Origin of the sequence: Providencia sp. (assembly GCF_003533305.1) — a bacterium.
In the GTDB taxonomy this organism is placed as follows: Bacteria; Pseudomonadota; Gammaproteobacteria; order Enterobacterales; family Enterobacteriaceae; genus Providencia.
Window position 1 is genome coordinate 1 of the sequence record NZ_DOEH01000021.1, and the last position, 57,671, is coordinate 57,671.

The window sequence follows — 57,671 nt, forward strand, 5'->3', positions numbered from 1 at the left end:
CGAGTCTACTCGGACGCACCATTCGTTTCTTCCCTTATAAATTACCCTTTTTATTTGCTTATATTTTTAGCCTGTTTTGTTGCGCAACAAATTTATTTCCGCAAAATCACACGGTTACTTGATCTGAAATAGATCTTTAATCAATTTCATAAAATTTGATTTGTATCACAGTTTTTTGTTGTCTATAATACTCATCGCTGCTGAATGGTTTCATCATTATTAAATCAGTATGTTAGCTTTGATAAAAATGTCTGCTACACTATAATTAGAATCTAAATGAGACATTTTTGAAATAAATATGCATTAAACACCAGACTGTCGCCTATCCTTATAAATGAGTTGCGCAACAAGTTCTATCTTGCGCTTTAAGTGTCGGCGGCAATACCGATTTCCTTTATAACCTTTAGATAGACTGCCATGAAAAAAACTAAAATTGTTTGTACCATCGGCCCAAAAACCGAATCAGAAGAAAAATTGACTCAACTTTTAGACGCAGGCATGAATGTTATGCGCCTAAATTTCTCCCACGGTGACTTTGAAGAACATGGTCAACGTATCAAAAATCTTCGCTCAGTCTGTGCAAAAACAGGTAAACAAGCGGCTATCTTACTCGATACTAAAGGCCCAGAAATCCGTACCATGAAATTGGAAGGCGGAAATGATGTTGCTCTTGTTGCCGGTCAAACTTTTGCTTTCACAACGGACACCTCTGTAATTGGTAATAAAGACAAAGTTGCAGTGACTTATGCAGGCTTAACCACTGACCTTAAAGTGGGTGATACTGTTTTAGTCGATGACGGCTTGATTGGTATGAAAGTTATCAAAGTCACCGCCACTGATGTCATTTGTGAAGTATTAAACAATGGTGATTTGGGTGAGAAAAAAGGTGTTAACTTACCGGGTGTCTCAATTGGTTTACCTGCACTTGCAGAAAAAGATAAAGAAGACTTAGTCTTTGGTTGTGAGCAAGGCGTTGATTTTGTAGCCGCTTCATTTATTCGTAAACGTTCTGATGTTGAAGAGATTCGCGCTCATCTTAAAAAACATGGTGGCGAAAATATTCAAATTATCTCTAAAATTGAGAACCAAGAAGGTTTAAACAATTTTGATGAAATCTTAGAAGCTTCAGATGGCATCATGGTTGCACGTGGTGATTTAGGTGTTGAAATTCCAGTAGAAGAAGTTATTTTCGCTCAAAAAATGATGATCGAAAAATGTGTTGCTGCACGTAAAGTAGTTATTACTGCGACACAAATGCTTGACTCTATGATCAAAAATCCACGCCCTACTCGTGCTGAAGCTGGTGACGTTGCTAATGCCATTTTAGATGGTACAGACGCAGTAATGCTTTCAGGTGAAAGTGCTAAAGGTAAATACCCAATTGAAGCTGTGACTATCATGGCAACAATCTGTGAACGTACTGACCGTGTAATGCCAACTCGCATTGATAGCCAAAAGCCAAGCCAACGCCTGCGTGTAACGGAAGCGGTTTGTCGTGGTGCTGTTGAAATCACTGAGAAATTAGATGCACCTCTGATTGTTGTTGCTACCTTTGGTGGTAAATCAGCGAAATCTATTCGTAAATATTTCCCAACTGCGCCTATTTTGGCTTTAACCACAAACGAAGAAACTGCACGCCAGTTATTATTAGTGAAAGGTGTTATCCCAATGATTGTTGGTGGTTTCACATCGACTGATGATTTCTATCGCGAAGGTAAACGTGCGGCACTTGAAAGTGGCCTTGCAGTTGCTGGTGATGCGGTAGTTATGGTTTCAGGTGCGTTAGTACAAAGTGGTACAACGAATACTTCATCTGTTCACGTTCTATAATTAACACAATAAAATAATCAAAGCCCCGTGATTAATAAAATAGTCACGGGGCTTCTTTATTTATAATTGACATTAAATGTTGCTTTAAACTAACTATCCACTTTCCAACAGAACAGATACAAATAGTGATAGATTATTTAAGTTTGATATCACAAAATGATTTCACCTTGGTTAAATAATAACCTTTCTTAATTTAATTTTAAGTTTTTCCTCTTTTTCCTACTGCTAAATATAAAGTATTTCTAGCAAATATTTAAATTACGTACTAGCATAAGACTAAGTGAGTGCCATACCCTAATTTTCATTAGGTTGTTTTAAAGGGATATTGATAGTTTTAAGATTTTTGCTTAGAATTATTAGTTGGTAGCTTACTTTTTATATTTTCAATATAAATCAATCTAGAGGGTAAAATAATGATTCGTACTAAAATTGTACTGGGCTCTATCGTATTAGCTTCAGCATTACTAGCGGGTTGTTCTAACAGCACTGACGTGCAAAAGCTCTCTTCAGACGTACAAACTCTGAATGGTAAAGTTGATCAACTAAGCAACGATGTTCAGTCACTACGTTCTGACGTTCAAACAGCTCAAGAAGAAGCAGCACGTGCAAACCAACGTCTAGACAACCAAGTCCGTACTTACAAAAAATAAGTCGAACTCGTTTTAGCTAGAAAGAAGCTTCTTCAAAGCTAATATTTATGAGGGCCTATATTAAATAGGCCCTTAATTTTTGTGCTAGTTAAGCTAACGATATAAAACTATTGATATGATTTATACTTTGAAGGTAATAGCGCGCCGATTTTTTCTTCATAAACAGGCTGTGGCTGTGAAATAGAAAATGGCTCGATCGGTGTTAAATCAGGATAGTTTTTAATCTCATCATTCGTAGGCTCAGTTGTACCTTGATCATTATTTACTCTCACAGGCATCCCAGAACGCCTTTTAAGCTCTTTTTCTACTAATCCCCTGTCAATACCTTCATTCTCTAAAAAACGCTGGAAATCAGCAGAGATCTTGATTGGCATCGTTTGTGGATCATCACTGTCTTTTCTCGAAAGTGGCTGATGTACCTCAATATAGAGACTTCCATCTGCTTCTTTAGAATATTTCACGGGCTGATCAATAACTTGGACTCGAGTTCCTTTTGGTACAGTCTTAAATAGTGCTTCAATATCATCTGGTCTTAAACGAATACAACCTGAACTTACGCGCATTCCAATACCAAAGTCAGCATTGGTTCCATGGATTAAATATTCACCACGACCATAAGAAAGACGTAATGCATAAAGCCCCATTGGGTTCTTAGGGCCAGCAGGAACAACCGCCGGTAATGTAATACCCTCTTTGGCATAATTTTTGCGGATATTAGCAGTCGGTGTCCATGTTGGGTCTTTAATTGATTGACTAACTGACGTAACCATTTCTGGTGTATCACGCCCTAATTGGCCGATCCCAATAGGATAAACAATGACTTCTTCGCTATTTTCCGGATAATAATATAATCTCAGCTCAGCTAAGTTAATCACGATACCTGTTCTCGGCGTCGATGGTAATAACATCTGTGCAGGAATAATCAGCTCTTTACCTGCTTCAGGTAAATAAGGATCAGTTCCTGGGTTGGCTTCTAACATACCCAGCAGACCAATCTCATACTCAGTCGCTATTGCTTCTAAAGAACGCCCATCGTTTGGTACAACATAAGATAAGTTTTCCCCGATTAGGCGCGTATTGCTATCTGGTAATGGATATTCTTTTGCATGTGCCGGAGCCATTAATGCACTCATGACAAGCAAACTTGCCACCGTCAAAGCTGTCTTCATACCTACCTACTCCAAAGAAAATAGTGTTGTTACATTAATTTAGTAACCATTGAACTCAAAGATAGTTGAACATAATAGCAACTATTTTTCCTATCTTTAATACTTAATAAATATTTTAGTTAGCTAATAATATTCAACCTAGTATTTTTACGCAATAAAATGATAATTCTTAGTAACAAAGACAATGAACTAAAGGTAGGTAAGATAGACATTAAGATTGAGAGGGAATTGAAAATAAAATCAAAGAGGGAAACAAAAGTTGTTTCCCAACAATATATTATACGAGTTCGTTAGCGCGAGCCAAAATAGTGCGGATCATGGCATTTAGCCCCTGAGTACGTGATGGTGTTAAGTGTTGCTCAAGTGCTAATTGATGAAAAAATGATTTCACATCAACGTCTAGAATTTGTTGTGCCGTTTTATTTTGAAAAAGAATAATCACTATCGCGACTAACCCTTTAACAATACTTGCATCGCTATCACCTGCAAATAAAATCGTCTCATCGGACTGCTTTTGCATATCAATCCACACCTGGCTTTGGCAACCAGCAATAAGATTACTATCGCTTCTTTGTGTTATCGTTAACTCAGGCAAAGACCCGCCCAGCTCAATCATATACAGATAGCGCTCTTCCCAATTGTGGCAGCGTGCAAAATTACGTAACAGTTTTTGTTCATCGGGTAACGCAGGCATACTTCTTTCCTTCACTAAAATCTAAACATTCATAATGTCTAGCCTAACAATTTTTTTACGCGTTGTAATGCATTGAATAAAGAATCTATTTCTTCTTTAGTGGTATAAATTCCCACCGAAGCACGACACATCGCCGGAACATTATAGCGCTCCATGAGGGGCAAAGCGCAATGATGACCAGTACGAATAGCAATACCGTATTGATCTAAAAAGGAACCAACATCATAAGCATGGTGCTGACCTAAATTGAAGGCAAGAACACCTTCACGCTGATCATTACCATATAATATTATTGATGGTACATCTTTAAGTTTTTCAGAAGCATAAGCCATGACATTAGCTTCATGAGCAAACGCATCTTCCACTCCCAAAGCAGTTAAGTAATCAAATGCAGCACCTAACCCAATAATTGCACTAACATTGGGTGTCCCTGCTTCAAAACGCCACGGGGCATCTGCAAAAGTAATACCTTTGGTCAAACTGACTTGTCGGATCATCGCACCGCCGCCTTCCCAAGGTGGCATGGCATCTAGTAGTGCTTTTTTACCATATAAAATACCGATTCCTGTGGGACCATAAAGCTTGTGACCAGAAAAAGCATAAAAATCACAATCTAGCGTTTGCACATTTACCTGTTGATGCATTGCACCCTGCGCACCATCAATTAACACCTTTAATTGTGTATTTTTTTTAGATAATGCAATTGCACGTGCATGCTTGATAATATCTTGTACAGGATTAACGGTACCTAATACATTAGAAATATGAGTGAAACTCAATAAACGGGTACGCTCATCAATTAAATCATTGAGTTTCCCCGTTTCAAGTTTGCCACAATCAGAAACGGGTAAAACACGAATTTCAAAACCAATAGATTCAGATAACATAAACCAAGGAACAATATTCGCATGATGCTCCATTTGGGTGATAATAATATTATCCCCCTCATGTAAATACTGACGTCCAAAGCTATTAGCAACTAAATTGATCGCTTCAGTCGTTCCTTTAACAAAAACAATTTCTTCACTCGAAGCAGCATGAATGAAATTCGCCGCTTTCTGGCGAACTTCTTCCATCATTGTCGTTGCATTAGCACTTAACGTATGAATTCCACGGTGAACCGCCGCATATTGATGTAAAGTAAATTCACTTTCTCTTTCAACTACCTGCAATGGCTTTTGTGCACTAGCAGCACTGTCTAGATAGACTAGTGGGTGATTGTTCACAGATTGAGATAAAGCAGGAAAATCCTGCCTTACAGCGGTTACATTAAATGACATAGTGGTCTTAAACCTCCGCTAAGCGTTGGCGAATGTTCTTCATCACCGCTTGCTTTAATTCTTCAGATGCAATGGATTCTGTTAATTCTGCTGCAAATGCGATGATAATCATATGCTTAGCCGATTTCCCATCAATACCTCTTGAACGCAAATAAAACAACTGCTCATCATCAATACGCCCGACCGTTGCCCCATGCCCACATTTTACATCATCCGCATAGATTTCAAGTTGAGGTTTAGTATCGATCTCTGCTTTTTCGCCTAATAACAAAGTATTATTACTCATTTGACCATCTGTTTTAAGTGCAGCTGGTGCAACTTTAATCATGCCATTAAAGACTGCTTTACTGCTGTCCATCGCAATGACTTTATGAGATTGGCGGCTATTACAGTGATCTTTGTTATGTTCAAGATATGTACGTGTATCAGCTATCTCATTACCCTTTGGTAATAATAAGCTATTGAGTTCAAGTTCACTATTTTCACCATCAAGGCGAGCACTTGTATGACTACGAGAAAGCAGTGAGCCCAGTAAAAAGCTGGTGCTTTTTACCTGACAGTCACGACCCACAATAATATCATTATGCGCAAAATGCTGTGACTGGCCATTCTCTATATTGAGCTTATAGTGGTCAAATTGTGCATTATCACCCACTTCAACCGTAAGACGCCCACCTGTCATGTGAGTGTTTTCATTTAAGCTCACAAAGTGTTCAATGACCTGAGCTTTACTATTTGCACCTACCGTTATGTGATAACGGTATTGACTCGTATTCACGGCCTGTTCATCACTATTACCACTTGATATATTTAATAAATAAAGTGGTTTTTCAGCAATTTCATTTGCTGCAAGATGGATCACGAGTGGCTGTATTGCTAAGCTTTCAGTCAAATGCAAAAATATTTCGCTATTGATAGCATCCGGCAACAAGTCTTGATTATCCAATAAGGCAACTTGGAATGGACCGACATCAATTGAGCTAAGCGCCGAGCTATATCGACCATCAATTAATACAATACGATATGCATCAATCTGTAATGCAAGTGCTTCACACTCTTGCTCGATAAGACTCGCTTCACTAAAACAATATTCTGTTTTTAACAGCTTATCTAATGGCGTGTAGTGCCAATCTTCATGACGAAAAACAGGTAAACCTATTTTTTGCGCTATATCCCAATGGATTTTAGCATGTTGAGAATTTGCACCTAAGCGTTGTTCGAACAAAGCGGTAAAACGTGCCATTGCTTTCTCATTAAGAGCAACAACTTTAGCACGTTTTTCTGCTTTATCACTGTTGGTCAATAAGCCAGCCATAACCCTGCTCCTCCAGTTTTTTCGCTAAACTGAAATCACCTGACTTGATGATTTTTCCTTGATAAAGCACGTGAACAAAATCAGGTTTTACATAATCTAAAATACGCTGATAGTGAGTCACAATAATAAATGAACGTTCAGGCGTGCGCAGTGAATTGACACCATTAGCAACCACTTTTAATGCATCGATATCGAGACCTGAGTCAGTTTCATCTAATATGCATAATTGAGGCTCAAGTGCCGCCATTTGCAAAATATCATTACGTTTCTTTTCACCGCCAGAGAAGCCGACGTTGACTGAACGAGTCAGTAAATCTTGTGGCATATCAAGTAATTCAATTTTATCTTCAATAAAATCTTGAAAATCAAAACGATCTAATGCTTCTTGTTGACGATATTCTCTCACTGCATTGACCGCAGTTTGCAAAAAGAATTGATTACTAACACCTGGTATTTCTACTGGATATTGAAAAGCTAAAAAGATACCTTCACCTGCACGTTCTTCAGGATCTAATTCAAATAGGTTTTTACCTTTGAACGTCACTTCGCCGCTATCGATTTCATACTCTTCACGACCCGCAAGTGTTGCCGATAAAGTACTTTTACCTGAACCATTAGGTCCCATAATCGCATGAACTTCACCCGGCTTAACTTCTAGGGATAGTCCTTTTAATATTTCATTACCTTCTACACTAACGTGCAAATTTTTAACACTTAACATATCAACATGCCTTTAGCGCTTTAGCGCATATAAACTTGGTTTTGATCAACCCACACTATGTTCTAAACTGATAGCCAGTAATTTTTGTGCTTCGACCGCAAATTCTAATGGCAGTTCTGAGAACACATCTTTACAGAACCCATTAACAATCATAGAAATAGCATTATCTTCACTAATTCCACGCTGTAAGCAGTAAAATAACTGGTCTTCCCCTATACGTGAAGTCGTTGCTTCATGTTCGAGATGAGCAGTATTATTTTTCACTTCCACATAAGGAAATGTGTGAGCGCCGCATTGTGTACCAATCAACATCGAGTCACATTGCGTAAAATTACGAGCATTATGAGCACTAGGTAGTATTTTGACTAAACCACGATAAGTATTTTGGCTTTTACCGGCAGAAATCCCTTTAGAAATAATCGTTGAGCGGGTGTTTTTCCCGATGTGGATCATTTTTGTACCAGTATCTGCTTGTTGATTACCGTTAGTCAGTGCAACAGAGAAAAATTCACCTACAGAGTTATCACCTTTTAAGATAACACTTGGGTATTTCCATGTAATCGCAGAGCCTGTTTCAGACTGTGTCCACGACATTTTGGAGTTTTCACCTTCACAGAGTGCACGCTTGGTTACAAAATTGAGTATCCCCCCAGCTTCGCTATCACCACCAGAAAACCAATTTTGTACGGTTGAGTATTTGACTTCCGCATCTTTATGAATGATGACTTCAACTACCGCAGCATGAAGCTGATAACTATCACGAACCGGTGCTGAACACCCTTCGATATAACTGACATAACTACCTTCATCAGCGATAAGAATTGTGCGTTCGAATTGGCCAGTTTTGGCTGCATTAATTCGGAAATAAGTTGATAGCTCCATCGGACAATGCACACCTTTTGGGATATAAACAAAAGTGCCATCTGAAGCTACCGCTGCATTGAGTGCAGCAAAAAAATTGTCATAACTAGACACGACTGTACCAAGATACTTTTGCACCAGTTCTGGATACTCATGAATGGCTTCACCAAAAGAACAAAAAATAATGCCGTGTTTGGCGAGGTCTTCACGATAAGTCGTAGAAACCGATACTGAATCAAAAATAGCGTCTACCGCGACTGCTTTACCTTCACGTACAGGTACACCAAGTTGATTAAATGCTTCTTCAATTTCAGCAGTCAAATAGTTATTCGTTTCAGTTACACCCGTTGCTTGAGTTGCACCAGATTGTGAACCACAAGTATCATCGCAAGAACCACACGAAGGTGCAGAATAGTAACTGTAATCTTGATAATCTAAATTAGGATAATTGGCTTTTAACCAATGTGGCTCTTCCATTCCTTTCCAATGATTAAAAGCATCAAGGCGGAATTTTAGCATCCACTCGGGTTCGTTGCGTTTTGCTGAAATAGCACGGACCACATCTTCATTGAGTCCTTTTGCCATTTCATCTGTCGCGACTTGTGTAAAAAAGCCTTCTTTATAGCGCTGGTCATCAAGCCAACTTTGGACATCATCGCCAATTTCTACATTGCTCTGTGACATAATAGATTTCACATGTTAAACGCCGAAGCTTTCACCACACCCACAGGCATGTTGCGCTTTCGGGTTATTAAATTTGAAAATTTGATTTAGCCCTTCTTGGACATAATCAACGACTGTGCCATCAATAAATGGCATTGCTTCTTTTGGCACATAAAGATGCGCACCATCGAGTTCAAATAGTAGGTGTTTATCTGTTGGGTTTTCGATCATTTCAAATACATAACCAAAACCTGCACAGCCAGACTGTTTAACGCCGAGTGAAAGCCCTTTTGTATTTGGGTTTTTCACCATCAGTTTTTTAATTTGTTTTGCAGCGCTATCGGTCAGGTTAACACCCTGCCAATTGTTTTCATCAAATGAAAATGTCTCTACACCGTCAGTCATATTGACCCCACATTTATCATGGCTTTTCAGCCTGTTATCAAGAGATTAACTCTGTCTACCCTATGGTAATGATTACCGATAGTACTTCAACCATTTGTTTTAAGAGGTTATAGCTATCACGGTTCTTTTTTTATACATTATGAGCTCGTTTTTTGAACAAATACAGTTAAATAAAGTGGTAACCAATTAAAAATTAAAGGATAAATAAAGTTGACTTTTTATTTCGATTTTGTACTAAGAAATACACTTAAATGACACAAATTAATAAAGGTGCATTAATTATACAACTTAATTAACGCAATAAAAATTTAAAATGTGATTAACTTAGAATGAGACTTAGAATAAAACAAACAGAATACCCTCAAGCTATTTAAACTTGAGGGCGATATTATTACTCAGAAATCACAGCGGTGGTCAAACGAGAAGTACAACAAAGTTGTCCTTTTTCGTTATAAATATCAATATTCCACACTTGTTGGCGTCGCCCTAAATGAATCGGTCGACAAATCCCTTTCACAACCCCTTCTCGTGCAGAACGAATATGATTTGCATTAATTTCAAGTCCGACAACTTGCTGTTCACCTTCACTGCATAAATAGCCCGCGATAGACCCTAAAGACTCGGCTAATACCACTGAAGCACCACCATGCAGCAGCCCAAAAGGTTGCTTAGTGCGCTCATCAACAGGCATTGTTCCTTCAAGAAAATCGTCGCCAAATGCGGTTATTTCTATGCCAAGATGGCCTAACATACAGCCTTTTGCCATTTCTGACATTTGTTGCAAGTTAAACTGACGTCTCCAAATCATTAAATATCTCCAACAGCGCCTGAATTGGGTGCTTTATAATAGTATTTTCCATACGTTTTACCTGGCTACGGCATGAATATCCAGAACTTAAACAACGTTCTTTAGGAAGTTTATCTAATGCAGGCTTCCATGATAAATTATAGATCCCTTTTGAATTTTCAATATTGGCGATTTCATGGCCATAAGTACCCGCCATTCCACAACATCCAACACTGACATTAGTTAGCTTTTGTCCATAACGAGCAAATAATGTAGCCCACTGATTTGCACTATTTGGCAATGCAGTAGACTCTGTGCAATGCCCCAAAAAATACCAAGGTTGCCCAGCTATTTCACTGGTATTCTCGGGTTCTGGTAAAGTTATTAACCATTCGTGCGCAAGCATAACAGTGAATTGACACTGTTCTTTACCTAAAATCTCTTGGTATTCATCTCGATAACACAGTACCAATGCGGGATCGACTCCCACCATAGGAAGCTGTAGCTTTGCGACTCGATTAAGAAAATCGGCTGTCTTACCTGCTGTTTTAGCAAACTTTGCCAGAAAACCTTTAATATGTTGAGCTTTACCATTTGGCGAAAAGGGTAATAACACGGGTTTCAAACCAATTTTTTCAATTAGTCTAATAAAATCAGCCACCACTTTGGCATCGTAATAACTAGTAAAAGGATCTTGTACCACTAAAACATACGGCTCTCTTTGTGATGGCGTCATCTTCTCGAGCTGTTCGAGTGTCACTGCGGTTGCTGAATGCCCTGATAATTCTTGTTTTAAAGTAGGTTGCGAAAATAAAGGCAAATCGACCATGCCAATCGTACGCTCACTCAATTTTTGAATAACGGATTGACGCAAAAAGAAATTAAAGATAGCAGGTGCTTTTGACAATAATGGCGCGCTTGCTTCAACATTCGCAACAATGTGATCGCGTATTGGCCTTAAATAACGCCCATGGTACAGCGCTAAAAATTTAGCTCTAAATGATGGCACATCAATTTTAATTGGGCACTGAGTTGAGCACGCTTTACAGGCTAAACAACCCGCCATCGAGGCTTTAACTTCATGAGAGAAATCATAATCTCCCTGTTTTGCTCGCCAAGAATTGCGAGTTTTATCGATTAAGCCACGTAACGAAGGTTTATTTTGTTTAATGCCTTTTTCGAGATTTTCAGGTGTAACACCTTGCTCTGACAATAAACGAAGCCATTCTCGCACTAATGTTGCTCGCCCTTTTGGTGAATGAATACGCTCACCGCTAATTTTCATTGATGGGCACATTGGGCTTGTAACATCAAAATTAAAGCACAATCCATTACCATTACAGTCCATGGCACCGCGAAACTCTTGACGCATTTGAATTGGAATCTGCCTATCAAAAGTTCCGCGCTTAATTGCATCAACTTGCTTCATTGGTGCATCAAGTCCAGCTGGTGGGCAAATTTTACCTGGATTTAAACGATTGTCTGGGTCAAATGCGGCTTTTATTTTACGTAGCTCGCCATACAATTCTTCACCAAAAAACTCAGGACTATATTGTGCTCTAAAACCCTTGCCATGTTCGCCCCATAAAAGTCCACCATATTTAGCCGTTAATGCCACAATTTCATCTGAAATTTGTTTCATTAAAACTTCTTGTTTTGGGTCGCACATATCAAGCGCAGGACGTACATGCAGCACCCCTGCATCCACATGCCCAAACATACCATAATTCAGCTGATGACTATCTAATAATGCTCTAAATTCAACAATATAATCAGCAAGATGCTCTGGTGGGACACAGGTATCCTCGACAAAAGGAATCGGTTTTGCCGCCCCTTTGCTATTACCTAAGAGGCCAACTGCTTTTTTACGCATATTATAGATACGCGTAATATCGTCGAGGTCATGACAAGTCTGATAACCAATGATCCCTGCTTCATTATTTGCCATTAGGTCATCGAGGCGTAAACATAGGCTATCGGTTAATTGATCAATTTCAACGACATCATCACCACTGAATTCAACAATATTCAAACCTAACATTTCTTTGTTAGGAACGTCGGTAATCAACGAATTAACCGAATGCCATACAATATCTTCACGAGCTAAATTCAACACTTTAGAATCAACAGTTTCAACAGAAAGCGCTTTAGCATTCACCATAAAAGGCGCATTACGCAGGGCTGATTCAAATGAATCATATTTAACATTTACTAATCGGCGGGCTTTTGGTATTGGCGTAATATCAAGTGTTGCTTCCGTTATAAAAGCTAGTGATCCTTCTGAGCCGGTTAGAATACGGGTAAGATCAAATTCAGTAAGTGCATCATTAAAAACATGTCGTAAATCGTATCCCGTTAGAAAACGATTTAACTTAGGAAACTTTGCTTCAATCAGAGGCCGTTGTACTAAACAACGTTCTAACACTGTTTTATAGATACGGCCAACAACCGAATCCTCTGACGCAATCGTTTGGGCGAGTGCAATTGGCATAGCCCGTGTATCAATGCAGTCGCCTCCCAATATCATCGCTTTAACACCAAGTACGTGGTCAGACGTTTTACCGTAAACTAAAGAACCTTGCCCTGAAGCATCCGTATTAATCATCCCACCCAAAGTTGCACGATTACTGGTCGAAAGTTCTGGCGAGAAAAAATAACCATAAGGCTTTAGAAACTGATTCAACTGGTCTTTTATTACCCCAGCCTCAACTTTTACCCAACCTTGTTCAGGGTTTATCTCTAAGATTCTATTCATATAACGCGACATATCAACCACAATCCCTTCCGTCAAGGATTGTCCATTGGTTCCTGTCCCGCCACCGCGAGGAGTAAAACTTAACTCTCTGAATTTATCTTGCCCTGCTACTCGGGTGATAATCTGTACATCTGCACTAGAACGAGGAAAAACAACCGCTTGTGGTAACAACTGGTAAATACTATTATCTGTCGCCATCGATAAACGCTCAGCATAGCTTGTACCACTATCGCCAGTGAAACCCTGCTCTTGCAATTGATGCAAAAATTCGATAACTAATTTACTTAGGTGAGGTGCTTCAGATATACGCGGGATCATTATTACGATGACTCTTATTTGTTTAGTGTTCGCATTACTCGTTATGTACTATCTTTAATAATTCTAAGTAGACTTTATTTTAACTAGCACAACTTTTTTATAAGTAGCACAATGGTGCCTAGGTATATAAAAAACACCCTTGTGGCCCCGTAAAGCCCATAAAGAAAGTACAACCGCCGACGACATTGTCAGTGATAAACCATATCACAATATTCTTTTTTTTAACCGTGAAAAATAATTACGTTATTTTCACCTAAAAAAGCAATACACCTGCAGAATTTTCATTTGTTAAGGATTAATCATTAATGGAAAAATCGCAAAAACGTTTGGATCTTCCCAAACTAATCTTTGGCCTGCTATCGATTATTTTAATGATAGCAGCCTGTTTTTGGGTTCTTAGCCCTTTTATTCTTGGTTTTGTTTGGGCGGGTATGATGGTCATAGCCACTTGGCCTTTACTCCTAAAAATTGAAGCGCGGTTGTGGCATAAACGTTGGTTAGCAGCATTAACAATGGTTTCATTAATATTGCTATTATTTGTCATCCCACTGGGTATTCTTATTGGTAGTATTATCCAAAATAGTTCCCCTTTACTTGATATCGCAAAGTCACCTGCAAGTTTAACGCTACCTAATTTAGAATGGTTAAACGAAATCCCAATGGTGGGTAAAAAAGCCTACTATGCGTGGCACAGCCTAGTAGCTAGTGGCGGGAACGCCCTATTAGCAAAAGTACAACCTTATTTGGGACAAGCTGCCGGATGGTTTGCCATACAGGCTATTAATGCGGGTCGCTTTATTTTCCACCTGATGTTAATGCTTTTGTTTAGTGGTTTGCTGTATCTCAAAGGTGAAGCCGTCATGTTAGCTATTCGCCATTTTGCTATTCGTTTAGCTGGTATTCGTGGTGATGCGGCAGTGATATTAGCTGCGCAATCTATTCGTGCAGTTGCTCTTGGTGTCGTCGTGACAGCACTCGTTCAAGCCATTGTCGGCGGGATAGGATTAGCACTTTCAGGTATAAGTTTTGCGGCCATCCTAACGGTTTTACTCTTTATTTGTTGTGTCGCTCAATTAGGCCCTCTTCTTATTATGATCCCATCCGTTATTTGGCTCTTTTGGACAGGCGATAACACATGGGGAATTATACTCACGGTTTGGGCTGCTGTTGTGGCAACAATGGATGGTGTATTAAGGCCATGGCTAATTAAAATGGGCGCCGACTTACCGATGGTTCTCATTCTTGTTGGTGTTATTGGTGGTATACTCTCATTCGGTATGATTGGTTTATTTATTGGGCCTGTCGTACTTGCTGTATCCTATAGCTTACTTAATGCATGGATGAATGAAGTTGCAGTTCCAAATGAAAACTTAGCTGAAACAGAAAAGTTTCTTGAACAAGAATTTTTGATTAAGAAATAGTTTTTAATTAATCTATAAGAGCATGTTTGATATTAAACATGCTTTTTTATTACATAACTTTCATGATATAATTCTCATTAATATTTAGAAACAATATTTAACATTCTAAAATTAGTTTTTATCTTAATGTGTGATACCATTAAACAACTGGATGCAATTCCTGTTAAGTATAATGAGTAATATATATTAAGAGTGTTCTTAGTGATTAAGCAATATGATTAGATTATTATCAACTTATTGAATTTACTTTGAATTAAATGAATATCTGGGTCATGCTTTCTTTATAAAGCTTGGCTGTATCAACAAAATTGCTGTGTGTAGTCTTTGCCTGTCAGCCCATGATAGGCTTTTTTTTTATCTGCTATTTAATATGAATAATATTCATATTCATTATAAATAACTATTCAAACTACTTTTATTAACCTCTCACCTTATTACACAACATGCGAGTAATTGCACTTAATTAAATCCCCCACCTAACCACAATTAATTAATCAGGATTTGATTGCTCCCATTTCAAAAAACTCTCTATTTGTGTATTAACCTAATCACAACTCTATTTATATTAACTCCAGATAGTCCCTAATTAATATTTGAGACTAGAGTCTAAAAATAATTGATAGCTAATACCTATTTCATCAATTGATATTTTTAATTAATAAAAATGGCCAACAAAGTATTTCTATGTTGACCATTTTCGCTTAACTAAATACCTAGCTTATTGGTTTTCTGCAATCATTAGCCATGTTTGTACTACAGTATCAGGATTCAATGATAAACTATCAATACCTTCATCTACTAACCACTGAGCAAAATCAGGATGATCGGATGGACCTTGACCACAGATGCCGACATATTTGTTCTGTGCCTTAGCCGCTTTAATTGCCATGGACAACAGTGCTTTAACGGCGTCATTTCGTTCATCAAATAGCTCAGATACAACGCCAGAGTCCCTATCCAATCCCAAAGTTAGCTGGGTCATGTCATTAGAGCCAATCGAGAAGCCATCAAAGTGCTCAAGGAATTGATCGGCAAGTAATGCATTAGACGGTATCTCGCACATCATTATGAGCTTTAAGTCATTCTCACCGCGTTTTAAATCATGCTTCGCTAGCTCAGCTACAACTGCTTCGGCCTGTGCTACAGTACGAACAAATGGAACCATAATTTCAACATTTGTCAGTCCCATATCATTGCGAACACGCTTAACAGCTTCACACTCAAGCGCGAAACACGCACGGAAACTATCTGAAACATAGCGACCCGCACCACGGAAGCCTAACATTGGATTTTCTTCTTCTGGCTCATAAATAGCGCCACCCACTAGATTGGCATATTCATTAGATTTAAAGTCAGATAAACGAACAATAACCCGTTTAGGCCAGAAGGCAGCGGCTAATGTTGAAATACCTTCAGTCAATTTTCCAATATAGAACTCTATCGGATCATCATACCCCGCCATCATAGCTCGTATTTCATTTTGTATTTCAGGAGTTTGTGAATCGAACTCTAAAAGTGCTCTTGGGTGAACGCCGATCATCCGATTGATAATAAACTCAAGTCTTGCCAAACCTACACCTTCATTAGGTAAGCATGCAAAGTCAAAAGCACGATCTGGATTACCTACATTCATCATGATTTTCACGTCAATACTTGGCATGTCACTCACTTCAGAACTGTGGATCTCAAACTCTAGTTTATTTTCATACACAAAGCCCGTGTCACCTTCTGAACAAGAAACTGTGACTTGTTGGCCTTCCTTCAAGCATTCGGTCGCATCACCACAGCCAACGACGGCGGGAATACCTAACTCACGAGCAATAATTGCAGCATGACAAGTTCGCCCACCACGGTTAGTTACAATTGCTGCTGCTTTTTTCATGATAGGTTCCCAATCAGGGTCCGTCATGTCAGTAACTAAAACATCACCCGGTTGTATTCTATCCATTTCACTTAAGTTATGAATGACTTTTACACTACCAGCCCCAATACGATGGCCGATAGCACGTCCTTCAACAAGCACCTGCCCTTGTTCTTTTAGTAGATAGCGCTCCATGACTTGTTGGTTAGAACGTACCGTTTCTGGTCTTGCTTGTACAATATAAAGACGACCATTATGACCATCTTTCGCCCATTCGATATCCATAGGGCGACCATAATGTTTTTCAATCTGTAATGCTTGGCGTGATAGTTCTTCTACTTCAAGGTCAGTCAAAGAGAAACGATTGCATAATGCTTCTGGTACATCTTCAATCTGCACTTGTTTACCATGCTCTTTACTGTTGGCATAAACCATTTGTAATTTTTTCGAGCCAAGGGTACGGCGAACAATAGCCGGACGATTATTCTGTAAAGTTGGTTTATGTACGTAAAATTCATCAGGGTTGACTGCACCTTGAACCACCATCTCACCTAAGCCATAAGCTGAAGTGATGAAAACGACTTGATCGAAACCAGATTCAGTATCAATGGTGAACATCACGCCTGCTGAGGCTAAATCTGAGCGCACCATTCGCTGTACACCCGCTGAAAGCGCAACGCCTCGGTGGTCATAACCTTGGTGAACGCGATAAGAGATGGCTCGGTCATTAAACAACGAAGCAAAGACATGTTTAATCGCAATTAAAACAGCATCGATTCCTTGAACATTCAGAAAGGTTTCCTGCTGCCCAGCAAATGAAGCATCCGGCATATCCTCAGCGGTTGCAGACGAACGAACTGCAAACGATGCTTCAGACTCACCTTCTGAAAGCTGTTGATAAGCGACACGAATATCTTGTTCCAATTCCTTGGTCAACGGAGTATCAATTACCCATTGGCGGATCTGATCCCCTGCGATAGCCAGTTGGTTCACATCATCAATATCCGTTTCGTCTAACAGATTATAGATGCGTTGGTTAACACCACTCTGCTCAAGAAAATCATTAAACGCCTGTGCGGTTGTCGCAAAACCGTTTGGTACGGATACACCAAGATCAGATAAGTTGGTAATCATTTCACCGAGTGAGGCGTTTTTCCCACCAACACGGTCAACATCATTCATCCCTAATTGGTTATACCAAAGTACATTACACGGAGTGAGGCCATTTGTGGACATTGAAAGCGATCCTTTTTATAGCAATTTAGTGACAGAGTACAAATCGTAAGAAATCTCATTGGCGAAAACTCGCCTCGGAAAATAGACTAGCACAGACGCTATGAGAAGATGGACAGGTGAATCGTTCCATCTAACAAGAAAACTTTTTTGTTCTAAAAAACATTCAAATTATGGCTATACTTTCCGCTATAAACTATTTTTTAAACTTTAATCAAATATAATATATTTCTAAAATTAGAGATAAATACATTAAAATTCATTAAAAGAAGAAATCTATGAGCGAATTGAACCCTATGAATAAAAGTACAGCCTCGGTACAACGAACCGTTTTCTTCATTTCTGATGGCACTGCAATTACTGCTGAGACATTAGGTCATGCGGTATTATCACAGTTTCCGCTCGCTTTTATGTCGTATACGCTACCTTTTGTAACCTCTGAAGCACGGGCGCAAGAAATAAAATTAAAAATTAATACTATTTATGAAGAGACACAAATGCGCCCATTAGTGTTTTATTCCATTATTTCACCTGCGGTTAAAGCCATCATCACTCAGAGTTCTGGGTTTTGTCAGGACATCGTGCAAAGCCTTGTGGCCCCAATTCAACAAGAAATAGGCCTAGAGCCTGAACCCAAGCTCAATCGAACTCATGGCTTATCAATGCAAAACATGACCCAATATGATGCGCGCATTGCTGCTATTGAATATACCCTCGCACATGATGATGGCATTTCGCTACGTAATCTCGACCAAGCACAAGTTATTTTGATAGGCGTTTCTCGTTGTGGAAAAACACCAACAAGCTTATATTTAGCGATGCAATTTGGTATTCAAGCTGCCAATTATCCCTTCACCGCAGATGATATGGATAACTTGCAGCTGCCTACTGCGCTACGTGCTTACACTCATAAACTATTCGGTTTGACCATTAGTCCAGAAAGATTAGCAGCTATTCGCGAAGAGCGTCGTGAAAACAGCCGCTATGCTTCATTACGCCAATGCCGTATTGAAATTGCAGAAGTTGAAGCCTTATTTAGACAAAATAAGATCAATTATTTAAATACTACCAATTATTCTGTAGAAGAAATCTCCGCTAAAGTGATTGATAGTATGGGATTACAACGACGTATTTTTTAATACGTGCAAAGAAAATATAAAAAATAATTAATTCAATCTCAGTTGGAGGTTGAAATTGAGCCACTTTCGTTTATTGTGATCCTTATCACTGATATGGCTCAGCCTATTAAAGTTTTGAGAAAGAAAAATGCAAAAAACAGATGAATTACGCACTCAGCGTGTAGGTAGCTTAATTACGCCACAAACACTTGCTGAAGAGTTTCCTATATCCCAAAAAGTAGCCGAAAACGTGACAGCGTCACGAAAAAGAATTGAAAATATTCTCTCCGGCCAAGATCCCCGTTTACTGGTTATCGTAGGCCCTTGCTCAATACACGATATCGATGCGGCAATTGAGTATGCAAGTAAGCTAAATGTACTGCGTGAACGCTACCAAGATCGCTTGGAAATCGTGATGCGTACTTATTTTGAAAAACCGCGCACCGTCATTGGTTGGAAAGGATTAATATCTGATCCTAATTTAGATAACTCATGTCAGGTCAATACGGGCATTCGATTAGCTCGAAAATTACTGATAGAAGTTAATCAGCTAGGGCTTGCCACCGCCACTGAATTTCTCGATATGGTCACTGGGCAATATATTGCTGACCTTATTAGTTGGGGAGCGATTGGCGCACGAACCACCGAAAGCCAAATTCATCGTGAAATGGCGTCAGCCCTTTCTTGCCCTGTCGGCTTTAAAAATGGTACTGATGGTAATATCAATATCGCGATTGATGCCATTCGTGCAGCTAAAGCTCAACATATGTTTTTATCTCCCGATAAAAATGGCCAAATGACGATTTACCAAACCAAAGGTAATCCTCATGGTCACATTATTATGCGCGGGGGTAAGCAACCAAACTACAGTGCCGGCGATCTTGCCGCTGCATGTGACAAATTACGTAAATTTGAACTTGCAGAGCACTTAGTGGTTGATTTTAGCCACGGTAATTGCCAAAAAATACATCGTCGTCAATTAGAAGTGGCTCGCGATATCGCTGAACAAATTAAAGATGGGTCAACCGCAATCAGCGGCATTATGGCCGAGAGTTTCTTGGTTGAAGGTACTCAAAAAATCATACCAAACCAATCACTTGTCTATGGACAATCAATCACTGATCCATGCCTTGGTTGGGAAGATACCGAACAACTCATCGAAATTTTAGCTCAAGCTATTGACTATCGATTTAAATAATCCTCGAAATATAGACTTTTTGGCGTAGGCTTTTCATAAAGCTTATTGCCAAAATAGTCACCTCCCCCTCATTCCAACGAATATAAACTCAATTAATATATTAAAAACAATATTATTGACTAATAATTTATTATAAATATATAAAATATTTCAAAAATGTCTTGATATCCTACCTCAGCTTAACGATAATTATTCTCACTAAGAAAAATGTAATTCTTTAAGGTCTGCATGCCATTAGATACAGCAATACATTCGTTTATTTATAATAAAACATCAATCACGACAGTAAAAACTCAGTGGATAAATACCCATAAGCTGCTCAATATAAATAATAAAATAAAAATATTACATCAAAGTGATGCTATACCAACTCACGCAAACTCAAGCTAGTAAATTAATTTTAACAAAATAATATGAACGACTAATAATTTAAATAGTTAATCTGCATAAAAACACATTATTCGGCAAGCCACCCAGAACTCAATTCAGGCAGCCAGCTTTAATTTATACATAAGGAAAGGACTTCCTATGGCTAGTAACCTGATGCCCTCATCAACCACTATTATTCTTCAAGAAAAAAAATTTACTATTTCTACTCTTGCTATCGCACTTGCAATAGCCGGTTTCAGTAGCGCTCCCTTAGCTCAAAATATAAATAGTGACATCCTACATGTATCCGCACTCCCGCCTAGCACTAAAAGCATTGCAGTTGCTGAACAAGTTGATGTTATTGATGCTCAAGCGCCTGAATACCAAGCTGCTAGTTCCGCCCTTGATCTATTAAAAGGTCAGCCTGGCGTATTTGTTTCCGGTTCAGGTAGTACTTATGGCCAAAGTATTCATATGCGAGGATACGATTCACGGGGAGTTAAAATTACCGTTGATAATATCACACAAGATTTTAATTCCGGCTTATACGATGCGACCTTTATTGACCCATCTCTAATTAAAAAAGTTTATGTACATAAAGGCGCTTCTTCATTGCATCACGGCGGGGGGGCATTGGCTGGAGTCGTTTCAATGAAAACACTAAATGCAGCTGATATTTTGAAACCTGGACAAAATATGGGGGGGCGTGTTTTCAGTGGTATTAACCGTAACGATCACAGCTATTATGCAGGAGGCACATTATTAGGCCGAACAGACACTGTTGACGCCCTATTTAGTTATACCCAAAGGACAAAACAACTCAGGAGTTCTCCAGAGTTACCTCCTTTTGATAATAATGAGAAAATTCACAACTGGATGTTAAAAACGTTGTGGTTTGCCCATCCATCTTATCGCCTTGGGTTACAATTAAAAGAGTATCAGAATCATGGTATTAGTTTAAAACAACCAACAGTAATTGATACCAAACAACCTAAGTTTAAAAATACCGCCCATGAAAGAAACAGTCATCAAAAAGATATTTTGATACATCAGCACTTTACACCCAAAAACAACTTAAATTGGCAAGCAGATTGGGATATTTATTACACCGACCTCGCTTTAAGCCAACTTGATTTAATCAAAGTAAAATCAACAAAACAATACGGTACCGAAAAACGTAATCAGTACACTTATGGCACTAAATTCACCAATAGTTTTAATCTTCCTATGCACAGTTGGGTAAGCCATTATATTCAAAGTGGATTTGAATATTACCAACAAAAACAAAAGCCAAATGAACATACTATCAGTTATCCGCCAGCTGAATTATCAAATGCATCAGTTTGGCTAGCAAATGACATCACATTGCATCACTTACCAGTTACTTTTTCAGTAGGCACCCGCTTTACACAATATAAAGCATCCCGTGAAAATTTTGATGAAAATAAGCACAATAACTGGTCTTCACGTTTTGCACTTAGTGCAACACCTACTCATTGGCTAAATATTTATTCTTCATATTCAGAGGGTTATCGTACACCTCGTATGGCTGAGCTCTATAACAACTCAAACCATTTTAAAGCTTTTATTTTTAGCTCAGAGTTTAGACCATCACCTGACTTAAAACCCGAAACTAATAAAACACTAGAAGCAGGGCTAAAATTTAGTTTTGATGATCTTGCCTTCACTGGAGATTCTTTGCAGTTCGGTACTACTTATTTTAAAACTAAAGCGAAAAACCATATTGCAGTCGAAGGACGTTACACCAAAGAATACAATTGGACGCAAGGTATCTACCAATGGTTCCCCCGTGAAATATATTTCACCAATATCCCATCAGCCACAATTTATGGGGTTGATAGTTTTATTCATTATAAAACTTATTGGTTCGATTTAAATATCAGTCATAACAGAACTATTGGTGAAGAAGATGATACTCATTATTCCCTTTCATCAGTTCGACCTGAAACTTACCTTGTTAGATTAAATGCACCAATAGCGGCCACTGGATTCAACCTAGGTTGGGTTGGTGAGTTTTCGGCAAAAACAGCACTTGAAGGCAATTCAACCTATAAATTAGCGCAGCATAAATCAGATAAAGGCTTAGATCGTTATCACAAAGAAGTCATTCAATACCCAGGATACCAACTACATGATTTTTATGTAAATTATCAAGCAGATCAATTTATTGAAGGGTTGAGTTCAACTTTAGCATTAAAAAATGCCTTTGATACACAATACGTTTCATCAATGGGGGTACCACAAGAAGGTAGAAACTTCTATTTCAGTATGAATTATAAGTGGTAACCAACAAAATTGCTGACGCGTTGTTATGGATAAGTTGTTATCAAAAAAGTGATATCAGATGACTACGATAATAAAACAAAAACTTCATCGTCAGTATTTAGCTAATAACCAAGAATATTAAAGGCTTGCAGTACCCTACATTCATACAAGTGTTATTAATACCAAGTAACCTGCAAATTAACAATAACTATATTAATACTAAGGAAATAATAGTGAATACAATACTCTTTGAACGCTACCAACAAGCAAAAAAAGAAAATAAAGGAAAATATACTCGAAATTTGGCAGATCACCTTAATGTTTCTGAGGCAGAAATTTTGCATAGTCGTGTTAGTAAAGATGGTTCCCAACGATTATCAGCAAACATCCCTGACTTACTCCAAGCACTATCAACGATTGGTGAAGTTAAAGCAATTACACGTAATGAATTCGCCATTAGTCAGCAAATAGGTCAATACGATAATGCCAAGTTTAGCTCACATGCAGGCTTATTTTTAAACCCTAGAGGATTAGACCTTAGAATGTTTTTTGCACAATGGGATAGTGTATTTGCATTAAATGAAAATATTAGTAATGGAGAACATCACAGCATTCAGTTTTTCGATAAACACGGAGATGCACTACATAAAGTCTATGCAACTGAACACACTGATATGTCTGCATGGAATGCGCTGATCAAACAGTATGCTACAGAGCATAATCCTGAATTAATAATTAACAAAGTACAACCATTCTCAGAACAGCCTATTAATGAAGCATTAGCGCAACAACTCGAACAACAATGGCGTAGCATGACCGACGTTCACCAATTTTTTATTTTGTTGAAAAATAACAATCTAAGTCGCCAACAAGTCTTTCGTGCGGTCAGTGATGAGCTTGCTTGGCAAGTTCCAATCAATTCACTTTCTCAATTACTATCAATTGCTCATGAGCAACAAAATGAAATTATGCTTTTTGTTGGCAACCGTGGTTGTGTGCAAATATTTACCGGTTTAATTGAACGTTTATCCCCTCTTTTTGAAGAAGACTCCGGTATCAACTGGCTGAATGTTTTCAACTCAAATTTCACCTTACATATGATCGAAAATGGTGTAACCGAATGTTGGGTAACCCAAAAACCCACTCAAGATGGTTTTGTAACCAGCTTAGAAGTTTTTGATAGAAATGGTAATCAAATCATACAAATGTATGGCCAGCGTACCGAAGGTGAGCCTGAACAAAAAATATGGCGCGATCAAATTCTCTCATTACCGAAAATTTAATTAATTAGGTAAATAATATGAAAAAATGGCTTTTAATGGTAGGGATCATGGTAGTCATCACGATAACAACACTGAATGCACAAGCATCAGACCGTATTGTTACTTTGGGTGGTGATGTGACTGAAATTGTGTTTGCCTTAGGTTCTGGCTCTCAAGTCGTGGCTCGTGACAGCACCAGCCGACATCCTGAAGCTGCATTCAAGCTACCGGACGTTGGTTACATGAGAATGCTTAACGCTGAAGGTGTGCTCTCTATGCATCCTACTTTAGTGATCGCCAGTGCTCTCGCTAAACCATCAATGGCATTATCACAAATTGAAAAAAATGGTGTACGAGTAATCAAAGTTACTGGTGTCCCTACCTTAAAAGCCATTCCTGACAAAATTTCAACAATAGCCTCTGCGCTTGGTAAAACTGAGCAAGGAAAAGAGCTAATACAACGTTTTAACCAAGAACTTAGCAAGGTAAATACCACTAGTATTAATAAAAAAATCATGTTCATTATGAGTCATAGCGGCGTTTTACCTCTTGCGGCAGGAAAACAAACCGCAGCTGACAGTATGATCCTCGCTCTTGGCGCACAAAATGCATTAAGCGAGTTTAACCATTATCGCCCTCTTTCACCTGAAGGGGTAATAGCAAGTCAACCTGACTTAATTATTGTTGGTAAAGAGAGCATTAAATCACTGGGTGGAATAGATAAAATTTGGTTGTTACCCGGTATGGCAATGACAACCGCAGCTAAAAATAAAGCCTTATTGGTAGTCGATGATATGGGCATGCTCAGCTTTAGTTTAGGCACACCCGCCGTCATGAATCAGATACGTGAAGCGTTAGAGAAATTGCCATGAATCTAACTAAATACCCTATTCGAAGTGTTATTGCGATGCTATTCGCTCTTATCGGGATTGTGATAATAGTTTCTAATACTGGCGCAATGGATCTCTCGTTTAAAGTTTTGTGGTCGCGCCCTATTAGCGATCCGCTATGGCAAATTTGGCTCAATATCCGACTACCTCGTATTGTATTAGCCATTCTTGTTGGGCTCGCCCTCGCCGTATCGGGCACGATAATGCAAGGGCTATTTCGTAATTCACTCGCAGATCCGAGCTTACTCGGCATCAGTAGTGGTGCCGCATTTAGTGTCGCTATATTTATAGTATTTTCCATTTCGCTACCCGATACATTACAAAACTACGGCTACATAGGTGCCGCTTTCATCGGAAGCTTATTCGTTTCAATACTAATTTTCAGCTTGAACCGTTATTCCAATGGAAATTTAACAACGTTATTACTTGCTGGAATTGCCATCAATGCTTTAGCTATGTCATTAATTGGCGTGCTAAGTTATATCAGTGATGATCAGCAATTACGGACATTTAGCCTTTGGATGATGGGAACCTTAGTTAATGGAGATTGGTCACTAATTACTGTCGCCGCCACCGTTATTTTATTGACTTGTTTTATTTGCCTCTGGCAGAGCAACAAACTCAATATCCTTCAATTGGGTGATGAAGATGCTCATTATTTAGGCCTAAACGTTGCACAAACTAAATTTATTTTATTGTTTTTAAGTGCATTGCTTATTGGTTGTGCTGTTGCCATGAGTGGTGTTATTGGCTTTATCGGATTGGTCATACCTCACTTGGTCCGTATGACGTTAGGCGCTGACCACAGATGGTTAATCGTGGGCTCTGCACTCGCAGGTGCCATTTTATTATTAATGGCGGACACTCTAGCCCGAACATTAGTCACGCCAGCTGAAATTCCTGTTGGACTCATTACTGGGTTGATTGGCGCACCTTACTTTTTATGGCTAATCTTACGTAAAGCAAATAGGAGGCATTAACTTCATGTCGTTAATTCAACAAGCTATTATTAAAACTCAGCGACATACCTCCCACCTGTTAGAAGCACACAACCTTAGTTACAAAATCAATAATAAGCTATTAATTGATGATATTAGCTTCACCCTTGGCACCCATGAAATAGTCGCCATTATCGGCCCCAATGGCGCAGGAAAATCTAGCTTACTAAAACTATTGACCGGCTTTGTGACACCAACCACTGGTGAATGCTTACTTGATGGATATTCTTTATTAGATTGGCAAGTAAATAAATTAGCTCAAAAGCGTGCCGTCATGAAGCAACATAGCCATATCGCATTTGATTTCACTGTTGAAGATATTATTTCAATGGGAAGAATTCCTCATGGCACACTAAATAAACAGCAAGCGATTGAAGAATCGATGCAACAAACGGATTGTACCCATTTACGCTATTGCGAATACCGCCAACTTTCAGGTGGAGAGCAGCAACGAGTACAACTCACCCGTTCACTTGCACAGATTTGGCAGCCAGTTAATGTGCCTGTTTGCTTATTTCTTGACGAACCCACTTCTGCATTAGATCTTCATCACCAACAGCATACATTGCGGCTATTACGTCGATTAACTCGTGAACGCCCTTTAGGTGTATGTTGTGTTTTACATGATCTCAATCTAGCAGCGCTTTACGCTGATCGGGTATATATACTGCACCAAGGTAAAAAAGTCAGTGAAGGTAGCGTATCTAGCGTTTTAACCACTGAAAATTTAACACGCTGGTATAAAGCCGACTTAACGGTTATTCCACACCCTGAAACTTTAAAGCCTCATATTTGTTTACGCCAATAAATGCGTTTTTTGATTATCTGAATAATATCATTCATCTCTACGCACTATACATTGATTAAATAGCAATCAATGTATAGTGCAATTGGTGTATAACTCTCAAAATCTAACCAGTACTAATACTATCAATAATTAATCACTCTGTTTAAATCTATTATTATTAACTATTACACCACTTAATTGATTATTTTCAGCATTTAACTTCAAATCACTCATTTCGGAATTTCCTGTTGATTATTGTTATTTCCGCCACTTCATATCAAATTTAAGTTAAATTAATTTTTCAATAGTTTACTTGGTTAATAAAATCGAACAGCTTCAACAATATATTTGAATATTATTTAAATTGATAAAATTATTAATAAATTCATCATGAGATATTAGGTTAATACATTGATTTTAATGAACTTTAAACATTCATCACTGTATGTTTAAATTGTCTGTTTTTTTAAAACCTATCGTAACAATAGTTATTCTCACTAAAAAACCGCACGTTTAGCCTATCGATATATCGGAAAAACAGGAAGAATAGACCCTAATTTCCAGAGCTATTATTAGTAATTAATGAACAATAACCTACGATAGTAGGAGGTAAATATGTCAGAAAGTGTAGTCAACGAGATTATTAAATGGCTAGAAAGCCAGTTGCAGCGCAATGAAGGCATCAAAATTGATACGATAGCCGACAAAAGCGGATATTCAAAATGGCATTTGCAGCGTGTTTTCAAAGAGATGAAAGGATGCACGCTAGGTGAATATGTTCGTAAACGTCGTTTATTAGAAGCAGCTAAATCCTTACGTGAAGGCAATTTGCCTATCCTTGATATTGCATTGCAATACGGTTTTAGCTCTCAAGCAACTTTTACGCGGATCTTCAAAAAACATTTTGATACAACACCTGCAAAATTTCGCCAAATAGGTGAAATGCCTGAGTGTAAAGCGTTTATGACCTGTAGCTGCTAATCACCAAGTAAATTGAATTGTAAGAATACCATTCCTTCCTATTAGTTTTTTATTTTCAAATATTGAAGTCTATGTCTGAGCCGATTAAATCGGCTCTTTTTTTAGCTCAGTTCATGAACTAACCAGTGTTCTAAATCCGCTAATTGTTCAGCTAAATCTGGCCACTGCTGAGTCATTTGTTGAATTAATGTTCTAATAGTATTAGCTTGGTAAACTCGACCTGTAAGCTGGTTACTCATCCACTCAAGTGGTGATGGGTCTAGACTATCAGTATAAAATTGGCAACGGGTGATAATCCCTTTTTCAATATCAAAGTGAAACTCAATACCACCCCATGAAAAACGTGTATCTGAATAATGAGAAAATGCAGGAGCTTGCCCAAAATTCCATTCCCAGCTACTTTGCTTGGCAAAAGTTTCTGCAAAATTAGGTAGGTCAGGCAATTTGTCAGGTGAAATATATTCAGCGACAACTGTTTCACCGTAATGACTGAAAAAACTATTAATTATGCCTTCGCACACTTTTTCATGACTGATATCCGATACCAGTTCGCATAGGTTAGCAACTCTAGAGCGAACAGAAGTGATCCCTTTAGCCTGTAACTTTTTCGGATCTGGGTTCAAATAGTTAGCCAGTCGATTTAAATCGGTATTAATGAGTAACGTGCCATGATGAAAACCTCTATCACGAGTTTCCCTATATGCTGATCCCGATATTTTTCTGGGCCCATTGTCGGTATTTAAAACTAAGTCATTTCGACCTGAAACCTGAGCATCAATTCCAACTTGAGCTAATCCGTTTACAATAATTTGTGTAGAAATAGTTTTATCGTATTCAGGTTTTCCTGCCATAAAAGTAAAGCAGGTATTACCCAAATCTTGAAATACAGCGCCACCGCCACTACTTCGGCGTGCCAGACGCACATTATCTTCTTCCATACGGCGTGTATTACATTCTTTCCAAGGGTTTTGCGCGCGACCAATAACCACGGTATCCGCATTACGCCATAAGAACATCACTCGTTGGTCTGCAGACATTTGACGAAAAATAGTTTCTTCAACCGCAAGGTTAAACCAAGGATCGAAGGATTCTGAGATGAGTAAACGTAACGTTGACATTAGGCTATCCTAGAAACAAAATTTACGTCTAAGATAGCATAATCATTGAAGAAATAATGGTGAAAACACAGAAATTAGATACGTCTTGCTTGCCAAAACACTTTTCGCCAATAGACATTTTCGAGTGATGAACGAATAACACCTTTACTAGTTGATGCATGAATAAATGTATTATCTGTATCGTAAATACCAACATGCAGGCCATTTTCACCTGAACCGGTTTTGAAAAAAACTAAATCTCCAGGCATTAAATCTGATTTTTCTATTCGAGTACCAAGCTGAGTTTGATCAACTGTAGTTCGCGGTAATTGAATGGCGAAGCGATCATTAAAAGTACGATAGACAAAACCCGAGCAATCCACACCGTTTTGGCTCATTCCACCATAATGGTAAGGTGTGCCATACCATTGTTGTAACTGATCTTTTAACTGCGCTATCGTCATAATTGGATCAGAGAGCTGTGTTTTTAAAGGGGGCGCAGGCGTTCGTTTAACTGATGTTGATGAACATCCGATTAGCACCAAACAAAGCAGCAATGGAAGGTGTTGTATTTTCATTATCATAGCGCACCCTAACAAGTTACAGTTAAAACATATGCTTAATCTAACATCATAATGAGCAATGCATGAAAAATATACAATTAATCGATAAATGCATCTTACTTAATATTTTTTGTTTGCTGAACTGTCGGACGGCTAATGAGCCATACCCCAAGCAAAATGAATCCAATTCCGGCTGCTTTAAGCCATGTCGCAGGTTCATTAAACCAAGGTAATACTACTGCCAGAATATAAACAAAAACATAACTCAGGCTAATTAGCGGATAGGCTTTATTTAGTGCAATAAATTTAAGTGCAAATAACCAACATAGCATCGATAAGGCATAGCATACTAAACCAACAAAAATAATGCTTAAGCTCACTGTATTTGCCAGAAGCCAATCAATTTGCAACCAATGCCAACCTAATGCGAACGAAGGCAGTTCCATCACACCCGCTTTGAGACTCAATTGAGCGATTGTCACTAAAATCGCACTACCCAATACCCATAAGTAGCCTTTATTCATATACTGATACTCATTAGCAAAATGCCAAACATAATTGAAATAACACCTAACCAATGTTTAAACCCAGTTTGTTCATGATAAACAAACTGGCCAATCAATGTAACCAACACAAAATTGATACTTAGCATGGGATAAGCAATACTTAATGGCATACTTTCTAACAGTTTTAACCAAAAAAGCATCCCTAGCCCAAGCATCAATACCGCTAGCACCAACCAACGAATGGCTGATGCTGCTTTATTAGTGTTATCACCTTGCCAACAAACCACGGCTTGCTTTTGTGCAATTTGCCCGACACAGGTTAATACACTAACGAATAATAAAAGCGATAATTGCGTAATCATTGCTTATGATAAACCACAATGGCCATACGCGAATTTTGAATCACCTCATCTGGCTTAGGGATATCTGGTAGACCATCCTTACGCTTAAGTAAGAACACTACGGTTACCTGCCCTTCTTTTCGTGCTTTTTCTAACCAAGCAGCAAAGTTTTCAGGCTTAACCAGTCGGTGTTGGCTATCTGGATATTCAAGTCCATAAGTCAATTCGCCACTACTATTATAAAGGTAGATTTGTGAGTTTTGGGTTTCCCATGCTAATCCTGCCGCAACGCCAACATTACTCGCCATCAAATACCGGCTATTCATTAATAAATCATGATTTTGATGAATAAAGTTCTGTGGTAGTTTTGAATCAATCGTGTTGTTTGGTAAAGCGCTACCGATACATAAACTGACTGCTAATGAGCAAGATGCAGCCCATAACCAATATTTAGCATTCAATACAGTACACAGATAGCCAATAATTGCCCAGATGGAAAATGCAACCACCCCTAAAACCATTTTTGACCATTCGTCAGGTTCATATAAAGGTTTTTTAATCACTGAACTCACGACAATTACTGCGATCACTGCGGCGATACCAATGATAATATTAATGATCCCATTCGCTTTCAATGCAGCCATTTTGCCATTACGAACACAATCAACACCAAATTTTGCCATCAGTAACGCTAATGGTGCCATAAATGGCAGCATATAAGTCGGTAATTTACCACGAGAAATACTAAAAAAGATAACCGGAACAATAAACCAACACAATAAAAAGAACATATCAGGGCTTGATTTACGCTCTTTCCAACCTTTAATTAATGCCCCAGGTAATAAGCCAGCCCAAGGAATAGCACCCAATATAATAATAGGGATGTAATACCAAAAAGGAGCCACGTGCTGCGCATCATCTGCTGTAAAACGCTTAACATGCTCGACCCAGAAAAAATAATTCCAGTAATCAGGCTCTTGCTGAGCTATCGCCAACGCCCAAGGCAAGCTAATTAAGATCGCAAAAATAATGGCTATTGGGCCATATTTTATCATTTCAAGGAAACGTTTTTGATAGAGAGTAATCGGGATCATCACAATGACGGGGATTGCCAAAGCTAAAAACCCTTTAGTCATAAATGCCATACCACAGGCAAGCCCCAAACAAGCCCATGCCGCTAGCTTGGTTTTAACTTCTCGTGCTTTCATCGCCCATAAACAGCAATACATACTTGCCGCTATCCACAGAGATAGCATCGGGTCAAGTACGCTATAGGTACCAACAGAAAAAACCAAAAACATAGAGATATAAATGAAGCTAGCAACAAAAGCGACATGATTATTTCTCCACATCATTTTAGCCATACGATAAACAAGTAAGGCACTGAGAAAAATACAAAATACAGAGCCAAAACGCACCGCAAAGTTAGTTTCACCAAAAATCATTTGGCTAATATTATTAATCCAATATCCTGCGACGGGTTTTTCAAAATAACGCACATCTAACATGTACGGAACAATCCAGTCTCCACGCTGTAGCATTTCACGGCTAATTTCTGCATAACGCGTTTCATCAGGTTGCCAAAGTAAACGGCTGTTCAACGGCAAAAAATAAGTCAGGATAAAAAAAAGAGCCAGCAGAGAGGCTCCTACTTTGCTCGCTCGGTTATTCAACATACGTCTGTTATTCCTCTTCTTGACAGCCCAGCCAGCCTTCTCGCCCAGGGAATGGTGCTCTCACCACTTTTCCTTTAGGCAGTGTATTGATGTCTTCTGGCAACAAATCACTCAATGTACAGAATTGGATTTCTTCTTGTGCGATTCGTTCCAACAATTGTGAAAATTGTTCCGATTTTGACATTCCTTCCACTTCAGTGTGGATTGTATAAACAGGAACGCCTTGATCATTTTTAATCGCCTGAAGGATAAAATCATTAAATGCGTCGTCAGTAACAACCGTTCCCACGACCTCATCGTATGTGGGTAATGTCACCGGAATTTGTACGGTACCAATCGAACCATCTTGCATAATAGGCCTGAATGGGTACTTTCCACGACAATCACTATTATAATCAAAATTAAACTGTTGTTTAACTTTAAGAACTCTTTCGTCCCCACGCCAGCCAGCAACTGCCGAGCAAGTTACCCGCTGCCCAATAGCTAAGGTTAATGCATCAACACCTAATTTAACTTGTTCTGTCAATTGGGACTCACTCCACTTGGCAACTCTGGCTTGCCAACCTTGATGATCCCACGCATGTAAACCCACTTCATGCCCAGCATCTAATGTTTGTTTCATTAGATAACCTAAGTCTTTAGCAATTTTCTTCCCTGGCCACGCAGTACCCGCGAGTAAAATATCTAGGCCATAAAGAGATGCTGCATTAGACCTCAGCATTTTCCACAGGAATTTAGGACGCAAAAGGCGCCATAAATGGCGCCCCATATTATCGGGTCCTACACTGAAGAAAAAACTGGCCTGAATATTGTGCTCTTTCAGCACTTTGAGTAGCTGAGGTACCCCTTTCAATGTTCCTTGATAGGTATCTACATCTATTCTCAAGCCAACTTTTTTCATTAGTCTTTATCACTCAATTCTTCAACTGCACCTTGCAAGAAAAAGTCTAGTGTTTCTTCAATGGTATCTTTCATATCAATCGTTGGTACCCACTCAAGTAGGCGACGCGCATTTTCAACACTTGGTTTACGATGCTCAACATCTTGATAACCTTGACCATAATAACTACTGCTTTCAATTTCACGGAAGCCAGCAAATGGAGGGAATTTTGCTCTCTCAGGATGTTTTTCAAAGCTTTCCAGCAACATTTCAGCTAATTCACGAATACTCGCTTCATTAGTTGGGTTACCAATGTTGATGATTTGACCATCACATTTACCATCTTTATTCTCAATGATACGGAATAACGCTTCAATGCCATCTTTGATATCAGTAAAGCAGCGTTTTTGTGCACCACCATCAACTAACTTAATTGGAGAACCTTCAACCAAGTTCAAGATCAACTGAGTAATTGCGCGAGAGCTACCAATACGAGCAGAGTTCAAGCTGTCTAAACGTGGTCCCATCCAGTTAAATGGACGGAATAGCGTAAATTTCAGACCTTCTTTCGCGCCATAGGCCCAAATAACTCGGTCAAGTAACTGTTTAGATACAGAATAAATCCAACGTTGTTTATTGATTGGACCTACAATTAAACGTGATTCGTCTTCATCAAACTCTTTATCATCACACATACCATAAACTTCTGAAGTCGATGGGAAGATGATACGTTTGTTATATTTCACGCAATAACGAACAATTTTCAGGTTTTCTTCAAAGTCTAATTCGAAAACACGCAGTGGATTACGGGTGTATTCAATAGGCGTTGCAATCGCTACTAACGGCAGAATAACGTCACATTTTTTAATGTGATATTCAATCCATTCAGTATGAATGCTTACATCACCTTCGATAAAATGAAAACGTGGGTTACCAATAAAACGTTCAATTGCAGATGAACCGATATCCATACCATAGATATCATAGTTATCATCTTTCAACAGACGCTCAGTTAGGTGGTTACCAATAAAGCCATTCACACCCAAGATCAAAACGCGTTTACGACGTTTGATTTGTGTAGTCGGTTTTTCACCAACACGAACATCTTTCACGATACCCATTTCATTTGCAAGGCGGTTACCTTGCATATATAGACCGGTTTCACTTTGACCACTAATAACTTCAATTGCACCTTGGCCACAAGCAATACGCAGTGGATTATTAGACAATACCGTACCGGCAACTCGACCTTGGTTATCATCTAATACGCTAGCACGCCAGATAGTCATCTTACGCGCACCTAAATAGGTAAACGCACCAGGATAAGGTTCAGTAACAGCACGAATAAGACAATTGATTTCTTTTGCTGAGCGATTCCAATCAATTTGTCCATCGTCAGCACAACGGCGACCAAAGTAACTCGCCTTACTTTCATCTTGAGCAACCGCTTTATAGCTACCCGCTTCGATTAATGGCAACGTTTTAGTCAACAGTACTTCTGCTGCTTCACGTGCTTTTGCATGAAGTGTTAGCCCGGTATCGGTATCGCTAATCGCAAATTTTTCTTGAGCAACGATATCGCCAGCATCAGCCTTCTTGACCATTTTATGCAGCGTCACACCCGTTTCGCTTTCACCATTTAATAGCGCCCAATTGATTGGTGCGCGACCACGGTATTTTGGCAGTAAAGAACCATGCAGGTTAAATGCGCCTTTTGGTGCAATTGACAGCAGTTCTTCGCTTAACATATCGCGGTAATAAAAAGAGAAGATAACATCAGGTTTCAACTCGCGAATACGTTCAATCCATAGTGGATGATTAACGTCTTCAGGCGCATAAACAGGAAGTTCCATGTCTGCGCTTACACGTGCTACTGAAGAGTAAAAGTGGTTTTCATTAGGTGAGTCAGTGTGTGTAAATACTGCCTGAATATCAAAACCTGCTTCTTTAAGCGCCTTTAACCCTACACAGCCAATATCATGATAGGCAAAAACAATAGCTTTCATTAGTTTTCTTCCTGATTTTTGTCGGACTTAATATCTGCGCCGACGACTTTTTGAATAAAATAACGAGGTCTAGCACGTACATCATTGTAAATTCTACCGATGTATTCGCCTAATAAACCCATAGCAACAAACTGTGCGCCGATAAACATAAAGAGTACCGCAAACAGTGTAAATACGCCGTCTGCTGCCCATGCAGCGCCGAATAGCAGACGTAAAATAATTAATAATACAGCAAGTAAGAAACCGCCTGCGGCAATAACGCTGCCCACTACGCTCAGTAAACGCAACGGAGCTGTCGTTAAACAGGTTAGCAGGTCATACATTAAATTAATCAGTTTCATAAAACTGTATTTAGAATCACCAAATTCGCGCTCCGCATGAGCGACATCAATTTCAATGGTTCTACGTGCAAATGTATTCGCTAAAATAGGAATAAATGTGCTTCTTTCATGGCATTGCAACATCGCTTGAATAATATGACGACGATAAGCTCGTAACATACAACCATAGTCACCCATAGAGCGCCCTGTTGCTTTGGTTATCATCGCATTAATCATTTTTGATGCGGTTTTACGGAACCATGAGTCTTGACGATTTGCACGGCGCGTACCGACTACATCATAACCCTGCGCTGCCGTTTGAACTAAACGTGGAATTTCTTCCGGTGGATTTTGTAAGTCCGCATCAAGAGTGATAACTAAATCGCCATCAGCCTGGTTAAAACCCGCCATAATCGCTGAATGCTGACCATAATTACGATTAAGAATAATAGCAATAATGTGATTCTCTGGATCTTCAGCGGCTTCTACTAACATTTTTGCTGAACGGTCACTGCTTCCGTCATCTACTAAAATCAATTCATAAGATTGCGTGAGTTGTTTACACGACTTAATTGTGCGCTCTAATAACTGAGGCAAACTTTCTTCTTCATTATAAACAGGGATAACTACTGAGACTTTTTTAATCTCATCAAATTCATCTGCTATTGACACTATTTTGACTCCAAAAGAACTTTAGTAATCGCTTTAACAACCCGATCAACATCTTCATCTATCATATCAGGGAATAAAGGCAGCGAACAAAGAGTTGCGCTATTCCATTCTGATTCAGGCAATGAAAGTTCCGGGTATTTTTCGCGATAATATTTTTGCGTATGCGCTGCACGAAAATGTAAACCTGTGCCAATATCATGCTCTTTTAGTTTTTCCATAAATGTATCGCGATCAATACCACACTGCGATTTATCTACACGCACCATAAATAAATGATTAGCGTGTAAATGCGGGTAATCAGGAAATGAGAGCATTTTTAATGGTGAATTTTTCAACAACTCACGATAACGAGCAGTCAGTTCAGCTCTGCGTTGATTCATTTGTTCAACACGCGATAACTGCACCACAGCTATCGCAGCATGGATATCGGATAAATTATATTTAAAACCAGGCTCAACGACTTCCGCCTGAGGCTTACGGCCTTGCATTTGTCTATCAAATGCATCAACCCCTAATCCATGAAATTTTAAAGTTCGAACTCGTTGTGCAAGTTCATCATTATCCGTAGTGACTAAACCACCTTCAGCACTAGTGACATTTTTAATCGCATGAAATGAAAAAATTGCAGTACCAGTCTCACCAATCCATTCATTTTTATAACGTGTGCCGACTGCATGAGCGGCATCTTCGAGTAAAAAGACACCTGCTTTTTCGGCAATTGCACGTAATGCATCTAAATCACAAGGCGCCCCAGCATAATGCACAGGAATAATAACTTTAGTTTTTGCTGTCAGTGCTTGTTCAACTGCATCGGGTTGGATCATTAAAGTATCACGATCGACATCAATCATTACCGGAGTCGCGCCTAGCAACTCAATCATATTAATTGTGGATACCCAAGTTTGCGAAGGTGTAATAACCTCATCTCCGGGACCAACACCTAGTGCCATCAAAACAACATGCATACCCGCTGTTGCAGAAGTTAATGCAATTGCATGCTTACAGCCATAACGCTTGCAAAAATCTTCTTCTAACTGATGATTCTGCGGCCCAGTAGTTATCCAGCCTGAACGTAGAACTTTCTCTACTGCCTTTACCTCTTCATCACCGATTGCAGGCTTTGAAAACGGAAGGAAATTGCTCATATTGTTATAGCCTAGTTTTCATTGATAATAGGATATTCTAGTTAATGATACTTTAACCGAACCTCAACACTCATCATCATTACAATAAGAAATTACATAAAAACGAGTGATTAAAACAATTTTTTAGTTAATCGTCAAAACTAATAATCTGCCATATCTTATTGGCGCTACTTTCACTTAATCTAATTTCTGACATAAAAATGTCGGATAAGTTACTGTCAGTCATTACGTCATCAGGTTTTCCTGATGCCACCATCAATCCTTTTTTTATCATCCATATACGACTAGCATTTTTATAAGTGTGACTAAGATTATGTCCACTCATTATAACCGTTCCTAAGCAATGACAAAAATATTTAATCCATTTATCTAAGTTGGCTTGCTGAATAATATCTAAATTGTTCGTTGGCTCATCAAATAGTATAAATTTTCCACATAATTGATTACTATCCCAGACTTGTAAAAATACGGCGACGATCCGAACTCGTTGCCATTCCCCCCCCGAAAGTTGATTTATTGATTTATGTAGCAATGGTGTTAACTGAAAATCTAAACAAAGAGAATCAACAATATTGACAGACAAGCTGTCAGAAGAACGGCTTGTTAAGGGCAAAAATAAGTCGAGGTATTGAAATACTTTTAATATTGGCAATGAATTTATCATTTGTGGCAAATATGCGCGTTGTCGCCCCAACTCTTGGACACTATAGACATTAATATCCTGATTATTGATTAGTACCTGTCCGTCAAAATCAAGGAAACCACTTAATGCAGCCAATAATGTACTTTTCCCCGCGCCATTGGCACCTAATAAATGAATTTGTTCGCCAGCAAATATCATCTCAGTAAGATTTACGATACGATTAGCAACCGACAAATTGTTTATCTCAATGACTCTTTTCATATTCATTTTTTAACGCCATTGATGGTTACGGATAAGTAAAAAGATAAAGATAGGTGCGCCTAATGTTGCTGTTATAACACCAATAGGAATTTCAGCATTAGCCATCAATAAGCGAGATAACAAATCAGCGATTAATAATCCTAATGCGCCTGCAAGGGCACAACCTGGTAATAATATGCGATTATCAGTTAGCCCGCTCAAGCGTAATATATGGGGGATAACCAAACCAATAAAGCTAATCGCTCCCGCAATTGCAACACTAAAACCAATCAACACACCACTAACAATAATTAAGGCCAAACGCCATTTTTGGGGCGAAAAGCCAAGCTGATAAGCTTGCAACCTGCCGAGTGAAAGATAATTCAATGTTTTACCTTGGCAAATAGCCCACAACAAAAATGGAAGACTCACCATCACTAATCCAAACTGTCGCCAATCGACACCACTAAAACTACCCATCATCCAATAAAGTAATTGCCGCAAATCTAAGTTGCTGCTCATATAAACCATCCATGTCATACAAGCACCACTAATAACCCCTAAAGCGACACCGACTAAGAGCAAACTAGAGTTATTCAGGTGTTTACTGCGAGCAAAATAAAGTAGTACAGAAGTGAGCACTAAAGCACCGATAATCGCACTTGTGCTTATTAACCAATAATGGGTAATACCTGATGATAATAAGACGGTTAATACCACCGCGACCCCAGCACCGTTACTTATTCCTAATAGGCCAGGCTCAGCGAGAGGATTTTCAAATAGCGCCTGCATAATTGCACCTGTTACGGCAAGTGCTGCACCAATAGCGATAACTGCCAACATTCGAGGTAAACGAATTTGACCAATAAACATTTGAGCAGGCTCACTTGTCCATTGGTTTGGCCATAGCCATATTTCCCCAGCGCTTAGGGAAAGGATAACTATCATCAATAAAAAAATAGCCAGTAATATAACCACTCGTATGTCAGCATTTTTTTGTTGTTTTTTTAGTTTATTTATTAGATGAGCCATTTTGTAGTTTATCTGATTATCTTTTAAGTTAATAAACTAGTGTTTATTTATGAAAGTAGTGCTAATTCAATAATTTTATACTTGATTTTCAATGTGAAAATGACATTTAAAGGGTAATAATATGACTCTACCGCAGATTACTTCAGCATCATCTAGCTTACCAATAGCAACTTCTAATGTAACGAGAAACGTTCCAATTAAATTACAAGAAAATAAAGGATTTTTATTATCAATCACAAATATTATTCGTTCTTGCCAGCATTTTTTTAGTATTTCAAAACAAGATAAATGTGAATTACTGAGTAATAGAAAACTTAATACTAACGAACAAGAGCCTTCAGTTCCAGTTTCTATATATAAAACAAAGCAGGAACTAAAATTGGCAGAACAAAAGATTACACAGCAAAAGCCTTTTGAAACAGTTGAAAAACGTTTTCATTATAACCAACTTTCCAAAGAGCGAAACCACACTGAGCCTACCGCAAAGTACAGAATTTTTGATAATAATGAATTAGAAGCGCAGACTCCAGAGTCTTCATACAGAACGGATAGTCTTAAGCAGCAAAGTGAACAGCAAAAAATAGCAGCTAAAATTTCAAATTCAAACTTACAAACAATAAGTAACTACCAAGATTTATCAGAAGCAGAGAAAACAGCTTTTTCAAAATTTAATGAAATCATGGCTCAAGCTATAGCTACACCAGAATTCACTAATCAAGAGGGCATTTCACGCGTACCTGGCGTAAAGAAAAAAATTGACTTAATTTTAGATTCCATCTCTTCCGGTGTAGGTATTAGTAATGTACTTATAAATAAAAATAAGATCGCACTGAATGATTTAATTAGTGCGTCCAAAATAGTGCTAACGCAGGCTATAAATAAGTCCCAGAGTGAAACAAGCAAATTAGCTCAATTAATTGAGAAAATTAATGAAGCTACTGAGCAAGAAGAAGCAACCATTCAATACGTAACCAATAATCAACCAGTTAATAGCCAAGAAATTTTAAAGCGAGCAAAAATAAATAAATTAGCTAAAATACCTCCACTTAAAGAACTGCCACTAGCTATTCAAATCGCCATGCCACTCCTCCTTGAGTTAGTAAAAAATATTGAAACTAATCGCATGACACCAAACGGTATCGCAATTTCGTTTCATAGTATTATGTCGCCTCATAATCTTTCTGTGAATCAATCTACACCCCAAAAATTAGAGATAAGCAAAGCAGATATCGCCGCAATTAAGTCCGCTAACAAATATTTAGAGCTATTGATTCAAAGAGAATTAGACTTAAGCCAAGTACAAAAATAAGTTAATTAACTTATACCAAAACAAAAGACCACCTAAAAGAGCATCGTCAGCCCTGAGCGTTGGGGCTGACAACATATATCAAAGAGTTACAGACATTATAATATACTAATTCTCACCATTCCCCCCCAATTTAGCTAACGCCGATTATTGGTATCGCAAGCTATTCGCGCGGTGCAGGCGCAACGTTTATCCAATATGCAGTATTTGCAAGGCATGGATATTGAAGATGTTGAAACGGGTGAGCGTTTTGATCTATTCGATAAAGTGATGGTGAGTGTGTCTAATCCTGAAATTCGTCGTATGGAATTAATGTCGCAAATGGCCGGCATTGAGCGTGTCGCAAAAGAGCGTGACGATATTGGCATGTTTATTACGCTGACCTGCCCATCAAAATATCATCCCACTAAGCAGCGAAGAAAAGGCAAAGAGATTGACGCTGTGCTTAATCACAAGTGGAAAGATGAAGCCTATACGCCAAAAGATGGGCAACAATATTTAGTGAAAATCTGGTCTCGTATTCGTTCTGCATTCAATGATAATAATATCGATGTTTATGGTATTCGTGTCGTAGAGCCTCATCACGATGGTACGCCCCACTGGCATATGCTGTTATTTGTTGATAAAGCCAGTCGAGCCAAAGCCGTTGATATTATGCGTAAACGCGCATTAAAAGAAGATGGCGACGAAGCCGGTGCACAGAAAAATCGTTTCGAATGCAAGCATATGAATCGTGGTGGCGCTGTGGGCTATATCGCTAAATATGTGGCTAAAAATATTGATGGCTACGCGCTTGATGGCGAGATAGACCATGAAACCGGTAAAGACTTAAAAAGCATGGCGGCAGCGGTCACCGCTTGGGCTTCTACTTGGCGCATCCCTCAATTTCAATTCTATAAACTCCCCTCAAAAGGCGCTTATCGCGAATGTCGTCGTTTACCGCGCGGTGTCTCTATTTCAGACAAACTCGGAGATATTGCCGAGCGTGTTCGCGCCGCTGCCGATGAAGGTGACTTTTTTAATTATGTTATGTCTCAAGGTGGACCATGTATTCGCCGTAAAGAGGAAACGATACGTGTTGCCCGTGAGATCAGCGATGTGAATGTTTACGGTGAAGAGGTTCAAAAGGTTGTGGGGGTTTATAACCAACTCATCGCAAATAAGCCCACGCTTAAAACCCGTGAAAGGCAGTTCAAGATTGTGAAGAAAAACTCCGATGCTGCGGGCGATGGTCTTTTAAAAAGCGCCATCGGCGCGCCTCGGAGTCCTGTCAATAACTGTAGATCGCGGATCACATCCAATCTATCAGATGTGCAATTTTACGAGCCTGAGCTCGGCTCAAGGGAAGTATGCAATATAAAGGAATATGGTTTTGCGTTTATCGAAACAGACCCTGACAACGCGATAGGGAGTGAGATTTCACAGGGTAAGCAGCAAAGGCAGATATCAAATATTGAATTAGGCGAGAGTGATAACGAAATTCAGTCGGAAATTGTCACTTTTGCCAATGAGGTTGGTATTAGTTTTGATATTCCACAGGTTGAAACCATGTTTACTAATGGTATGGGGGTTAGTGATGGGCTCTATTACATGAAATTTGACGGTGAACGGTTGAGATTGAGTTTCAACGACGACGGAAAAAGCAACAGAAACAGGAATTAGAAGCGCAAAAAGAGGCTATTAGTGGGAAGTATAGGCAAAGGTGTATTGATGCTTTATCACGAATTAATAAATTGAGAGAGGAGAATAAATGAATGAAACTTTGTTGGTTTTAGCGATGATTTGGTATATGGGTGCAATGATATTTACTATCAGCATTCTTTGGTACTATAAAAGACAACCGACTGATAGATTGCCAGTATGGGGGACTATTTTAATTATTATTTTTTGGTTTGTTTCATTTCCAGTGGCATTGATTATTTTATTGATTATATGGATTGATATTCAATATTTTTCTGATGAGGGTGATAAATGAAATTCACAATAAATATCACAAATGAATTATTAATAAATTTAGCGTTTAAAATGAGTACTGAATTAAATCAATGGCAAAAAAGATGGAGTCACAATCAATTCCACCGTAACAGAATTTTAAACAAAGCAAGACAAGTAGGTACCTCTTGGTATTTTTCACTTGAGGCGGTAAATGATGCGTGTTTAACAGGGAGGCATAAAATATTTTTAGGTGACTTAAATTTAATCTCAAATGAAATAGCATATTTTTGCAGCCATGTAGGTAAATTAGATAGTCAAGTATTAATTAAACAGATAAAGAAAGCAGGTAGAGTAGTTATCTGGTTAAGTAATGGAGCAAAAGTATATTTCATTTCGAGTGAAAAAACGACTTTTGCGGCTATTGTGGGAGATATCTATATTCCTGAATGGTCTTGGAATAGTCATGTTGACAATATTTTGAAAATTTCCATGGCTATTACAACCCATCAGCACTGGCGTAGAACATACTATTCAACTCGTTCAAGTATATAGATAATGCGAGTATAGAGGGAGTGTCTATTATGGACGATGAGGCGCTTTTTATTGATAGAGTAAATTTATTCCAAGCAAATGATGACTATCAATGGTGCTACGAGCATATGAAAGAAAAAAGTGATGATTTTACACCGTTACAATTTGCCGAAATGTATCTCTGTCAATTTGATAGAAGGTAGCGTACGAAATAAAAATGGGTATGTAAAATACATACCCTATTTTCAGTTGATGTTACTTGACAATGCCTTTTATAAAAGTGATTGTTTTCCAAAATCCATTATTAATCTTCCTTTTGGTAGAGTTAACTTTTAATCTAAAATTTCTATATCTTAATCTTAAATTGATAACTTGCTTTAATTTTTGGATAAAGCCTTTATTGCTATGATAGCAATCGAATAGAAATATAATAACATTAAGTAATATTCCAACACCAAAAAATGATATATCAAATATGTATTGCAAGATAAAAATTAAACTTTTAAAGTTTCGTATTAAATTCTTATTGTTTTTTATTGGTTTAATCATTATGACCTCTAATGATAAATACCGCGGTGCAGGATATATCCCGCGATAGGTTAGATTTTTATATCCATACCTATTTATAAAATTAGGATTTACTTAAAATCATTTTTTTGATTAAAAATTAGTCAATTATCATTTTTATTCTAAAAATTATCAAAATAAGATTATTAATTAGAATTAAATTAAAAATAACAATAAAAATATACGTGAATTTAATTAAATTTAATTTTATCCAATATAAAATAATTAACATTATTGATTATTTTATTACAATGCAAAATTCCGCAATTTCTCGCCCAAATCCGCAAGATCAAAAAAGGATCGTTACCCACACCAAGCTCCAGCACTGGTGCGGTTCAGACGCCCCCTTGCACCTGCATGAAAATCGCCCTATTTAGTGGGCAGGCGTGGCGGGGCTACGATTGCGCGGCGAGATGTTTATTGTTAATTGTCCGTCTGCAAAATCTCAGCTTCATAGCGGCGTTTAATTCAATTTTATATAACTAGATAGCAATTAATTCATCGTGCTTCGTAATGGTTTGTAGCGTGTTTAAAGAGGTGTCTGGTGAGGGCTAATTTCTGCCGATTCGTCTTGGTGGTGTGGGTTTGATATAATATCGTGGGGTCTTATTATTATTGGGGTCATCAATATCATCTACCTATAGGCGAAAAAATACCGCCACGATGGGCGGTATCATTAATCATATTGATAAGTTATTTCTGCTCGTCGTCCAAGTCCAATGAATACCGCTCAAACCGTATCAGCTCCTCCCCTAGCCAATCCAATAGGTATCCCACACTAGAGCATTAAGGGCTGATAACCTATATATCAATAAGTTAAAGATATAACAATATAAAAAGATGAGCTTCCTTTATGTATTAGTTTGTCTTATTTCTGTTTTTATCTACAACTCTCTGTCCATCTTCTTTACTAAATTCATTTAATTGTTCATTTGGCAAAATTTCTAATATTAATTCTGATGGCCTGCATAGTTTTACACCTAACGGCGTTACCACAATCGGTCTATTGATCAGTATTGGATGTTGTAACATGAAATTAATCAGTTGTTCATCAATATAAACATCTTTTTCTAAACCTAATTGTTCATATGGTTCAACATTTTTTCGTAGTAACTCTCTTGTTGTGATTTTCATATCTGCAATAAGTTGAACTAATACATCTTTAGTTGGTGGGGTTTCTAGATAATAAATGATTGTAGGTTCTACGCCACTGTTACGAATAATTGCAAGCGCATTACGTGATGTGCCACAGTCTGGATTGTGATAAATAGTGATTTCATTCATTTGATTACCATTAATTTAAGAGTGAAAACCTAAGCACCAAAGCGATTAATGTTACTGTCAGTACAGGAACAGTCATAATGATGCCCGTTTTAAAATAATATCCCCACGTGATGGTCATCTTTTTTTGTGATAAAACATGTAGCCACAATAGCGTAGCCAAACTACCAATTGGTGTAATCTTAGGGCCTAAATCTGCACCAATAACATTGGCATAAACCATAGCCTGTTGGATTAACCCTGTAGCATTGCTACCTTCAATTGATAGAGCCCCGATTAATACTGTTGGCATATTATTCATAATTGAAGATAAAAAAGCAGTAATAAACCCAGTCCCTATTGTTGCTACCCATAGCCCTTTATCTGCAAGGTAATTGAGTATTTCAGAAAGATAATCGGTTAGCCCTGCATTTCTTAACCCATAAACAACCAAATACATGCCCAAAGAAAAAATGACTATCTGCCAAGGGGCACCACGTAGAACTTTTTTTGTATTAATTGTGTGGCCTCTAGCTGCAATTATCCAAAGGGTCAAAGCACCAATTGCAGCGATAGCACTAACAGGAATCCCTAAAGGTTCTAAGAGAAAAAAACCGACCAGTAATAGCACCAATACAAACCAACCCGCTTTAAAGGTCGTCATATCCTTAATTGCTAAAGTTGGGTCACTAAGTTTTGTAACATCATATTGCTTAGGTATATCTTTACGAAAAAACCAATGCAACATAGTTAATGTGGCGATAATCGCAGCGATATCGACAGGAACCATAATTGATGCATACTCAGTAAAACCGATATTAAAAAAATCAGCAGAAACAATATTAACTAAGTTAGAAACAATAAGCGGTAAGCTTGCCGTATCCGCAATAAACCCTGCTGCCATAACAAATGCCAACGTTGTGCCTTTGTTAAAGCCAAGTGCAAGCAACATAGCAATAACAATGGGTGTTAATATCAATGCAGCACCATCATTAGCAAATAAAGCCGCAACTGTTGCACCTAGTAGCACGATATAACTAAATAACAACCTTCCTTTACCGCCTCCCCATCTAGCTACATGTAATGCTGCCCATTCAAAAAAGCCACTTTCATCTAGAATTAAACTAATAATAATGACCGCAACAAATGTCGCCGTTGCATTCCAAACAATATTCCAAACTGTAGGAATATCTTGAAAACTAATTACACCAAAAATAAGAGCAAGTATCGCCCCTACTGTTGTGCTCCACCCAATACCAAGTCCTTTGGGCTGCCAAATGACAAAAGTGATCGTCAGAATAAAAATTAATGCAGCAATAAACATAACAACCTCGTTTAAAAGGAGCATATATGTTCCTTTTATTTTTCTAAAATTATACTTAATCTGCTAGCTAGATTAATCCTGATATACCAATTGACTCAATACATATATGTTTTTTCGAATATGTTAATTTAAAAAAATTTATTTAGAACAGCTATTAACCGACTCTTTTGTCTCTATAACAGCCCTGAGCAAGGCTGATACTCTATTTTTCTCCGTAGCGTATGTTACATCTATGATACTTTTTACCCACGGCAATAATGTAGGAGACAATCTATAATGAACCCACTTACCATGTTTTGAATCAAGTAATAAACCAAACTCTCTGAGCATAGCTAAATGACGGGATGTTTTAGGCTGCGATAAATTTAACGCTGTATAAATGTCACAAACACATAGTTCACCTGATGCTTTTAAAATCAAGACAATATCTAATCTCGTTTGATCACCTAAAATTTTAAACAGTTGTAATGGTTCCATGTGTACCTCTTAAATCTTTTTTATAAACTATACCAAAAAAACACATACGTCAAAACGTATATGTAAAATACGCCACTCAGTGCAAATAAAAAATCGTTATGGTTTCAATAATCGAATTAGCAAGCGTCTGACTTTCCCGTACAACTACCCTAATAATAACGTCACGTTAAGCAATTACGCCGCACACTTCCGCTCTTCACTGCGAATTTCAACCACCAAAGAACGTTATAACCAATGCCAAAACATCAATTGTGGTGCAACGTTTGTAAGTCATGAATCAGTAGCTCGATTTATTAGTAAGCCGGGGGAAGTCAAGCCAGTAAACCGTATCTGAATAAATTTCAACAAGTGGCCTTGGCGCTATAATATTTAGCCCTAATTTTAGGGGCCAATGCTTAAGATGGGTTACATCGTGGATGTGATGTGGATGGTGTCTTATAAATCCTTTTATAAAACATATGATTATACAAAAACAAAAGACCGCCTAAGCGGTCTTTTTCTATATCTATTGATATCAATAGATATGATTAGTCTTTTGGTGTTGCTTTTTCTACACGGCTTTTTAATTTTTGGCCTGGGCGGAATGTAACAACACGGCGTGCAGTAATTGGAATATCTTCCCCAGTTTTTGGGTTACGTCCGGGACGTTGACTTTTATCACGTAAATCAAAGTTACCGAATCCAGATAATTTTACCTGCTCACCATTTTCTAAAGAAAGGCGAACCTCTTCAAAGAAAGTTTCAACAAGGTCTTTAGCATCACGTTTGCTAACACCCAGTTTTTCAAACAAATTTTCCGACATTTCAGCTTTAGTAAGCGCCATAGGTTTAGTCCCTCAAGGAGGCTTGGAATCGCTGTTTTAACGCAGCAACGCACAGTTCAACGGTCGCGGTAATCTCTTCTTCTTCCATCGTACGCTGGGTATCTTGGAAGACTAGACTAATAGCAAGGCTCTTATAACCGTCTGCTATTCCTTCACCACAATACACATCAAATAAGTTTATGCCAACTATATGATTTATGCCAACTTTTTTACACTCTGCCAAAACTTCTGCAGCTGCTACATTTTCTGGTACAACAACAGCAATGTCACGACGATTCGATGGATAGCGTGAAATCACCTTAGCTTCAGGGACTACACGTTGTGTTATCGCATCACTACGAACCTCAAACACGACTGTACGACCATTTAAATCGAGTTTACGTTCTAATTCTGGGTGAACGACACCAATAAAGCCAATGTGTTCATTTTCCAGATAAATCCCAGCACTTTGCCCAGGATGTAACGATGGGTGTGCCTCAGATTTAAATGTAATTTGATTTAGTTTTCCAGTCAATTCAAAAACAGCTTCAAGATCACCTTTTAAATCAAAGAAGTCAACAACTTGTTTATCTAATGACCAATGTTCATCAAATCTATTGCCTGTAATCACGCCAGCCAACATAGGTTCCTGCCGTATTCCATATTCTGCTTGATTATCAGGAATAAAGCGTAGACCTGTCTCAAATAATCGAATTCTATTTTGTTGACGATTCTGATTATAGACCACAGTACCTAATAAGCCGGTCAATAATGACAAACGCATTGCAGACATATCAGCTGAAATTGGATTAGGCAAAATTAATGCATCTTGCTCAGGGTGAAGCAACGCTTGTATTTTAGGGTCAACAAAACTATAGGTAATAGCTTCTTGATAGCCCTTATCGACTAACATCGCTTTCATGCGTTTCAGCGGCAAGTTAGCTTCTTTATGCTTAGTCATGATCAGATCAGCGCGTAAAGGCACGTCTGGAATACTATTATATCCGTACACTCGCGCTACTTCTTCAACCAAATCTTCTTCGATTTGCATATCGAAACGCCAGCTTGGTGCGACTACATCCCAACAATTAGCAGATACAGTCACTTTACAGCCGAGACGCGTCAGAATATCCGTCACTAAATCATCAGCAATGAAATGACCAATTAAACGATCGAGTTTATGACGCGTCAATTTGATATTAGCAGCTTTAGGCAAATGCTCAATACTCGTTGCATCGATTATTTCACCAACTTCACCACCACAGATATCAACAATTAATGCCGTTGCACGTTCAAGAGCTTTAAATTGTAATTGTGAGTCAACACCACGCTCAAAACGGTGTGATGCATCAGTGTGCAAGCCATAATTACGTGCGCGTCCTGTAATCGATAGTGGGTCGAAATAAGCACATTCAAGAAGAATATTTTTTGTTTCGCCATTAACACCAGAGTGGTCACCACCAAAAATACCGGCAATACCTAATGCTTGTTTTTCATCAGCAATAACTAAAGTATCTGATTTTAGGGTCACTTCTGAACCATCTAATAATACAAGCTTTTCTTTATCTTTTGCCATACGTACTACGATAGCACCTGTTAAACGGTCCAAATCGTACGCATGCTGCGGTTGACCTAACTCAAGTAGGACAAAGTTTGTAATATCAACAACGGCATCAATAGAACGAACGCCACCACGACGCAGCTTTTCTTTCATCCATAATGGAGTCGGAACTGACACATCAATGTTTTGAATAACACGGCCTAAGAAACGTGGACACGCTTTTGGTGCCTCAACACGAATAGGAAATGTCTCTTTCGTCGTAACTTGAGCGGTATTAATAACCGGCTCATTGAGTTCAAGTTTATTGATAACAGCAACATCGCGTGCAACCCCGATAATACTCAGGCAATCTGCACGATTTGGTGTAATGCTGATTTCAATCGCATTATCATCAAGTTTTAGATATTCACGAATATCCGTACCTATCTTCGCGTCAGCTGGTAATTCAATAATACCGCTGTGATCATCAGAAATACCTAGCTCAGAATATGAACACAACATGCCTTCTGACGGCTCACCGCGTAATTTAGCCGCTTTAATTTTAAAGTCACCCGGTAGTACTGCACCCACAGTTGCTACTGCAACTTTTAAACCTAAACGGCAATTTGGCGCACCACAAACGATGTCTAGCAAGCGATCGCCGCCTACATTGATTTTAGTGACTCGCAATTTATCGGCATTAGGGTGTTGCCCACATTCAACTACTTCCCCTACAACCACACCATTAAATTGCCCTGCTACTGATTCAACGCCATCAACTTCCAAACCTGCCATTGTGATTTGGTCTGATAAAGCTTCACTATTTATCGCCGGGTTTACCCATTCGCGTAACCATAGTTCACTGAATTTCATGAGATAAACCCGCCTTATTTAAACTGTTTGAGAAAACGAAGATCATTTTCGAAGAATGCGCGCAAGTCTGAAACGCCGTAACGCAACATAGTTAAACGTTCCATACCCATACCAAATGCAAATCCAGAGTAAACTTCTGGGTCGATACCTACATTACGTAATACATTTGGATGCACCATTCCACAACCTAATACCTCAAGCCATTTGCCATTTTTACCCATCACATCGACTTCAGCAGATGGCTCGGTGAATGGAAAATAAGATGGGCGAAAGCGTACTTGAACTTCTTCTTCAAAGAAATTATTTAGAAAATCGTGCAATGTTCCTTTGAGGTTGGTAAAGCTAATATCTTTATCAACAATCAGACCTTCTGTTTGATGGAACATTGGAGTATGTGTTTGATCATAGTCATTACGGTATACGCGACCCGGCGCAATGATACGAATAGGTGGTTGCTGCCCAACCATTGTACGAATTTGCACACCTGATGTTTGGGTACGCAATAAACGTTTAGCATCAAACCAAAAAGTATCATGATCGGCACGCGCAGGGTGATGAGCTGGAATATTCAACGCATCAAAGTTATGGTAGTCATCTTCTATTTCAGGACCGGTCTCAACAGAGAAACCTAACTCACCAAAAAACTCTTCAATTCGCTGAATTGTACGAGTGACCGGATGTAATCCACCATTTTCCATACGGCGTCCCGGTAAAGAAACATCCACAGTTTCTGAAGATAAGCGCGCATTCAGTATTTCAGCTTGCATTAAATCTTTACGGGCGTTCAGTGCATCTTGAACCTGAACTTTAGCTTCATTTATAACAGCCCCTGCTGCTGGACGTTCATCAGCAGGCAGATCACGCAACGTTTTCATCTGTAGTGTGAAGTGGCCGCTTTTGCCTAAAAATTCAACACGCACTGACTCTAACGTAGCAACATCTTGGGCTTGTTCAATGGCTGCTTTTGCCTGTGCAACCAATTCAGCGAGATGTGGCATTGTTTCCCCTTTATGACCACTCGGTCGTTTTGCTAGTTATTCATTATATTAAGTTCAACTCACCATTATAATAACAGATAAGTACTTAACTGATTTTACTGCATTTTCTTTGAAATCAAAAACAAAAAAGCCTCCATTAGGAGGCTTTAGCGTAACTTTTCGTTTCTTTTCTTACGCAGACAAGCCCCCGATACTCAGGTGCTAAAGTAAAAAAAGAAGCGAAAAGCAACGTTATACATATGAAAATTTCTCTAGTAAATCATTTTATTAAAGTATAATCACAAAAAATACAAATGAAAAGAGGAAGTTTCCTTCCTCTTTTTCAAGCAAACAATTACGCCAAAGCGCCTTTCGCTTTTTCAACAAGCGCAGCAAATGCGACTTTATCGAAAACTGCGATATCTGCTAGGATCTTACGGTCGATTTCAATTGAAGCTTTTTTCAAGCCATTGATGAAGCGACTGTAAGACAGGCCGTTCTGACGAGCTGCAGCGTTAATACGCGCAATCCACAGTTGACGGAACTGACGTTTACGTTGACGGCGGTCACGGTAAGCGTATTGACCAGCTTTGATTACTGCCTGAAACGCGACACGGTAAACACGTGAACGTGCTCCGTAATAACCTTTCGCTTGCTTCAGAATTTTCTTGTGACGTGCACGGGCAACAACACCACGTTTTACGCGAGCCATATATATCTCCTATCGTCTTTTATCTTAAATTAACCAATGTTTACTTATGCGTATGGCAGGCAAGCACTTACCAGACCCAAATCGCCCTTAGATACCATTCCTTTAGCACGCAAATGGCGTTTACGCTTAGTAGACTTCTTGGTCAAAATATGACGAAGGTTTGCATGCTTGCGCTTAAAGCCACCGCCTGCAGTTTTTTTAAAGCGCTTTGCTGCGCCACGTACAGTTTTTATCTTTGGCATTTCTAATTCCAACTTCGCATTGTGATTAACTACGAATTAACTAGGCGAATATCTTCTGCATTTCTACACAAGTTACTACTTGATGGCCTAATTATTTCTTCTTAGGTGCTAGTACCATGATCATTTGACGCCCTTCAATTCTTGAAGGAAATGATTCAACGACTACTAACTCTTCCAGATCAGCTTTGATGCGATTAAGCATTTCCATACCGATCTGTTGGTGAGCCATTTCACGACCACGAAAACGCAGTGTTACTTTAGCTTTATCACCATCTTCTATGAAGCGTATCAGGTTGCGTAGTTTGACCTGATAATCACCTTCATCTGTACCAGGGCGGAATTTAATTTCCTTCACCTGAACAACTTTTTGTTTCTTTTTCTGTTCTTTCTGAGACTTGCTCTTCTCATAAAGGAATTTGCCGTAATCCATAATACGACAAACTGGCGGTTCGGCATTAGGACTGATTTCTACAAGGTCTACACCTGATTCTTCAGCTTTTTCAATCGCTTCGCGAATGCTCATAATGCCTAGCTGTTCGCCGTCTAAACCGGTTAAACGGACTTCAGTAACACGAATTTCATCGTTAATACGATTCGGTCGTATTGTTGGGATTCTTTTTCCGCCTTTAATACTTTATTCCTCCAACTGGATAAAGAGATTTGCTACATTCTCTAAAAACAACGAACTGATAGTGACACAAATTACAACAGTAAAACGGCTACTAATCAAAACGCAATATTCATTTTGCTTTATCAGTTTTTTTGTTTCCAAACTTAATAAAGGGATTCGACCGCGGATTTTAATGCTTCTTAACGGATTACTCAAGCAGATATTGAAATTATTCGCAGCCAATCACTTGAAATCATAGTAAGTCGACTAACGATCGCCATTAAAGACAAACATTTCTAAGTTCACATTTACTGATTCACGTATAAGTTTTTACAGGCCATCGGGCAAATCATTCTTACTATTCGTTTCCGTATTATTTTTTAATACTATATTTTTTGTAATTTCAAAATAGAAAAGTAGCGCTCATTTTATTGAACGCTACTTACTGTCTATATATCTACTAACTAATTGTTTTTATATTTTTTTCTTTGGTGACAATACCATAACCATCTGGCGACCTTCAATTCTTGAAGGATATGACTCAACAACTGCCAGTTCTTCCAAATCAACTTTAATGCGATTAAGCACTTCTAAGCCAATCTGCTGGTGTGCCATTTCACGACCACGAAAACGTAGTGTAACTTTAGCTTTGTCACCCTCTTCCAAAAAGCGGATCAGGCTACGTAATTTAACTTGGTAGTCGCCTTCATCTGTTCCCGGTCGGAATTTAATTTCCTTCACTTGAACAACTTTTTGTTTCTTTTTTTGTTCTTTTTGAGACTTGCTCTTCTCATAAAGAAATTTACCGTAATCCATGATACGACAAACTGGTGGCTCAGCATTTGGACTTATCTCAACTAAGTCGACACCAGCTTCTTCTGCTTTAGTCAGGCCTTCACGCACACTCATAATTCCGAGTGGTTCACCCTCTAAACCAGTCACACGAATTTCAGTAGCACGAATCTCATCGTTAATACGATTTGGACGTGCCGTTGGGAGTTTTTTTCCGCCTTTAATAACCTTATTCCTCCATCTGATTGAGTTGACGACTGCGAATTTCTTCCAACAGTTTAGTTGTGAATTCGTTAACATCAAGGCTGCCTACATCTACACCACGACGGGTACGGACGGAGACTTTTCCTGATTCAACTTCTTTATCACCACAAACCAACATGTAAGGAACACGACGCAGAGTGTGTTCACGGATTTTGAAACCAATTTTTTCGTTTCGTAAATCTGCTTTCGCACGAATGCCAACACTTTGTAACTTACTGACTAATTCTTGAACATAATCAGCTTGATTATCCGTTATATTCATCACAACAACTTGCTGTGGTGCTAACCACGTTGGGAAGAATCCTGCATATTCCTCAGTTAAGATACCGATAAAGCGCTCAAGTGAACCGAGCACTGCACGGTGGATCATGACTGGCGTAATACGCTCGTTATTTTCACCAACATATGAAGCAGTTAAGCGACCTGGCAAGAAGAAATCTAACTGTACAGTACCGCATTGCCATGCACGGTCAAGGCAGTCATACAGTGTAAATTCAATTTTTGGACCATAAAAAGCACCTTCTCCAGGTTGGTATTCAAACTCAATACCTTTACTTTTCAATGCATTTGCTAAGTCCGCTTCAGCTCTATCCCACATATCATCAGTACCGATACGTTTTTCAGGACGAGTTGACAGTTTAACAACTATTTTTTCAAAGCCAAAAGTTGCATAAACATCATAAATCATTTGGATACAGCTGTTTACTTCACTCAAAATTTGCTCTTCTGTACAGAAGATATGCGCATCATCTTGAGTAAAGCCACGTACTCGCATCAAACCATGCAATGCACCTGATGGCTCGTTACGGTGGCAACTACCAAACTCAGCCATACGTAAAGGTAAATCACGATATGATTTTAAACCTTGGTTGAAAATCTGTACATGGCCAGGGCAGTTCATTGGTTTTACACAATATTCGCGATTTTCAGATGAAGTAGTGAACATCGCATCTTTATAGTTTTCCCAATGGCCTGTTTTTTCCCACAGAACACGATCCATCATAAATGGACCTTTAACTTCCTGATAATGATACTCTTTTAATTTAGTGCGTACAAAAGTTTCAAGTTCACGGAAGATTGTCCAGCCATCATTATGCCAGAATGCCATACCTGGCGCTTCTTCTTGCATATGATATAAATCTAATTGCTTACCAATTTTACGGTGGTCACGTTTAGCCGCTTCTTCAAGACGTAACAGATAAGCAGCTAACTGCTTTTTATCTGCCCATGCAGTACCGTAAACACGTTGTAGCATTTTGTTGTCGCTGTTACCACGCCAATATGCACCCGCCAATTTTTGTAATTTAAAATGGTGGCAAAAACGCATATTAGGCACGTGCGGACCACGACACATATCTACATATTCTTCGTGATGATATAAACCTGGGCGGTCGTCTTGGCTTATATTTTGATCCAAGATTTCAACTTTATAGTCTTCACCACGCGCCACAAATGTTTCACGAGCCTCGCTCCATGAAACACGTTTTTTAATCACGTCATAATCCGTTTTGGCAAGCTCAAGCATGCGCTTTTCAAGCTTCTCCAAATCTTCCTGGGTCAACGTATAATCAAGGTCAATATCATAATAAAAACCATTATCGATAGTTGGACCAATTGCCATTTTAGTGTTTGGCCACAATTGTTTAATTGCATGACCTAACAAGTGAGCGCAAGAGTGACGAATAATTTCAAGTCCATCGTCATCTTTACTCGTTATAATGGACAAATTCGCATCATGTTCAATAATTTCGCAAGCATCAACTAGCTCACCATTAACACGACCAGCAATACACGCTTTCGCCAAACCTGCACCGATATCGCGAGCGACATCCATGACTGATACAGCATGGTCAAATTGACGTTGACTTCCATCAGGAAGAGTAATAACAGGCATTAAAAAATCCTTATCCGCAGTGGTGACCCGCACGTAAGATCACTTGCTTGATTATTCCAAAGTTTGTATATCAATACGTTACATTCGATTTCTCACTTCACTATGCGAGATATGTACATACATCATAAAACGATTACGCACATCAAAAGTAACTCCACAGCAATAATAACACAGACTCATTTATTCGCGATAGAAAGAAGGTGATTATCTCCCCCACCTAAATTTAGCTTTTAAAACAATCTACTCTAAAAACCATCTATTCTTAAAATAATTTGCTTTTAAATAATTCACTAAACATAGATGTGATCTACTTATCGTATTCTTTTCATTAAATCGATTCGTTTTTAGTTATTAAAAATTCAGGTAAATACCTCATATGCACTGACATTATTGAGTTTAGTACTGGTTCAACTACTTAGAATAGTAAATAACTTATTTTTTACCAAAAAACCAAATTAGTGCCCCACACAGCGCAATAAGTGAGCTACCAATAATATAGTTTTGCCTGTCAAATGCTAAACCCGCATCTATAATTTTTTCACCATACGACACGACAATACTCGCATCCATGCTGAAAGATGCAATAGCAGCGACAATACCAAGAAGAAAAAGAACGACGCCAAATGTTTTCATTCGTCACCACCTTAAGTTAATTTCACTGTTATATATTATATACCACTTTGATTTGTAAAAGATTGCGACCTACGACACAATCAAGAGAATCTTGACATCTATAACCAACGACGAGTGTGTTGGCTATACTGTTGCCATTCATCTTTAAACAATTCAGATAAATATTTTTCTTCTTGAGGGATGGTATAAAGATCTGTAATTAGCCAAAACACGAGACCTGATACTAAAAAATAAGGGGAGTGCGTAAAAAACGAAAATGCTAAACTCATAGAGGTAAATGCTAGGTATAATGGGTTTCGAGATAAACGAAATGGCCCCCGAGTAATTAAATAGGCGGCTTTAGTGGCTGGATTTGGCGAGGTTTTATAACGCATAAAATAATACAGACTGGCTGATATCCATCCTAAACTTTCTAGTGCGATTAATATTCCAAGTATTCCCATCCAACCCGAGAAGCCCCAATAAAATGCATCTCGCAAAAAAAGATAATAAACAGCGAAGCCATTTAAAATTAGCCAATTTAACAATGGAAATTTGAAAATGCTCATCACATTACCCTGTAAATAAAATGACGTTATAAGCATATCATGAAAACGTAAAGATAATGGTGACCAATTATTTACAATTAAATAAGTTTAACTAAAACGTATTTTGATTTGGATGGCCTAATGTGAAAACACTTTTTAATCCTTCTAATCGTGCATATTCTTGTTGGCAAACAATATTGCGAACCTCTCCTGGCATAGTATCTACACGTGTTTGTATACGAGCTAATTGATCATCCAAACTATTCATTCCTTTTACATCAACAATATCTTGGTTCATTTTCAAATACTCTGCAAAGCTGCGCAGGTTTCCCTCTAAGCTGGAGCAAGCATTATTCTTTGTCATCATTGAAGGCACAAAATAACTAACAGATTCAGGTAATATCTGAGAAATATTCGGGTATATATTTTGTTTCCACTGTTGAGGAAAGAGAATAAGCAACATAGCGATAGCTAAAATAATCAACATAAATGTACCCGCTAGTGTCGCTACTATATTTTTCATTGGCCATCCTATAATTCGTTTACTATTCGACTTCAATTAAAATTGAAACTAAAAATAGGATATACCGCATTGCGTAAAGTGATTTTTAAAATCAAAAAATCTATGTAAAGAAAACTCTAGCTTTATACGGCTATCTATAGAATTGACGGCAAACAAATAGAAACCAATCAAAAAATGACCTAATAATTAGTTACTTATTCAATCTGATCACAAAGTAACTTATAAAATATCGTCGTGCTTTCAAATTCATTCTTTTCATTTGTCACAAATTTAGGGATTTTACCAACCTCAATATACCCTTGTTGGCAATATAAATATGAAGCTACATCGTTAGTTCGTGTATCTAATACTAACAATGACCGATGGTTCTCTAAAGCAAACTTTTCTGCAAACTCCAGTAATTGCCTACCAATACCTTGCTGACGAAAATCAGAATGAACCATTAATTTTTCAACATCAGCTCTATGTAATCCATTCGCTTTTTGGCAAAATGATAGTTGTAATGCCCCTGCAATTTGTTTTTCTACATAAAATACCAATAACTTCCTGCTTCCAGCCAGTAAATCTGTTTCCACCTGTTGCCAATATTGCTTTGCGTCATATTGCTGTAATGGCGCAATAAAACCAACCGATGCACCACTTTTAACACAATCTATTAATAACGATTCAAGTGGCTCTTCTTCATGTTGTATGGTTGAAAGTAATTTAATTGGCATATATGCACCTTTACGTTTAGCTACACCCTATTTCTTTTAACGAATTTACATAAAATATCAGTAAACGACATTACAGTCAGTATAATGAGTCCATATCGACATTATAGACACCCTGCTAATAGATGCCTTTGACCTTTTTATGACCCCCATAAAAAGGTTTTTTTTTGCCTTTCATTTTGGACACTTTTAACC

The 57,671-nt window shown here is 38.4% G+C and carries 51 protein-coding genes, 2 pseudogenes and 1 other annotated feature; of the genes and pseudogenes, 17 read left to right on the forward strand and 36 right to left on the reverse strand.

Going from position 1 to position 57,671, the window contains the following annotated elements; all coding sequences use genetic code 11:
• The first annotated feature begins 417 nt into the window (after positions 1-417).
• Positions 418-1,830, forward strand: a complete 1,413-nt coding sequence (gene pykF, locus DD649_RS12525) for a pyruvate kinase PykF (protein WP_294107362.1) — start codon at positions 418-420, stop codon at positions 1,828-1,830.
• Positions 1,831-2,243: 413 nt separating this feature from the next.
• The gene (locus DD649_RS12530) at positions 2,244-2,480 is read left to right on the forward strand and encodes a major outer membrane lipoprotein (RefSeq protein WP_294107364.1); all 237 of its coding nucleotides are present in this window, start codon (positions 2,244-2,246) and stop codon (positions 2,478-2,480) included.
• A gap of 107 nt (positions 2,481-2,587) precedes the next feature.
• On the opposite strand, the gene DD649_RS12535 is transcribed toward DD649_RS12530, so the two are convergent.
• From DD649_RS12535 to DD649_RS12575, 9 genes are all read right to left on the reverse strand, one after another.
• Positions 2,588-3,649, reverse strand: a complete 1,062-nt coding sequence (locus DD649_RS12535) for a L,D-transpeptidase family protein (RefSeq protein ID WP_294107366.1) — start codon at positions 3,647-3,649, stop codon at positions 2,588-2,590.
• Positions 3,650-3,926: 277 nt separating this feature from the next.
• On the reverse strand, positions 3,927-4,343 hold the full coding sequence (gene sufE / locus DD649_RS12540) for a cysteine desulfuration protein SufE (RefSeq protein ID WP_294107368.1): 417 nt from the start codon (positions 4,341-4,343) through the stop codon (positions 3,927-3,929).
• 38 nt (positions 4,344-4,381) lie between these two features.
• Positions 4,382-5,623, reverse strand: a complete 1,242-nt coding sequence (sufS, locus tag DD649_RS12545) for a cysteine desulfurase SufS (RefSeq protein ID WP_294107370.1) — start codon at positions 5,621-5,623, stop codon at positions 4,382-4,384.
• Between the two features lie 7 nt (positions 5,624-5,630).
• On the reverse strand, positions 5,631-6,938 hold the full coding sequence (sufD, locus tag DD649_RS12550) for a Fe-S cluster assembly protein SufD (RefSeq protein ID WP_294107372.1): 1,308 nt from the start codon (positions 6,936-6,938) through the stop codon (positions 5,631-5,633).
• Positions 6,913-7,659: a Fe-S cluster assembly ATPase SufC gene (sufC, locus tag DD649_RS12555; RefSeq protein ID WP_336430817.1), complete on the reverse strand. Its 747-nt coding sequence runs from the start codon at positions 7,657-7,659 to the stop codon at positions 6,913-6,915. The genes sufD and sufC overlap by 26 nt, the downstream gene beginning before the upstream one ends.
• Positions 7,660-7,704: 45 nt before the next feature.
• Positions 7,705-9,204, reverse strand: a complete 1,500-nt coding sequence (sufB, locus tag DD649_RS12560; protein ID WP_336430818.1) for a Fe-S cluster assembly protein SufB — start codon at positions 9,202-9,204, stop codon at positions 7,705-7,707.
• Positions 9,205-9,219: 15 nt separating this feature from the next.
• The gene (gene sufA, locus DD649_RS12565; RefSeq protein WP_294107379.1) at positions 9,220-9,588 is read right to left on the reverse strand and encodes a Fe-S cluster assembly scaffold SufA; all 369 of its coding nucleotides are present in this window, start codon (positions 9,586-9,588) and stop codon (positions 9,220-9,222) included.
• Between the two features lie 391 nt (positions 9,589-9,979).
• Positions 9,980-10,396, reverse strand: a complete 417-nt coding sequence (locus tag DD649_RS12570; RefSeq protein WP_294107380.1) for a hotdog fold thioesterase — start codon at positions 10,394-10,396, stop codon at positions 9,980-9,982.
• The gene (locus tag DD649_RS12575; RefSeq protein WP_294107381.1) at positions 10,374-13,448 is read right to left on the reverse strand and encodes an FAD-binding and (Fe-S)-binding domain-containing protein; all 3,075 of its coding nucleotides are present in this window, start codon (positions 13,446-13,448) and stop codon (positions 10,374-10,376) included. The genes DD649_RS12570 and DD649_RS12575 overlap by 23 nt, the downstream gene beginning before the upstream one ends.
• 305 nt (positions 13,449-13,753) lie before the next feature.
• Here DD649_RS12575 and ydiK point away from each other — a divergent pair, with 305 nt between their 5' ends.
• Complete coding sequence (ydiK, locus tag DD649_RS12580) at positions 13,754-14,869, forward strand: AI-2E family transporter YdiK (protein WP_294107384.1); 1,116 nt, start codon at positions 13,754-13,756, stop codon at positions 14,867-14,869.
• 718 nt (positions 14,870-15,587) lie between these two features.
• Here ydiK and ppsA read toward each other — a convergent pair.
• The gene (gene ppsA, locus DD649_RS12585) at positions 15,588-17,966 is read right to left on the reverse strand and encodes a phosphoenolpyruvate synthase (RefSeq protein ID WP_294107386.1); all 2,379 of its coding nucleotides are present in this window, start codon (positions 17,964-17,966) and stop codon (positions 15,588-15,590) included.
• A 275-nt stretch (positions 17,967-18,241) separates the two neighbouring features.
• Here ppsA and DD649_RS12590 point away from each other — a divergent pair, with 275 nt between their 5' ends.
• From DD649_RS12590 to DD649_RS12625, 8 genes are all read left to right on the forward strand, one after another.
• Positions 18,242-19,102 (forward strand): pyruvate, water dikinase regulatory protein, encoded by an 861-nt coding sequence (locus DD649_RS12590; protein ID WP_294107388.1) that lies wholly within the window; start codon positions 18,242-18,244, stop codon positions 19,100-19,102.
• A 127-nt stretch (positions 19,103-19,229) separates the two neighbouring features.
• Entirely contained in the window at positions 19,230-20,279 is a 1,050-nt protein-coding gene (locus DD649_RS12595) for a 3-deoxy-7-phosphoheptulonate synthase (RefSeq protein ID WP_294107390.1), read from the forward strand.
• A 528-nt stretch (positions 20,280-20,807) separates the two neighbouring features.
• A complete protein-coding gene (locus DD649_RS12600; protein WP_294107392.1) occupies positions 20,808-22,955 on the forward strand; it encodes a TonB-dependent hemoglobin/transferrin/lactoferrin family receptor in 2,148 nt (715 codons plus the stop codon).
• 212 nt (positions 22,956-23,167) lie between these two features.
• A complete protein-coding gene (locus tag DD649_RS12605) occupies positions 23,168-24,217 on the forward strand; it encodes a ChuX/HutX family heme-like substrate-binding protein (protein WP_294107394.1) in 1,050 nt (349 codons plus the stop codon).
• 17 nt (positions 24,218-24,234) lie between these two features.
• Positions 24,235-25,068, forward strand: a complete 834-nt coding sequence (locus tag DD649_RS12610) for a hemin ABC transporter substrate-binding protein (RefSeq protein ID WP_336430819.1) — start codon at positions 24,235-24,237, stop codon at positions 25,066-25,068.
• Positions 25,065-26,066 (forward strand): iron chelate uptake ABC transporter family permease subunit, encoded by a 1,002-nt coding sequence (locus DD649_RS12615; protein ID WP_294107398.1) that lies wholly within the window; start codon positions 25,065-25,067, stop codon positions 26,064-26,066. Before DD649_RS12610 ends, DD649_RS12615 begins: the two co-directional genes overlap by 4 nt.
• 4 nt (positions 26,067-26,070) lie before the next feature.
• Complete coding sequence (locus DD649_RS12620) at positions 26,071-26,892, forward strand: heme ABC transporter ATP-binding protein (protein ID WP_294107401.1); 822 nt, start codon at positions 26,071-26,073, stop codon at positions 26,890-26,892.
• A 594-nt stretch (positions 26,893-27,486) separates the two neighbouring features.
• On the forward strand, positions 27,487-27,852 hold the full coding sequence (locus DD649_RS12625; protein ID WP_294107403.1) for a helix-turn-helix domain-containing protein: 366 nt from the start codon (positions 27,487-27,489) through the stop codon (positions 27,850-27,852).
• 101 nt (positions 27,853-27,953) lie between these two features.
• Here the strand turns inward: DD649_RS12625 and DD649_RS12630 are convergent, their stop codons facing one another.
• The 11 genes from DD649_RS12630 to btuC all read right to left on the reverse strand — a co-directional run bounded on the left by DD649_RS12630 (position 27,954) and on the right by btuC (position 38,973).
• Complete coding sequence (locus tag DD649_RS12630) at positions 27,954-28,970, reverse strand: lipoate--protein ligase (RefSeq protein ID WP_294107405.1); 1,017 nt, start codon at positions 28,968-28,970, stop codon at positions 27,954-27,956.
• 74 nt (positions 28,971-29,044) lie between these two features.
• Positions 29,045-29,533: an NlpC/P60 family protein gene (locus tag DD649_RS12635; RefSeq protein ID WP_294107407.1), complete on the reverse strand. Its 489-nt coding sequence runs from the start codon at positions 29,531-29,533 to the stop codon at positions 29,045-29,047.
• Positions 29,534-29,628: 95 nt separating this feature from the next.
• Positions 29,629-30,036, reverse strand: coding sequence for a 4-amino-4-deoxy-L-arabinose-phosphoundecaprenol flippase subunit ArnF (gene arnF, locus DD649_RS12640; protein WP_294107409.1), 408 nt, complete (start codon positions 30,034-30,036; stop codon positions 29,629-29,631).
• Complete coding sequence (arnE, locus tag DD649_RS12645; protein WP_336430820.1) at positions 30,033-30,380, reverse strand: 4-amino-4-deoxy-L-arabinose-phosphoundecaprenol flippase subunit ArnE; 348 nt, start codon at positions 30,378-30,380, stop codon at positions 30,033-30,035. The genes arnF and arnE overlap by 4 nt, the downstream gene beginning before the upstream one ends.
• Entirely contained in the window at positions 30,377-32,035 is a 1,659-nt protein-coding gene (gene arnT / locus DD649_RS12650; RefSeq protein WP_336430821.1) for a lipid IV(A) 4-amino-4-deoxy-L-arabinosyltransferase, read from the reverse strand. The genes arnE and arnT overlap by 4 nt, the downstream gene beginning before the upstream one ends.
• 7 nt (positions 32,036-32,042) lie before the next feature.
• On the reverse strand, positions 32,043-32,936 hold the full coding sequence (gene arnD / locus DD649_RS12655; protein WP_294107415.1) for a 4-deoxy-4-formamido-L-arabinose-phosphoundecaprenol deformylase: 894 nt from the start codon (positions 32,934-32,936) through the stop codon (positions 32,043-32,045).
• Positions 32,936-34,921 carry a bifunctional UDP-4-amino-4-deoxy-L-arabinose formyltransferase/UDP-glucuronic acid oxidase ArnA gene (gene arnA / locus DD649_RS12660; RefSeq protein ID WP_294107417.1) on the reverse strand — a complete coding sequence of 662 codons (1,986 nt, stop codon included), beginning with the start codon at positions 34,919-34,921 and terminating at the stop codon, positions 32,936-32,938. The genes arnD and arnA overlap by 1 nt, the downstream gene beginning before the upstream one ends.
• The gene (gene arnC / locus DD649_RS12665) at positions 34,921-35,913 is read right to left on the reverse strand and encodes an undecaprenyl-phosphate 4-deoxy-4-formamido-L-arabinose transferase (RefSeq protein ID WP_294107419.1); all 993 of its coding nucleotides are present in this window, start codon (positions 35,911-35,913) and stop codon (positions 34,921-34,923) included. The genes arnA and arnC overlap by 1 nt, the downstream gene beginning before the upstream one ends.
• Entirely contained in the window at positions 35,913-37,058 is a 1,146-nt protein-coding gene (gene arnB / locus DD649_RS12670; RefSeq protein ID WP_294107421.1) for a UDP-4-amino-4-deoxy-L-arabinose aminotransferase, read from the reverse strand. Before arnB ends, arnC begins: the two co-directional genes overlap by 1 nt.
• Before the next feature lie 127 nt (positions 37,059-37,185).
• Complete coding sequence (locus DD649_RS12675; protein WP_294107423.1) at positions 37,186-37,968, reverse strand: ATP-binding cassette domain-containing protein; 783 nt, start codon at positions 37,966-37,968, stop codon at positions 37,186-37,188.
• 3 nt (positions 37,969-37,971) lie between these two features.
• Positions 37,972-38,973: a vitamin B12 ABC transporter permease BtuC gene (btuC, locus tag DD649_RS12680; protein ID WP_294107425.1), complete on the reverse strand. Its 1,002-nt coding sequence runs from the start codon at positions 38,971-38,973 to the stop codon at positions 37,972-37,974.
• Between the two features lie 121 nt (positions 38,974-39,094).
• On the opposite strand from btuC, the gene DD649_RS12685 reads away from it, so the two are divergent.
• The 5 genes and pseudogenes from DD649_RS12685 (at position 39,095) to DD649_RS12705 (ending at position 42,948) form a co-directional block, all read left to right on the forward strand.
• Complete coding sequence (locus DD649_RS12685) at positions 39,095-40,282, forward strand: hypothetical protein (protein ID WP_294107428.1); 1,188 nt, start codon at positions 39,095-39,097, stop codon at positions 40,280-40,282.
• 156 nt (positions 40,283-40,438) lie between these two features.
• Positions 40,439-42,033 (forward strand): annotated as a pseudogene (locus DD649_RS12690) (replication endonuclease); the annotation flags it as partial.
• Positions 42,030-42,254, forward strand: coding sequence for a hypothetical protein (locus tag DD649_RS12695; RefSeq protein ID WP_336430822.1), 225 nt, complete (start codon positions 42,030-42,032; stop codon positions 42,252-42,254). The pseudogene DD649_RS12690 and the gene DD649_RS12695, both read left to right, overlap by 4 nt.
• The gene (locus tag DD649_RS12700; protein WP_294107433.1) at positions 42,251-42,766 is read left to right on the forward strand and encodes a terminase family protein; all 516 of its coding nucleotides are present in this window, start codon (positions 42,251-42,253) and stop codon (positions 42,764-42,766) included. Before DD649_RS12695 ends, DD649_RS12700 begins: the two co-directional genes overlap by 4 nt.
• 29 nt (positions 42,767-42,795) lie before the next feature.
• Positions 42,796-42,948 carry a hypothetical protein gene (locus DD649_RS12705; protein ID WP_294107435.1) on the forward strand — a complete coding sequence of 51 codons (153 nt, stop codon included), beginning with the start codon at positions 42,796-42,798 and terminating at the stop codon, positions 42,946-42,948.
• 1,222 nt (positions 42,949-44,170) lie between these two features.
• Here DD649_RS12705 and arsC read toward each other — a convergent pair.
• The 3 genes from arsC to DD649_RS12720 all read right to left on the reverse strand — a co-directional run bounded on the left by arsC (position 44,171) and on the right by DD649_RS12720 (position 46,373).
• The gene (arsC, locus tag DD649_RS12710) at positions 44,171-44,596 is read right to left on the reverse strand and encodes a glutaredoxin-dependent arsenate reductase (RefSeq protein ID WP_294107439.1); all 426 of its coding nucleotides are present in this window, start codon (positions 44,594-44,596) and stop codon (positions 44,171-44,173) included.
• A 10-nt stretch (positions 44,597-44,606) separates the two neighbouring features.
• Positions 44,607-45,896 carry an arsenic transporter gene (locus DD649_RS12715; protein WP_294107857.1) on the reverse strand — a complete coding sequence of 430 codons (1,290 nt, stop codon included), beginning with the start codon at positions 45,894-45,896 and terminating at the stop codon, positions 44,607-44,609.
• A 138-nt stretch (positions 45,897-46,034) separates the two neighbouring features.
• Complete coding sequence (locus DD649_RS12720; protein WP_294107442.1) at positions 46,035-46,373, reverse strand: metalloregulator ArsR/SmtB family transcription factor; 339 nt, start codon at positions 46,371-46,373, stop codon at positions 46,035-46,037.
• 127 nt (positions 46,374-46,500) lie between these two features.
• Here DD649_RS12720 and DD649_RS12725 point away from each other — a divergent pair.
• Positions 46,501-46,739: pseudogene (locus DD649_RS12725) on the forward strand (ogr/Delta-like zinc finger family protein).
• Between the two features lie 161 nt (positions 46,740-46,900).
• On the opposite strand, the gene ihfA reads toward DD649_RS12725, so the two are convergent.
• The 12 genes from ihfA to DD649_RS12785 all read right to left on the reverse strand — a co-directional run bounded on the left by ihfA (position 46,901) and on the right by DD649_RS12785 (position 57,479).
• A complete protein-coding gene (gene ihfA / locus DD649_RS12730; protein ID WP_294107444.1) occupies positions 46,901-47,197 on the reverse strand; it encodes an integration host factor subunit alpha in 297 nt (98 codons plus the stop codon).
• 4 nt (positions 47,198-47,201) lie between these two features.
• Positions 47,202-49,589, reverse strand: a complete 2,388-nt coding sequence (gene pheT / locus DD649_RS12735; protein WP_294107446.1) for a phenylalanine--tRNA ligase subunit beta — start codon at positions 49,587-49,589, stop codon at positions 47,202-47,204.
• Positions 49,590-49,603: 14 nt separating this feature from the next.
• Positions 49,604-50,587: a phenylalanine--tRNA ligase subunit alpha gene (gene pheS, locus DD649_RS12740; protein ID WP_294107448.1), complete on the reverse strand. Its 984-nt coding sequence runs from the start codon at positions 50,585-50,587 to the stop codon at positions 49,604-49,606.
• Positions 50,588-50,707: 120 nt separating this feature from the next.
• Positions 50,708-50,832: a sequence feature (Phe leader region), on the reverse strand.
• A gap of 89 nt (positions 50,833-50,921) precedes the next feature.
• Positions 50,922-51,278, reverse strand: coding sequence for a 50S ribosomal protein L20 (gene rplT, locus DD649_RS12745; RefSeq protein ID WP_067398290.1), 357 nt, complete (start codon positions 51,276-51,278; stop codon positions 50,922-50,924).
• 44 nt (positions 51,279-51,322) lie between these two features.
• The gene (rpmI, locus tag DD649_RS12750; protein ID WP_294107462.1) at positions 51,323-51,520 is read right to left on the reverse strand and encodes a 50S ribosomal protein L35; all 198 of its coding nucleotides are present in this window, start codon (positions 51,518-51,520) and stop codon (positions 51,323-51,325) included.
• A gap of 91 nt (positions 51,521-51,611) precedes the next feature.
• A complete protein-coding gene (gene infC, locus DD649_RS12755; protein WP_294107862.1) occupies positions 51,612-52,151 on the reverse strand; it encodes a translation initiation factor IF-3 in 540 nt (179 codons plus the stop codon).
• Positions 52,152-52,604: 453 nt separating this feature from the next.
• A complete protein-coding gene (gene infC, locus DD649_RS12760) occupies positions 52,605-53,147 on the reverse strand; it encodes a translation initiation factor IF-3 (protein WP_294107864.1) in 543 nt (180 codons plus the stop codon).
• A gap of 4 nt (positions 53,148-53,151) precedes the next feature.
• Positions 53,152-55,080, reverse strand: a complete 1,929-nt coding sequence (gene thrS / locus DD649_RS12765) for a threonine--tRNA ligase (protein WP_294107464.1) — start codon at positions 55,078-55,080, stop codon at positions 53,152-53,154.
• 432 nt (positions 55,081-55,512) lie between these two features.
• Positions 55,513-55,713: a hypothetical protein gene (locus tag DD649_RS12770; protein WP_294107465.1), complete on the reverse strand. Its 201-nt coding sequence runs from the start codon at positions 55,711-55,713 to the stop codon at positions 55,513-55,515.
• 98 nt (positions 55,714-55,811) lie between these two features.
• Positions 55,812-56,261 (reverse strand): isoprenylcysteine carboxylmethyltransferase family protein, encoded by a 450-nt coding sequence (locus tag DD649_RS12775; RefSeq protein WP_294107467.1) that lies wholly within the window; start codon positions 56,259-56,261, stop codon positions 55,812-55,814.
• A 91-nt stretch (positions 56,262-56,352) separates the two neighbouring features.
• Complete coding sequence (locus tag DD649_RS12780; RefSeq protein WP_294107469.1) at positions 56,353-56,763, reverse strand: hypothetical protein; 411 nt, start codon at positions 56,761-56,763, stop codon at positions 56,353-56,355.
• Between the two features lie 194 nt (positions 56,764-56,957).
• Positions 56,958-57,479, reverse strand: coding sequence for a GNAT family N-acetyltransferase (locus DD649_RS12785; RefSeq protein WP_294107470.1), 522 nt, complete (start codon positions 57,477-57,479; stop codon positions 56,958-56,960).
• Between the last annotated feature and the right edge of the window lie 192 nt (positions 57,480-57,671).

Bases quoted from the DNA above. Each gene is read 5' to 3' on its own strand.
- DD649_RS12575 (WP_294107381.1), bottom strand. From the start codon at position 13,448: ATGATCCCGCGTATATCTGAAGCACCTCACCTAAGTAAATTAGTTATC.
- DD649_RS12675 (WP_294107423.1), bottom strand. From the start codon at position 37,968: ATGAATATGAAAAGAGTCATTGAGATAAACAATTTGTCGGTTGCTAAT.
- DD649_RS12685 (WP_294107428.1), top strand. From the start codon at position 39,095: ATGACTCTACCGCAGATTACTTCAGCATCATCTAGCTTACCAATAGCA.
- arnT (WP_336430821.1), bottom strand. From the start codon at position 32,035: ATGTTGAATAACCGAGCGAGCAAAGTAGGAGCCTCTCTGCTGGCTCTT.
- DD649_RS12630 (WP_294107405.1), bottom strand. From the start codon at position 28,970: ATGTCAACGTTACGTTTACTCATCTCAGAATCCTTCGATCCTTGGTTT.
- DD649_RS12770 (WP_294107465.1), bottom strand. From the start codon at position 55,713: ATGAAAACATTTGGCGTCGTTCTTTTTCTTCTTGGTATTGTCGCTGCT.
- DD649_RS12785 (WP_294107470.1), bottom strand. From the start codon at position 57,479: ATGCCAATTAAATTACTTTCAACCATACAACATGAAGAAGAGCCACTT.
- DD649_RS12695 (WP_336430822.1), top strand. From the start codon at position 42,030: ATGAATGAAACTTTGTTGGTTTTAGCGATGATTTGGTATATGGGTGCA.
- btuC (WP_294107425.1), bottom strand. From the start codon at position 38,973: ATGGCTCATCTAATAAATAAACTAAAAAAACAACAAAAAAATGCTGAC.
- DD649_RS12590 (WP_294107388.1), top strand. From the start codon at position 18,242: ATGAGCGAATTGAACCCTATGAATAAAAGTACAGCCTCGGTACAACGA.
- sufC (WP_336430817.1), bottom strand. From the start codon at position 7,659: ATGTTAAGTGTTAAAAATTTGCACGTTAGTGTAGAAGGTAATGAAATA.
- DD649_RS12780 (WP_294107469.1), bottom strand. From the start codon at position 56,763: ATGAAAAATATAGTAGCGACACTAGCGGGTACATTTATGTTGATTATT.
- DD649_RS12715 (WP_294107857.1), bottom strand. From the start codon at position 45,896: ATGTTTATTGCTGCATTAATTTTTATTCTGACGATCACTTTTGTCATT.
- arnA (WP_294107417.1), bottom strand. From the start codon at position 34,921: ATGAAAGCTATTGTTTTTGCCTATCATGATATTGGCTGTGTAGGGTTA.
- DD649_RS12700 (WP_294107433.1), top strand. From the start codon at position 42,251: ATGAAATTCACAATAAATATCACAAATGAATTATTAATAAATTTAGCG.
- ppsA (WP_294107386.1), bottom strand. From the start codon at position 17,966: ATGTCCACAAATGGCCTCACTCCGTGTAATGTACTTTGGTATAACCAA.
- sufS (WP_294107370.1), bottom strand. From the start codon at position 5,623: ATGTCATTTAATGTAACCGCTGTAAGGCAGGATTTTCCTGCTTTATCT.
- DD649_RS12625 (WP_294107403.1), top strand. From the start codon at position 27,487: ATGTCAGAAAGTGTAGTCAACGAGATTATTAAATGGCTAGAAAGCCAG.
- DD649_RS12595 (WP_294107390.1), top strand. From the start codon at position 19,230: ATGCAAAAAACAGATGAATTACGCACTCAGCGTGTAGGTAGCTTAATT.
- DD649_RS12535 (WP_294107366.1), bottom strand. From the start codon at position 3,649: ATGAAGACAGCTTTGACGGTGGCAAGTTTGCTTGTCATGAGTGCATTA.
- thrS (WP_294107464.1), bottom strand. From the start codon at position 55,080: ATGCCTGTTATTACTCTTCCTGATGGAAGTCAACGTCAATTTGACCAT.
- arnF (WP_294107409.1), bottom strand. From the start codon at position 30,036: ATGAATAAAGGCTACTTATGGGTATTGGGTAGTGCGATTTTAGTGACA.
- sufA (WP_294107379.1), bottom strand. From the start codon at position 9,588: ATGACTGACGGTGTAGAGACATTTTCATTTGATGAAAACAATTGGCAG.
- pheS (WP_294107448.1), bottom strand. From the start codon at position 50,587: ATGCCACATCTCGCTGAATTGGTTGCACAGGCAAAAGCAGCCATTGAA.
- sufD (WP_294107372.1), bottom strand. From the start codon at position 6,938: ATGGCTGGCTTATTGACCAACAGTGATAAAGCAGAAAAACGTGCTAAA.
- arsC (WP_294107439.1), bottom strand. From the start codon at position 44,596: ATGAATGAAATCACTATTTATCACAATCCAGACTGTGGCACATCACGT.
- DD649_RS12530 (WP_294107364.1), top strand. From the start codon at position 2,244: ATGATTCGTACTAAAATTGTACTGGGCTCTATCGTATTAGCTTCAGCA.
- sufB (WP_336430818.1), bottom strand. From the start codon at position 9,204: ATGTCACAGAGCAATGTAGAAATTGGCGATGATGTCCAAAGTTGGCTT.
- pheT (WP_294107446.1), bottom strand. From the start codon at position 49,589: ATGAAATTCAGTGAACTATGGTTACGCGAATGGGTAAACCCGGCGATA.
- rplT (WP_067398290.1), bottom strand. From the start codon at position 51,278: ATGGCTCGCGTAAAACGTGGTGTTGTTGCCCGTGCACGTCACAAGAAA.
- arnE (WP_336430820.1), bottom strand. From the start codon at position 30,380: ATGATTACGCAATTATCGCTTTTATTATTCGTTAGTGTATTAACCTGT.
- DD649_RS12635 (WP_294107407.1), bottom strand. From the start codon at position 29,533: ATGATAATGAAAATACAACACCTTCCATTGCTGCTTTGTTTGGTGCTA.
- DD649_RS12600 (WP_294107392.1), top strand. From the start codon at position 20,808: ATGGCTAGTAACCTGATGCCCTCATCAACCACTATTATTCTTCAAGAA.
- sufE (WP_294107368.1), bottom strand. From the start codon at position 4,343: ATGCCTGCGTTACCCGATGAACAAAAACTGTTACGTAATTTTGCACGC.
- arnB (WP_294107421.1), bottom strand. From the start codon at position 37,058: ATGAGCAATTTCCTTCCGTTTTCAAAGCCTGCAATCGGTGATGAAGAG.
- arnD (WP_294107415.1), bottom strand. From the start codon at position 32,936: ATGAAAAAAGTTGGCTTGAGAATAGATGTAGATACCTATCAAGGAACA.
- rpmI (WP_294107462.1), bottom strand. From the start codon at position 51,520: ATGCCAAAGATAAAAACTGTACGTGGCGCAGCAAAGCGCTTTAAAAAA.
- pykF (WP_294107362.1), top strand. From the start codon at position 418: ATGAAAAAAACTAAAATTGTTTGTACCATCGGCCCAAAAACCGAATCA.
- DD649_RS12570 (WP_294107380.1), bottom strand. From the start codon at position 10,396: ATGATTTGGAGACGTCAGTTTAACTTGCAACAAATGTCAGAAATGGCA.
- DD649_RS12775 (WP_294107467.1), bottom strand. From the start codon at position 56,261: ATGAGCATTTTCAAATTTCCATTGTTAAATTGGCTAATTTTAAATGGC.
- DD649_RS12720 (WP_294107442.1), bottom strand. From the start codon at position 46,373: ATGGAACCATTACAACTGTTTAAAATTTTAGGTGATCAAACGAGATTA.
- DD649_RS12620 (WP_294107401.1), top strand. From the start codon at position 26,071: ATGTCGTTAATTCAACAAGCTATTATTAAAACTCAGCGACATACCTCC.
- ihfA (WP_294107444.1), bottom strand. From the start codon at position 47,197: ATGGCGCTTACTAAAGCTGAAATGTCGGAAAATTTGTTTGAAAAACTG.
- DD649_RS12615 (WP_294107398.1), top strand. From the start codon at position 25,065: ATGAATCTAACTAAATACCCTATTCGAAGTGTTATTGCGATGCTATTC.
- DD649_RS12610 (WP_336430819.1), top strand. From the start codon at position 24,235: ATGAAAAAATGGCTTTTAATGGTAGGGATCATGGTAGTCATCACGATA.
- DD649_RS12705 (WP_294107435.1), top strand. From the start codon at position 42,796: ATGGACGATGAGGCGCTTTTTATTGATAGAGTAAATTTATTCCAAGCA.
- ydiK (WP_294107384.1), top strand. From the start codon at position 13,754: ATGGAAAAATCGCAAAAACGTTTGGATCTTCCCAAACTAATCTTTGGC.